This window comes from Micromonospora sp. NPDC005299, from assembly GCF_042872345.1.
In the GTDB taxonomy this organism is placed as follows: domain Bacteria; phylum Actinomycetota; class Actinomycetes; order Mycobacteriales; family Micromonosporaceae; genus Micromonospora.
Map to the genome: position 1 here is coordinate 282,198 of NZ_JBIAKG010000002.1, position 54,720 is coordinate 336,917.

The window sequence follows — 54,720 nt, forward strand, 5'->3', positions numbered from 1 at the left end:
GGCCTGCTCAACGTCGGCGTCTCGCTGACCGCCTCGATGGCGCTGTTCGCCCGCATCTTCGAATACCTGGACCTGCCCGTCGAGGTGGCCGACCCGGTGCGGCCGGTGGCCCTCGACCCGGCCCGGGTCCGCGGCCACGTGCGCTTCTCCGACGTCACCTTCAGCTACCCGGGCAGCGACACCGCCGCGGTGGCCGGGGTGAGCCTGGACATCCCGGCCGGCACCAGCCTGGCCCTCGTGGGCGAGACCGGATCCGGCAAGAGCACCCTCGCCGCGCTCATCAGCCGGCTGCACGACCCCGACGCCGGCCGGATCACCGTCGACGGCGTCGACCTGCGCGACCTGCGACTGGCCGACCTGGCCGCCGTCGTGGGCGTGGTCAGCCAGGAGACCTACCTGCTGCACGCCACCGTGCGGGACAACCTCCGGTACGCCCGCCCCGACGCCACCGACGCCGACCTCGAGGCCGCAGCCCGCGCCGCGCAGATCCACGACCTGATCGCCGCGCTCCCCGACGGGTACGACACCGTGGTCGGCTCCCGCGGCCACCGGTTCTCAGGCGGCGAGAAGCAGCGCCTGGCCATCGCCCGGACACTGCTGCGCGACCCGCGGATCCTGGTGCTGGACGAGGCGACCAGCGCGCTGGACACCGAGACCGAGCGCGCGGTGCAGCGGGCCTTCGACGAGCTGGCCCGGGGACGCACCGTGATCACCATCGCGCACCGCCTCTCCACCGTCCGCGACGCCGACCAGATCGCCGTGCTCGACCACGGCCGGATCGTCGAGTCCGGCACCCACGACATCCTGCTGGACCGCCGCGGCCGCTACGCCGCCCTGGCCGCCTGACCCGCTCCCGGAAACCTGATCTACAAGACGTGATTTCCACGTCCCTGATCGCTACAGTGGCGCGATGCGGAACGGAGTGCAGGCCCAGGTGCCGGTGCTGTACGTCGCGGACGCCGACGCCGCCCGAGGGTTCTACGAGCTGTTCGGCTACACCGTGCAGCGGACCGGCGGCGACGGCGACTCGCGCTGGTGCTACCTCCAGTGCGGCGACCTGAGCCTGCTGCTGGCCGCGGTGACGCCGCGCCTGGTCACCGTCGAGCTGCCGCTGCTCATCTACCTCTACGTCGACGATCTCGCCGCGACGACGGACCGCCTCACCGCCGCTGGGTACGCCGTCGAGCGGGTCGGCTACCCCGCGCACGCCCCCGGCGGCGAGTGCCGCACCACCGACCCCGACGGCAACACCGTGCTGTACGGGCAGCGCCGGGCCGTGCCCGCGCAGGCGCGCGACGCGCGTACCGGCGCCGAGGCCCGGTTCTCCCTGATCCGCGAGGCCGCCGAGGCGGTCGGCCGGCGCGGCGGCGCTCCCGCCCGCTGCCAGATCGGCGGCCCCCGCGGCGAGCCCTGCCCCGAGCCGGCCGAGGTGAAGCTCGCCGACTCGTGGGGCGACACGGTCTGGGGCTGCCTGGCCCACGCCGACGAGACCCTGCTCAACGCCCGGGGCGCGTTCCTGGCCAGCGAGGACGCGATGGGCCTGGCCGCGTTCCTGGGCATGCGGCACGCCCAGCCGGACGCCACCGCGCAGAGCTGAGCCGCCTCGCCCCCGAGGGGTCAGGCGCCCTTCTCCGGGGTCGGGTCGCCCGGCGCCGGCCCGCTCCCGCCCGCCGGCTCGCCGGCGTCCGCGGCGCTGGACGTGGTGTCGCCCCGCTGCGCCGACGCCGGCCGTTGCCCGGGAGCGGGATGCGGGGCGGGCGGCTGCAGTAAGGGTTCGAGCGGGGTGAACTGCTCGACCGGGGAGTCCGGCCGGGGACCCCGCCGCTCGCCTTTCGCCCCGGCCTCCCGCTGGCGCGGCGGGTGGTCCTCCCGGAGCGCGTCCGGCATGCCGTCTTCCGGCACGGCACCGTCGTCTTCCGGCACGGCACCGTCGTCTTCCGGCACGGCACCGTCGTCTTCCGGCACGGCACCGTCGTCTTCCGGCACGGCACCGTCGTCCTGCGTCTTCGCCGCCCGGCGTTTCCGCTCTTCCTCGGCGTACTCCGCGCGCCGGCGCTCGAGGTCGCGCTTCCACTCCAGGGCGATGCGCTTGTCCCAGTACGGCCGGAGCAGTTTGCGGACCGGCTCGTCCAAATGGACGGAGACGTCCGGCTCGCAGGTGAACGTGACGTCGCCACGCTCGTATCCCCAGGGGAGGGCGTCGTTGCCGGTCATCGCACCCTCCAGCGCGATCGCCAGCTCGCGGGGGCGATCCGGCGGGATCTCCGCGGCGCACCGGATCGCGATGCGCTCCAGCCGTTGCATCGCCTGCGGCTGAAAGTAGTCGACGTACCAGCCGAAGAGTTCCGGCCGCGCGCTGCCGGAGGACCAGGTGAAGGTGGTGCGGACGACGAAGTGGTACACCTGCCCCTGTGCCGGCACCAGCAAGATCGGGGCGACCCGGCGGTCGACGAGTGTCGCGGGCGAGGACTCCGCCTGGTCCGGCCAGCGAAGCTGATTCAGGACGGGCCGGGCTACGGTCCACAGCTGCTCCGCCCTGCGCCGCGTGGTCGCCCAGAACGCCCGTGCGCGGGCGAGCCACCGCTCCCGCCGGTCCCGCGCCGGCTCCGGGCGGTCCGGCACCTGGCCGCTCGCCGGGGTTTCGCCGGTGTCGGCCGCTGGGCTGGTGTCGTCCGTCTCGCCGTCGTGGTCGCCGGGTGTCCCGGTCATCGCACCCCTCTCCGGTCGAGCAGCCGCGCGTCGCCCGGCCGTACGGGAGCGCGGCCGGTGTCGGTCGGGTGAGGGGTGCGGAGGCGCCCGTCGGCGCTTCCGCCGTCCCACGCTAACAAGTCGGCACGGCTGCGGACGGCAGCCGCGCGGGCGGCGGGGTGGGCCGAGGGGCGGCGGGGCTCCGTCGGGTTTGACCGCCGCGTGGGGGCGAAGGCGCATCGACCCTGCGCAGGCCGGCGAGCTGGACGAAGACCTCGCGCCGGTCGACCGCCTGGCCGCGCCGGTCGAGGACGTAGCCGGTCAGCCAGACCCAGCCGGTGTACGTCGGCCGGGGGCAGACCGAGACGACACGGAAGGTCAGGGCGCGGTCGCCCGCGAACTGCACCGAGGCGCGGCCGTCGATCCGCAGCAGGTCGCCGGGCTCGGGGCGCACCGCTACCAGTGGCCTTGGTCCGGCTGCCGGCACTCTCGGGCGTGTCGGGCCTGCCAGTCGTGCAACGCCCGCCGGAGCCGGCCGTTCTCCTCGCCGAGCAGACGTATCCACCGGTGGAGCTCGCTCAGCTCGTCGGCGACCAGGGCTGGAACTCGCGCACCTGATCGGGGTCGACGCCCCGGCGGCGTGGGTCGAACACGCGGATCCGCGCCTCGTGCGCGGTCAACCGGGCGGGGAGGCCGGTCCCGTGGAGCTGGCCGGATCGATATACCTGGGCCACGACGGTCCTTTCCGGGGTAGACGGTGGATCTGGAAGGGCGGGCCGTCCTCATGCCGGCCGGGGGCGGCCCACCCGCTCCGCCGCCGCAGCTTGCGTTCAGCGACACGACGGCGGAGCAGTCCGGTGGGTCGGGACGGGCAAGCGCACCCGCCCCGACCGGGGGATGAGCGGAACTCGTTGCCACGCGAGGACCGGCTCAGATTCAACATATCTAGACATGTCAGAAGAGTCAACGCTGCTTGTTAGGCGCGCCGCGGTGTGATCGAATCGGATCGCCACGCGAGGAGAGCCATGCGAGAAGTGCCGGATTACTGGCGCATCGCCGATGATGTAATCGCCGACGTCAGGTCCAGGAAGCTGAAGCCGGGGGACAAGTTGCCCTCGATTGCCGAGCTGCGTGACCGCTACGCGGTCAGCCACGGGACCGTACAGATGGCGTATGCCCGTCTCGAAGCTCTTCGGGTGATCCGGCGCCAGCAGGGCAAGGGCGTCTTCGTGACCGATCCGAAGACCTGGATGCGCGAACCCTGACGGTCCGGCGGCGTGACGGGTGGCCGACGGTATCGAAGGCGGCCGGCCAACTGCCCCGCATCTGCATCCACATGCATTGACATAGCGCAATCTGTGGATGTTCGGCCGGTGTCGACAGTCCTGATGAGCTGGTCGGATGGCAGGACGGACATCGCCGTTCGACGAAGGAGGGACCGTGCGCACACCATCGCGTGCGACGACGGGGGCCACCGCGCTGCTACTCGCGGCCGGGCTGGTCCTGACCGCAGGAGCTGGCGGCCAGGCGGCACCCCGCAACGAGATTCCGACCCAGGCGCCGCCCGGCCACCTGCCGGGCGACAGCCACGACAGCAAGGCCAAGGACAACCGGAAGGGACGGACGGCACCGACCGACCGTCAGCAGGACCGGGCCGCGGCGCTCGGCGCCCGGGTCCGCTGGACCGACTTCGGTACGCCCGCCATGCTCACCTCGACGGACCGGCCGCTCGCCACCGGCCTGCCCGCCGACCCGGCCGCCGCGGCACGGGCGTACGTGGCCGCGAACCGGGACGTGCTGGGGCTGACCGCCGAGGGCGCCGCCGCGCTGGAGCAGCTGACCGTCGCGCCGATGGGGGACGGCGCCACCGTGCTGTTCCGGCAGCGCTTCGGCGACCTGCCCGCCGCGGTCGACGGCATGCTGGCCGTCGGCGTCCGCGACGGGGTGGTCTGGCACGTCAGCTCGTCCCTGGCCCGCGACGGCGGGACGCCCGCCCCGGCCACGATCAGCGCCGACCAGGCACGGCGGGCCGCGGCGACCGACGCCGGCCTGACCGGGCCGACGTTCCTGCGTACCTCGCTGGTCGCGGTGCCGACCGCGGACCGGGGGCCGCGGGCGGCGTACGAGGTGGTTCTCGGCGCGGACGTCACCGGCGCGGACCCGGCGGCCTTCGCCACCTACGTGGACGCCCGCGACGGCAGCGTGCTGGTCCGCGAGGACCTGGTCGACCACGACGTGGACAACCCGTCGTGGGAGGTCTTCCCGAATTCCCCGTCAGTCGACAAGTCCTCCACCGACACCCGGGTGCGCTGGTGCGCCGGACCGGCGGCAGGCTGCGACGAGGTGGTCGGCGTGCCCGGGCACCCCGCGTGGGACGTGGACCCGGCAACCGGCGCGTCCACCACCACGACGAAGGGCAACAACGCGATCGCCGTGCAGAACTGGTTCAGCAACGACCCGTTCAGCGTGGGCACCGAGACGGCCACGCCGCGCCCGGACCGGACGTACGCGTATCCCTGGACCAACCAGTGGTACGAGCAGAAGTGCAGCCCGGACACCTTCACCTCGCCGCAGGCCAACGACATCGACGCGGCGCGGGCGAACCTGTTCGCCATGCACAACCGGATGCACGACTGGTCGTACCACCTGGGCTTCACCGAGGCGACCTGGAACATGCAGCGGGACAACCTCGGCGGCAGCGGGCTGGGCAACGACCCGGAGCAGGGCAACGCGCAGGCCGGCGGCGTCAGCGGCGGCCCGCCGACCTTCGCGGCCCGCAACAACGCCAACCAGATCACCCCGCCGGACGGCGTCGCCCCGACCACCAACATGTACCTGTGGCAGCCGAGCGCCGGCTCGTTCTACGCGCCCTGCGTCGACGGCGACTTCGACATGTCGGTCATCGCCCACGAGTACGGTCACGCCGTCAGCGGCCGCATGATCGCCGGGCCGAACGCCGGGGTCAGCTCACCGCAGGGGATGAGCGAGAGCTGGTCGGACCAGCTCGCCATGGAGTACCTCTACGAGCACGGGTACGCGGCGCCGGGCCGGAAGGGCTTCACCATCGGTGAGTACACCACCGGCGACCCGAACGCGGGCATCCGCAACTACAACATGAGCGACAGCCCGCTCAACTACAGCGCGATCGACTACGACTTCGTCGGCCTCCAGGTGCACGCCTCCGGTGAGGTCTGGAGCGCGACCAACGCCGACATCCGGGCGGCCATGATGGCCCGGTACGGCGCGGGCGACGCGGCCCTGCAGAAGTCCTGCGCCGACGGGGCGACGCCGGTGACCGCCTGCCCGGGCAACCGGCGCTGGATCCAGCTGGTCTTCGACTCGTTCCTGCTGATGGCGGTCAGCCAGGTCAGCATGGTCGACGCCCGGGACGCGATGCTCGCCGCGGACCGGATCCGCTTCGGCGGGGCCAACCAGGATCTGCTCTGGAACGCCTTCGCCGCCCGGGGTCTCGGTGAGACCGCCGCCAGCACGGGCAACGCCGACGTCAACCCGACGCCCGGCTTCACCTCCCCGTACGCGAACGAGGCGGTCTTGCGCTTCCGGCCGGTGGACGACGAGGTCGTGCCGGGGGCGCAGCTGTTCGTCGGCCGCTACCAGGCGCGCGCCGTGCCGGTCGCGGACACCGACGGGGCCACCCCGCTGACCGACGAGGTACGCCTCGTTCCGGGCACGTACGAGTTCGTGGCCCGGGCGCCGGGCTACGGGCACGTCCGGGTCGGCCCGGTGACCGTGAAGGCCGGCCAGGTCCGCGACCTGCCGGTCAAGCTGCGCCGCAACCTCGCCTCGACCGCCGCCGGCGCGACGGTCGGCGGGGACGGGATCAACCTGGCGCAGATCGCCGATGACGACGAGGCCACCAACTGGGCCTCGCTGGGCGCGCCGGTCGCCGGCCGGCAGGTCACCGTCGACCTGGCCGGTGGTACGCAGCAGGTCCGCCGGGTGCAGGTCAGCGCGATGCTGCGCCCGCCGGTGGCGGGCGACGCGGACGCCGGCACGCAGAGCCGGTTCTCCGCGCTACGCCAGTTCCGGGTCCTCGCCTGCACGGCGGGGGACGGCGTGAGCTGTGCCGACGCGGCGGACTACCGGGCCGTCTACACCAGCCCGGCGGACGCCTTCCCGTCGGTGGCGCCCCGGCCGCGGGCCCCGGAGCTGATCGTCCGGTCCTTCGACATCCCGCGGACCAAGGCCACCCACCTGCGGGTCGAGGTGCTGACCAACCAGTGCACCGGCGCGCCGGACTACGCCGGTGAGCAGGACGCCGATCCGCGGGCGGCGACCGACTGCGCCACCGCCAGCCCGCAGGCGCAGAACGTGCGGATCGCCGAGTTCCAGGCGTTCGCCCAGTAGGCGAGGGGGTGCGGGCGGGTGGCGCCCGCCCGCACCCCTTGCCAGGCATCGTCAGGCATCACTACATTCATCGGCGGGCGACCTTAAGATCGGCTGGGAGAGGTACGGCGGCGCGGCCGACACGCTCTGGTTCGACGACGTGGCGCTGGGCGCCACCCGGATCGGCTGCTGACCGGCCGGGCCGGGCGGACCGGCGGGGGCCCCCGGCCACGGTCGATCATCGAGCGTTCACCCGGCATTCGGGGCACGGTTGCCGGGTGGGGCTGTACGTCGGTCAGGATCACCGCCAGACTGGGCGCGATCGGACAACGACACCGATCGATATAGTCGCCCAGTTCGGGGAGGATCCCTTGACCACGCTCGCGACCTCGCTCCGCTCCACCGGCGCCCGCGTACGCCGGGCTCTCGGCGCGTGCGCCCTGCTCACCGCCATGGTCGCCGCCGCGCTCGTCGGCCCGCCGGCGGCCTCCACCCGGCTCGCCGAGCCGGCCCAGGCGGCCGTCTACAGCTCCTGCACGATGACCCGCTGCGCGGACGCCCGCACCGCGCGCTCGGGCTGGTCCGCCAAGAGCTTCCCCACCAGCCGCGGCTGGTACTCCTGGAGCGGCGGCCTGTGCAACTTCGCCGGCGGCCGGTTCTACAACTACGAGGGGCAACTCCCCACCACCGCCACCTACTACGAGTACGACGTCTACCCGCGCGCCTGCAACGCGGCCCGGGACGCGTACCGGATCGTGGTCAACAAGAGCACCGGGGCGACCTGGTTCTCGCCCGACCACTACGCCAACTTCTACCGGCTCTGACAGGCGTCGGGGCGGGTCGGGCCGGCGGGCCCGACCCGCGTCGACCGGAAAGGATCGACCGATGGGCGCAGCGTCCCCGCACCCGCCGGCCTGGCTCGTCCTCGACGCCGGGCCGGAGCCCGAGCCGGCCGGGGTCCCGGTCGCCGGGACGGCCGCCCGGACCCGGGCCGGCCTGTACGAGGCGCTGACCGACGCCCTGCCCCTGCCCGCCTGGTTCGGGCGCAACTGGGACGCCCTCGCTGACGTGCTGGCCGACCGGCTCGACGCCGGACCGCTGACCCTCGTCGTGCGGGACGCGGCGGACCTGCTCGCCGACGAGCCGCCCGCCCAGCTCGGCACCCTGCTCGACGTGCTCGGCGGGGTCGCCGCCGGCGGCCACCGGTCACTGCGCGTCGTGCTGCGTGACCACCCCGACCGGCTGCCCGCGCTGCGGGCCCGGATCACCGCCGCCCTGGGCGGCCGGGTCGGCGCCCCACCGCCGGACGCCGGCTGACCGGACGCCGGCAAGCTAGCGCCGGCTGACGGGACGCCGGCTGAGCGGGGCCGCCGGTCAGTTCGGCTGGTCGAGGATGGCGCTGAACCGCTCCTCGGCCAGGTCGAGCTGGGCGAAGATGTGCCGTTTCACCGGCGGCGACAGCGGCGTGTCCGGCCGGGCGATGAGGTCGCGGAAGACCGGCACCAGCGGCCGGTGCTTTGCCGCCGAGCGGGCCACCTTCGGGCCGACCGTGTGGATCACGCCCACCCCGTTGTCGGTGAAGTCCGACACCTTGATCACCCGGGCCCAGGGCTCCCGGTCGAGGCTCGCCGCCACGTGCTCCCGGTACTGGACGTGCCGGTCGCGCCCCGGGTCGTACGCCGGGTTGGTGACCGCGCCGACGAGCCGGGCGACCCGCGGGCCGAACCGCGCGGCCAGAGCGGCCAGCGCCGCCGGCGTCGGATCGCCGGCAGCGTCCGGGCCGGCCAGCTCCGCCGGGTGGTCCTCCACGGCGTCGTGCAGGAGGCCCGCGACGATCACGTCCACGTCCCGCACCTGGTAGTGGTGCATCATCCGGATGGCCACCCGGAGCAGGTGGTTCAGGTACGGCTCGCGCACGCGCCGGTCGTCGCGGTGCAGCTCGGCGGCGAGGTCGAGGGCGGCGGTGAGCCGCTCCCGGGCGGGTTCGTCGAACGCCTCGACCTCCAGCCGGAAGCGGGCCAGGAGGCCCGGCTCGCCGTGGATCTCGGTGATCGCGTGCATCGGCATGGTCGCCAGGTACGCCGGGAAATCCATGCGTCCCTTATAGCTGATCTTCACCAGGAACGGGCGTCCCCCGTCGGCCTCCCGACCGTGACGGTCAGCGCGCGGTCAGCCGCTTGACGAGACGGACCGTGGTGCCGTCCGGGGTGCCGACGATGCTCGCCTCGTCCATCATCCGGGTCATGATCAGCCGTCCCCGGCCCCGGTCGGTGTCGTCCCCGCCCGCGTCCGCCCGCCAGCCGCCGCGGTCGCGTACCTCGATCACCAGATGGTCGTCGCGCAGCTCGGCGCGGAGCGTGGTGATCCCCTCCGGCGCGAAGCGGTAGCCGTGCTCGATGGCGTTGGCGCAGGCCTCGCCGGTGGCGATCAGCACCGTCTCGACGTCCCAGTCGCTCATCCCGTGGGCGTGCAGCCAGCCCCGCAGCCGCTCGCGGGTGGGGGCCAGCCGCGCCGGGTCGGCGGGCAGGTCGACGGTGAACACCGGGGCCGTCCCGGCCGGGTCGTCGCCCGGCACCAGCCCGGCGGCTGTCCCACCCTCCACGTCCGGCCCCCCGTTCCGCGCGCCCGCCGGGCGTGGGCGCTCGCCGTCACCGTCCCGTCCTGTCCGTCATTGTCCCCGGTCGGGCCCGCCGGTATTCCTCGACCCGGCGGTTCCTTCCGGCCGTGTGTCCGGTGCCACCGGAGCCGGCGCGGCGCCGCCCGCTCGCGGGTCACAATCGGCGGGTGGACCGGGTGCTGGATGTGCTGGTGGCGCTGCCGCCCGCGCTGGTGCTGGCCCTTGTGTTCCTGCTGCCGGCGCTGGAGGCCTCGACCTTCCTCGGGCTGCTCGTGCCGGGGGAGATCGCCGTGCTGGTCGGCGGGGTGCTCGCCCACGAGGGGCGGCTGCCGCTCTGGGCGGTGATCCTCGCGGCGGTCGTCGGCGCGGCCGTCGGCGACCAGGTCGGCTACCTGGTGGGCCGCCGGTACGGCCGGCGCCTGCTGGCGCGCGTGCCGCAGCGGTTCGTCCGCTCCGGGGAGCTGGCGCGGGCGCTCGAGCTGATCCGCCGCCGGGGCTCGGCCGCCGTGGTGCTCGGCCGGTGGGCGGCGGCGCTGCGCGCCCTGGTTCCCGGGCTGGCCGGGATGAGCGGCATCCCGCGCCGCGCGTTCACCGTCGCGAACCTGGCCGGCGGCGCGCTCTGGGCGGTGACCGTGGCGCTGCTCGGCTACCTGGCCGGGGCGTCGTTCCGACTGCTGGAGCGGCGGCTCGGCTGGGGCGGCGAGGCGCTGCTCGCCCTGGTGGTGCTGGTGGTGGCGGTGCGGCTGGTCCGGGCCCGGCGGGCCGCCCGCCGCGAACGGGCGGACAGCGCCGAGCCCCGCTGATCGCCGGCCGGGCCGGCGCACCCGACGAGCGGGGAGCGCCGGCCCGGCGACGATGCCGGATCAGCCGCTGATCTTCCCGGTGCCGGCCCCCGCGGTCACGGTGGCCTTCACCGTGCTCGCCGCGTCGAGCGTGTACGCGTACGGGACCGCGGCCACGCTGCCGGCGGTCTGCGGCGCGCCCGAGTTGACGTAGAGGTTGTTCCGCTCGACCAGGTTGCCCGCCGGTGAGGAGCCCTCGCCGACGTGCGTCGGGTCGGTCATGTTCTCGAAGGAGTTCCCCTCGACCAGCGCCCCGGCGCCGCAGGTGGTGGCGATGCCGTAGCGCCGTCGCTGTGCCCGACCAGGGAGCACTTCACGTGGTCGTGCAGCCGGTTCCAGGAGACGGTGACGAAGTTCGACCCGTGGGTGACGTCGAGCAGCCCGTCGTAGTAGTCAGTGCCGCTGGTGGTGTCGCTGGACAGGTCGTTGTGGTCGATCCAGACGTTGGTGGAGTTGTCCAGGTGGATGGCGTCGCCGTTGCCGACGCCGGCGCGTACCTTGGCGATCCTCAGGTTGCGGACGACGATGTTGCGGGCGTCGCGCAGGTTGAGGCCGCAGCCGGTCAGGCCGGAGCCGGCGCCGACGCCGACGCCGATCACGGTCTTGTTCGAGCCGAGGTATTGCCCCGGCCGACAGCGGCGGGATAGGCGGGCTTCTGTCCGGAACGCCCGGACCCGGCCCTGCCGGGGTTTGCACTACCGTTGCGACGCCTCCCCGTCGGACAGCCCGATCTGGTAGGGCGGGACCGCCCACGGCACGCCCGACTCCGACGGCAGCGCGCCCGACGCGGCGGCCCGGCGCAGCACCGCGTCGACGCCCCGGATCACCCGCACCCGCTGTGGCCCGTCGCCCTCGGCGCGGACCAGCGGGCCACCGAGCAGGGTCGGCTCCGGCGCGTCCCGCAGCGCCGCCACGATCGCCGTGAACGGCGCGGTACGCGCCAGCGGCGCGATCAGCGGGACGCCCGCGGCCCGGTGGTCGAGCAGGTTCTCCAGCAGCCCGCGCCGCCCGGGCACCTCGCGCAGCGCCGGGTCGCCGGGCAGCCGCAGCTGGTCGGTCGGGTACTCCAGCACGGCCCGGCCCCGGTCGCCGGTGACGTGCACCTCGCCGGCGATGTGCTCCTCGCCGGCCAGGGTGACCGCGGCCAGCACCGGCGGGCCGGTCCGCGGCGTCACCCGCAGCACCGCGGTGTCGTCCACCTCGATGGGCCGCACCCGGTAGCGCTCCACCTCGATCCGGGCCGGCCGGACCGGCTCGCCGGTCACCTCCTCGGCGACGGCGAGGCACTGCATCACCGCGTGGGCGAGGGGGTTGGCCAGGGCCCCGTCGAGCGCCGGCCGGCCTTCGAGGCTCCGCCGGCCGGCCCACGGGGAGCGGGCGTAGTAGGCGTCGGGCCGCCGCCAGGACGCCACGGTGGCGACGGCCGTGACCGTGCCGAGCCGCCCGGCGGCCAGCGCGGCGGTCAGCGCGGCCAGGGCCGCCGAGCCGAGCGCCTGGAACCCGACCTGCACGGCCCGGCCGGCGTCCTCCGCCGCCGCGGCGAGGCGCCGGTGTTCGGCCAGGTCGAGCACCGGCGGCTTCTCCAGCAGCAGGTCCGCCCCGGCCGCGAGGGCGTCGAGGGCGATCGGCAGGTGGGTGTGCGGCGGGGTGCAGACCACCACCACGTCGGGGCGGACGGCGGCCAGCATGGCCCGGTGGTCGGTGAAGATCCCCGCCTCGGGCGGGACGGGGGCGGCCGGTTCGTCCTCCAGCGGGTGGACGTCGACCAGGCCGGCCAGGCGCGCCCGGCCGGTCGCGTGCAGCGGGGCGATGGCCCGGCGGTGCCAGCGGCCGTGCCCGTTCGCCCCGACCAGCGCCACCGTGGGCGGGTGCCCCGGACCCGCTCCGGCCTCGCCGCGCCGCGCGGCGCCGAGGCCGGTCATGCCGCACCGGCCAGGGTGGCCCGGACGCCGTGCCGTTCGAGGGTGCTCAGCCAGCCGGTCACGTCGGCCCGGACCTCGTCGTCGGCGGCCGGGTCGGCGGGGAAGACCTCGCGCAGCGCGAAGAGCGCGTCGACCACGGCGGTGCTGCGTGGGGCGACCCCGACGATGCCCCAGTCCCCGCCGGCCGCGCCGATCGCCGCCTCGGTGTGCACGGCCTGATGGGCGCGGCGGATCGCGCCCAGTCCGAGGTGGACGACGCCGGCCGGGACGGTGCCCGGGCGCAGTAGCGGCCGGCAATCGACGGGCAGCCGGCGCAGGGTGGCCAGGCCGAGGCGTTCGGTCCCGAGGGTCACCGCCACGCCGGTCCGTCCGGGAAGCGGAACTCGGCGATCGACTCGGGTCTCATGGTGCTGCTGTAGCCGGGGGCGGTGGGCAGCAGGTAACGGCCGCCGCGGGTGCGGACCGGGTCGGTGAAGTGCTCGTGCAGGTGGTCCACGTACTCGACCATGCGCCCGTCCAGGCTGGCGCCGACCCGGAGGAAGTCGAAGATCGCCAGGTGCTGGACGTACTCGCAGAGGCCGACGCCCCCGGCGTGCGGGCAGACCGGCACGCCGAACTTCGCCGCCATGAGCAGCTCGGCGAGGACCTCGTCGACCCCGCCGACCCGGCAGGCGTCGACCTGCATGACGCCGATCGCCTCGGCCTGGAGCAGCTGCTTGAAGATCACCCGGTTGGCGGCCACCTCGCCGGTGGCGACCCGGCACCGGCCGCCGGTCAGCTCGGCGACCGCGCGGGCGATCCGGGCGTGGCCGAGCACGTCGTCGGCGTGCGTCGGCTCCTCGATCCAGTACGGGTCGACCTCGGCCAGCGCGGTCATCGCGGTGATCGCCTGGTCGACGTCCCAGACCTGGTTGGCGTCCATCATGAGCAGCGCGTCCGGGCCGATCTCGGCGCGGATGACCCGGGCCCGGCGCAGGTCGTCGTCGAGCGGGCCGCCGACCTTCATCTTCATGGCCCGCCAGCCGTCGGCGTACGCGGCGCGGGTCAGCGCCCGGACCTTGTCGTCCGGGTAGCCGAGCCAGCCGACCGAGGTGGTGTACGAGGGGAAGCCGTCCCGCTCCAGCTGCGCGAGGCGGTCGGCGAGCCCGTCGCGTCCCTTGTCGAGGATGGTCGCGGCCTCGTCGGGCGTGAGCGCGTCGGTGATGTGGTGGAAGTCGACGGTGGCCACCAGGTCGTCGGTGGGGAGTTCGGCCAGGAACCGCCACATCGGCTTGCCGGCCAGCTTGGCGCGCAGGTCCCAGACGGCGTTGACCAGCGCACCGGCCGCCATGTGGATGACGCCCTTCTCGGGGCCGAGCCAGCGCAACTGCACGTCGGCGGTGAGCGAGCGCCAGAACGCCACCGGCTCGGCGGCGATCTCCGCGACGGTCCGCCCGCGGACGTGGTGGGCCAGGGCCCGCACGGCGGCGCAGGTGATCTCGTTGCCCCGGCCGTTGGTGAAGGTGAACCCGGCGCCGGTGGGGCCGCCGTCGGTGGTCAACTCGACGTACGTGGCCGAGTAGTCGCCCCGGTTGATCGCGTCCGAGCCGTCGCCGCTGGCGGCGGTGGGGAACCGGACGTCGTGCACGTGGACGTCGGTGATGGTGGTCATGAGCTCTCCTCGAACGTGAAGACCCGCTTCGGCAGGCGGTACGCCAGGTCCACGATGGTTTCGGCGGCCTCGTCGGCGGGCAGCCGGTGCTCGGCGACGAGGCGGGCCAGGAAGCCGGCGTCGACCCGGCGGGCCACGTCGTGCCGGACCGGAAAAAAGTAGAACGCGCAGGTGTCGTCGACGAACCAAGGCGTACAGCTCGCGGGCGAGGGCGCGCTGCCGGGATCGGCGGGCAGGAGCAGATCGCTGCGGGAGACGGTCGGCACGAGGGCGTGACTCCTCGGTCAGGGGAGGGTGAGCAGGTCGGCGATGCGGACGGGGGCACCGGTGTCCAGCGTGCCGGACCCGTTCCCGGGCGGGTGGTGACATGCGTCGGCCTCCCCGGAGAGCTGCAAAGGTTTGCAGCGAAGAAACCACGCCGGGGAAGACCGCGTCAACGATCGATGGCAATCCCGTTACTTAGATCCGCTTTGATGGCGAAAATAGGGGTGCTGGGAGCGGTTCCGCAATCGATCCATGACGTTGACACCGGAACAACCGTTTGCATTAATTGGCGGCACCTGCTCGGCCTGGGCCATCGGCGGATCGCGCTGCTCGGCGGCCCGCGCGGCTCCTGGACCAACCGGGAGATCCGCCGGGCGGCCGGAACCGCCGCCCGGACCGGGCGTGCCGAGCTGACCGTGCTGGGCCCCAACCAGCCCACCGAGATCGGCGGCGGCGCGGTGGCCGACCAGGTCCGCCGCAACGGCGTCACCGCCGTGCTCGCCTACAACGACCTCATGGCGATCGGCCTGATCGAAGGGCTCGACGCGCTCGGACTCCGGGTCCCGCAGGACGTCAGCGTCGTCGGCGTCGACGACATCGCGCTGGACCGGCTGACCCGACCCAAGTTGACGACGGTGGCCACGCCGACCGCAGCCGCCGGGGTCGGGTCGGCGCTGTCCGACCCGCGCCAGCTTCCCCGCCTCGCCGCCCTCGCGGCCGGGCAGGGCTGAGGCCGGTCAGGCCGTGGCCGGGCCGAGGCTGTCCCGGCGGACCAGGTCGGCGGGAAGGGTCTCCACCCGGTCCCGGACGCCGGGCGCCTCCAAGGCCAGCGTCATGGCGCGGGCCCCGAGCTCGGCCAGCGGCAGCCGGACCGTGGTCAGCGCCGGCGTCACGTCGGCGGCGATCGGCATGTCGTCGAAGCCGACCACGGAGACCTCCGCCGGCACCCGTACGCCGCGGGCGCGGAGCAGGTTCAGCGCGCCGACGGCCATCGAGTCGTTCAACGCCACGATCGCGGTCAGCCCCGGCACGGCGTCCAGCAGTTCCGCCGCCGCCCGGGAACCGCCGTCGCGGGTGAAGTCCGCGTACCGGATCCGCGCCTCCGGCAGCGGCTCGGCCAGGCCGGCGCCCAGCCCGGCGAGCCGGTCGCTGGTGGTGGTGAGGGCCCGCGGGCCGGCGAGCACGCCGACCGCCCGGTGACCGAGCCGGCGCAGCTCCGCGCCGAGCAGCCGCGCGCCCTCCTCGTTGGCCGGCAGCACGGCGTCGCCCCGGTGCCGGTGCCGACCGATCACCGCGACCCGCCCGCCGGTGGCCGCGTACGCGGCGAGCCGCTCGTCGAGCAGGGCGTTGACCGTGGGGTCGTGGTAGCCGGAGCCGGCCAGCACGATCGCGGCGACCTGCTGGGCGCGGAGCAGGTCGACGTACTCCACCTCCCGCTCCGGGTCGCGGTAGCTGTTGCAGATGATGACGAGCCGGCCCCGCTCGGTGGCGACCCGTTGCAACCCCCGGGTCACCTCGGCGAAGTACGGGTCGGAGACGTCGTGCACCAGCACGCCGACCACGCTGCGCTGCGGCCGGGCCAGCAGCTGGGCGTGCGCGTTCGGCACGTACCGCAGCTCGGCAACGGCCTTCAGCACCCGCTCGCGCAGCTCGTCGGCGACCGGCTTGCTGCTGCCGTTGATGACCCGCGACGCGGTCGCGGGGGAGACGCCCGCCCGGCGGGCGACGTCGGCCAGCGTCGCCATCGCACCCCCTCGCACAGCCCGGTGGCCGTGAGGCTACCGCAGCACCGCCGGGAAAGCCGTTCGCTGATCGGCGGGAGCGGCGCTCACCGGGAGCGCGCGGTGGGGCGGGAGGTGGTCGCGGTGGTGCGGACGGCCTTGACGATGGCGGGGATGGAGCCGATCAGCAGGACCAGCGCCCAGATCAGCGCCACCACGGCGAACACCACCGCGCCCAGGTCGTCGGTGATGCTGACCAGGATCCCCGGCACCAGCTGGTGCAGGAACTCCAGCACCACGGTGCACAACAGGGTGGTCAGCGCCAGCAGCACCAGGCCCTTGTTCTGCAGGAAGCGCGGCTGGGCGAGCAGCAGCAGCGCCGCCCAGACCAGCTTGAGCAGCAGCACCAGGCCGAGCAGCACGGCCGCGTCGCCGACCGGGAAGAACCCCCACACCGCCAGGTACGCCAGCGTGCCGAACGGCGCGGCCAGGAACAGCGACACCATCACGGTCAGCTCGACGAAGGCGACGATCAGCAGGACCAGCGACGCGAGCAGCAGCAGGATCGAGAAGACCAGGGTGGCCACCCCCTGCACCCGGCCCTGGATCCGGTCCGGCACCACGAGGCTCAGGCTGAACAGCCCGGTGGTCCAGAGCGCCACCACGTCGATGAGCGCCAGGTGACCGGTGCCGCGGCCGGACGGCGCGGTCACCGTGCCGACGTCGCCCAGGTCGACGCCGAGCTGCCCGGCGCTGTCCCGCAGCGCGCCGCCGGCGTCCCCGCCGCCGGTGAGCGCCGCCGCGCCCAGCTCCAGCCCCACCACCAGCGCGATGGCGAGCAGCGCCAGCAGCATGAAGGGTTTGCGCAGCTCACCCATGTCACGCCTCCTCGCCGGTCGACGTCGGCCGGCCCGGCCCGGGTCCGGTCAGGACCGGGCGACGGTGACCACGCATCCGCCACCTCCCGGGCACCGCAGGGCGACCTCGGTCTCCCCGTCCACCGCCACCGTCGCCACCGCCGTGCCGTCGTCGCCGGGCGTCACCTCGTCGGTGACCGTGACGTCGGCGTCGCCCGGCGCGGGGGCGCTCACCACGAACGGCGCCGCGCTGCGCAGCACCAGGGTGCGCAGGCCCCCCGGGTCCGCGACTCGCAGCCGGCAGGCGATGCCGAAGCCGACCACCACGCCCTCGGTGGAGGCGCTCGGCGCGGGGGCGGGCGGCACGCACGCCACGGTCACCGTCGCCGGGTCCACCCTGCCGGTGTCGCCGCCGAACCGGGCCAGCCAGCCGGGCCCGGCGGCCGGGTCGCCCCGGTCGTGCCGGCCGCCGCCCACCGCCACCACGTAGAGCACCACGAGCAGCCCGGCGAGGGCCGCCAGCAGCACCTTCTGCCGCCCGCTCACGGCTGCAGGAGTTGGGTGAACCGGATCTGGTCGACCCCGGCGAAGTACCGGTCGGTGCCCTGCGTCCGGCTCACCGCCACCAGGGTCAGCTTGTGCGGGCCCCGGGCCAGCTCCACGGTGCCCACGTCGACGAAGTCGGTGCGCACCACCGTCGGGGTGAAGCCGAAGAAGGTGTCGCCGACCTGCCGGCCGTCCACCAGCCAGATGGTGTTCGCGTAGTCGAAGGAGGTGGTGCGCACGGTGGAGAGGCGCCAGGTGCCGTCGGCGGGCAGGTCCACCGGGACGGTCACCCGGTCACCCACGGCCCGGCCCTGGAAGAAGAGTTGGGCGTCCCCGGACCAGACCACCTCGCAGCAGTTCGGCTGGGACACCACCTGGGCCGCCGCCGCGGTGGTCGACTGCACCGTCGCGCCGGGAACCAGGCTCTCCGCCTCCACGGTGACCACCTGGGCCCGCGGCGGGGGCGGCGGGTCCCCGCCGCGGGTCACCAGCCAGACCACCACCCCGGTCACCACCAGCAGCAGCGCCGCCGCGGCCGCGAGCCACGGCCACGGCGCGCGCTTCGGGGGTACGACCGCCCGCACGTCGTACGTCACCCGGCCGCTGGACCGGGAACTCTCCTCGGGCGCGGTGTTCGCCGAGTACGCGAACCCGGTCATGTCGTAGCGCCGGGGCGGGGTGCCGGGCGGCACGGCGAGGCGGACCAGGAACGACACCGAGCCCTGCCCGGGCACCACCCGCTGCGGCTCGGCCACGGTGAACCAGCCGCGCTGGCTGCCCTCGCCGGGGGCGACGTCGAAGACCACGGTGTCCGGCGCCTCGCCCGGGTTGGAGACGGTGAAGGTCAGCTCGCCGCAGTTGCGGGCGTCCACGGTGAACTGCTCGGCGGCGGCGACGACGGCCCATTCGGTGGTCATGACGGCTCCTCTGACGGCTGGTCATGGGGTGCGGGGGACGGCACGCGGGCCCGGCCGACGGCGGGGACGGACGCCACACCGGTGGCCGTGCCCTCCGGTCCGTCGGCGTCGGGGGCGGGCGACTCCGGGTCGGCGGCGGGGTCAGGGGCCGGGTCGGTGGTGACCTCGACGGTGACCGCGGCAGGCTTCTCCGCCTCGACGATGCGGGTGACCAGGGCGAGCCGGTCGGCGGCGGCCGGCGGCACCCGGACCACCACGTGGAACGGCCGGTCGGCCGGCTCCTCCAGCACGAACCCGGTCACCCCGGTGGCCAGCTCCAGCGCGGTGCGCATCCCGTACGGGGTGCCCCGCCACCGGGCCAGCAGCGCGCCGTGCGCGACCAGGTCCCGCAGCCGCCCCACCGGCAGCGGCAGCGGCGCGTCCGCCCGGGGCGCGGCGACCACGTGGTCCATCGCCACCCACCGGGTCAGGTACGCCACGAACCCGTCCGGCGTCCGGTACGGCGCGAACAGCGCGTCGACGTCGGCGAGCACCGCCTCGTCCGGGGCGTGCAGCGCCTCCATCACGTCCAGCAGCGCGCCCAGCACGCTGCCCGGGCCGGCGGCCCGCTGGTACGCGGCCGGCAGCAGCCGCTCAATCGCCGCTTTGCGCATCCTGCCGCACCACCTCGATGTCGTGCTCGCCGGAGCAGAGCAGCCAGGTGCCGGGAACGGTGACCACGTCGGCCGTGGCCTGGTTGGCGCTCGCCGTCCAGTCCTCCGCGTCGCCGCTGCGGTACACGCCGCGCTCGCCGCCGGCCAGGACCAGTCGGGCGGCGCCACCGGCGGCGGAGGGCGCGGTGGCGGCGATGGCGTCGACCGGGACGAACCGGGTCCGGTCGCGCAGCGGCAGCCCGCAGTTGACCATCACCGGCTGCCACTGCGGCTGCGCCGCCAGGGTGTCCAACCGGACCACCCCGCCGCTCTGCGTGGCGGCCAGCGCCAGCGTGCCGCTGAACGCCAGGTCCCGGCAGGTGCCGCCGATCCAGCCGCTCGCCACCGACTGCCACTTCACGTCGGACTCGAACAGCCGGGTGCGGTGGCAGCCCTGCCCGGGCTTCTTCGGGTCCGGCTCGCCGGCGCCACTCCACAGCAGGGTGGCCGGGCCGTCGTACTGCACGGCGAGGACCCGGTTGTCCACGTTGGCCAGGCCGACGTGCGCGAAGGTGCCGGGGCGGCCGGCCGCGGTGGACAGGTAGACCCCGAAGCCGGCCTGCGCGGCCACCGCCACCCCGGGCGCGCCGCGCTCGGAGACGAACGACCGGACCGCGTAGAAGCCGCGGTCGGCGTCGGCCGGGTCGACCAGGATCTGCAACGGCACCGCCCCGGGCAGCAGCGACACCTCGTACAGGCCGGCGTCGGTGGCCAGCAGCAGCGCCCCGGCGCCGTCCCGGTCGATCCAGGCCAGGTCCCGCACGCCGGAGTCCAGGTCGGTCAGCAGCGTCCAGTTCTCGCCCAGGTCGGTGCTCAACCGGACCCGGGAGCCGCCGGTGTCGCGCGCGGTCACCACGGCCACCGAACCGGCCCGGGGCACCACCCCGGGGCGGACCGGGGCGGGAGCGGGTACCACCCGGACCACGCTCTCGCCGTCGAACCGGCCGGCCGGTTCCCAGCCCGCCCCGGCGTCGGTGGAGCGGAACAGCACCGGGCCGCGCCCGGCGTACCAGGTGCCCGGCTGGTACTGGTCGACGGCCACGGTCCGCACCTGGGCGTCCGGCGCCTCGTCGACCACGAACCGGACCGACTCGACGTAGCGCACGCCCGGCTCGGCGTGCTCCAGCATCCGGTACACGTTGGAGGCCCGCAGCGGCTCGCCGAACGCCCAGCCGGCCGGGTTGAGCGGCGTGGGCAGCGGGCTGAGCGTCTGGTGCAGCCGGTCGTGGATGCGCCGCCGGACCGCGTCCACGTCCTCCTCGCGGCGGACCACCACCCGGGCCCGGATGGAGACCGCCTTGTAGCGCGCCCAGCCGGCCCGCACCGCCGTGCCGAGCGCCCGGCGCCGCTCCAGGTCGGCCTCCACCCGGCGGCGGGCCTCCTCGACCTCGTGCTCCCGCAGCACCGCCACCGGCAGCCGGCCGCCCGGGCGGGCCTGCTCCGGCACGTACGGCACCAGCACCACCTCGACCTCGCCCGGCCGGGCGAAGCTGTAGACCGCGGCCCGGGTGAACGCCCGGGCCCGGGCCACCGCACCGGAACCGGCGGCCAGGATCTCGTAGTCCCGGGCGGTCACCGCGCGCTGCTGGGCGAAGAACTCGTACGGGCCGCGCGCCAGGGCCGACTCCATCGACTCCAGGTCCCGGCCACCGGCGGCCGGCGCCGGGTTGTCCACCTTCAGCCCGGGCAGCGGGTCGCGCAGGCTGGTCAGCGTCCCGGCGGCCACGTTCCCGGCCGGCCCGCCGCCGCACCGGTACCAGAGCCGGATCTGCCGCCCGGCCGGCGGCACCGCCGCCACCGCGGCCGGGCCGGGCGCCCCCTCGACACCCGGCCCGGCCCCGTCCGCCGGCCGCAGGTCCAGCGCGGGGGCGAAGGTGACCACCCCGGAGGCCCGGTCGACCAGGTAGACCGTGGCCTGCGGGCCCACGCCGGCGAAGCTGTCCACCGGCCGCCAGATCTCGTACGTGCGGCCCTCGTGCTCCCGGGCGGCCGCGCCCAGCTCCACCGACCCGGTGGGCACCTCCACCCCGAGCAGCAGGTCCAGTGCCTCGGTCGTCCGGGCCAGCGGCGCCCGGGCCGCCCGGAACACCTGCCCGGCCTGCCCGGTGCCGGTGCCCAGCAGCTCCGCCTCGACCGGCTCGCAGTGGTGCACGCGTACCGTCACCTCGGTCTCACCGGCGGGCAGCACGGCCGGCTCGGTGGTCACGAAGACGACTGGCCGGGGGTCGGCGCCACGGGCGGCGGCGACGCGGGTGCCGGCCGGGACGCGGACCGCGCCCCGGTCCGCGCCGGTGCGGGTGAAGCGGACGTCCGCCCAGGCGGCGGCCGGCGGGTGCCGGGTCACCCCGAGCAGGTTGAGGAAGGCCACGTACGCCTTCTCCGGCAACTGGTTCAACCGGTAGATCATCACCTCGGTGAGGTAGGCGAACGCCTCCAGCAACGCCATCCCCGGGTCGTGCGCGGAGAGGTCCGTCCAGTCCGGGCAGGACCGGCGGATCCGTTCCCGCGCCTCGGTGACCAGATCGAGGAAGGCGCGGTCGTCCAGGTGTGGCACCGGCAGTGTCATGCGGGACCCTCCTCGCCGGTCTCGTCGTCGACGGGCAGCAGGTCGACGGAGAAGACCAGCTGGCCGGGGGTCAGGCTGGCCCGCACCCGGTAGTCGAGCCGGATCACCAGCCGCCACGGGTCGTCCGGGTCCGGCCCGGCGTCCACGTCGAGCACCTCGACCCGCGGCTCCCAGCGCCGGATCGCCTGCCGCACGTAGTGGATGGCCAGGCCCGCCGTGGTGTCGTCGTTGGGCGCGAAGACCAGCCGGTGCAGCCGGGACCCGTACCCGGGGCGCATCAGCCGCTCGCCCGGCGTGGTGGACAGCAGCAGGAACAGCGCCTGGCGTACGGTCTCGTCGCCCTCGGTCATGGCCAGGCCGCCGGCGGCGGTCAGCGCGAGACCGCCGGTGCGACCCGCGTCGATGCCGGCGCCGACGAAGCGGAAGGCCCTCATGCGTCCGCCCCCAGGAAGGTCTGCCGCGGGTCGCGGACGGTGTGATGGACCAGCCCGGGCGGGGTGCCGTCGGTCAGCCCGTCCAGGTTCGACAGCACCACACGGTGGCCGTCCACCCGCAGCCAGGCGCTGTAGCCGACGGTCACCTTCAGCGTCTTCGCGCAGGGCTTGATGGTCGGGCCGTAGTTCGGGCAGGCCGTGATGTCCCGCCCCTCCGGGTCGGCCTCGACCAGCACCGGCACGCCCCGCACCGTCACCCACCGCTGCGAGGGGCGGTTGGCCACCCGGCCGTCGTGGTCGCAGGTGATCAGCGAGTCGCGGTGGATCCAGCGCATCAGCCACCTCCGTGGGCGCGGGCGAGGGTACGGGCCTGGGCGGCGGCGGTCTCGGCGTCCTCGGCCGCCTCCGCCTGCAGGAAGTCGACGGTGCGGGCGCGCACCACCATGGCCCGGCCCGGCGCGGACAGCACCAGGTCGCCGGCCGCGTGCACGGTGGTCAGCTCGGGGCGCAGCTCGACGAAGCTGCCGCCGTCGGTGGCCAGGCGCAGGGTGCGCCCGTCGTCGTCGATGACGATCGACTGCCCGGTGCCGGTCCGCATCGACCAGCGCCGGGACCGCCCGGACACGATCCCCGCGTCGTACGGCTCGACCGCGCCGAACAGCGACCCGAGCACCACGCCCGAGGCGGGCTCGCCGCCGGGCAGCGCCACGAGCACGGTGTCCTCCGGGTCGGGCAGCGCCACGATGCCCTTGCCCCGGCCCGCGCCCGGGCAGAGCACCGCGAGCCAGCCGGCGTCCAGGTCCCCGTACGCGGGCAGGGTCACCCGGGCCCGGCCCAGCCCGTCCGGGTCGTCCACGTCGGTGACCGTGCCGAGGGTGACCGTCGCCGCGACGGGGGCGGCGGCCGGTGGCGGCCCGGGCGGGACGGTGGAGAAGCGGGTCAGGTGCCCGTTCGCGTCGAGCGTGTGCACCACCTCGGTGAGCACGTACACGCCGGCGACCGGCTCGGGGACGCCGGCCAGGGCGATCCGCCGGCCGGGGCGCAGCGCCGGGTCACCCTCGGCCGTGCCCTCGGCCGTGACCAGCGCCGCGACCCGGGCGTCCAGCCCGGCCTGGGCCAGGGCGGCCAGCTCGTCGTCGCTGCGGCCGGGCTGGTCGACGGCCGTACGCACCCCGTCCGCGCCCACCCCGCCCGGGTCCGGGCGCAGCGGGATGCGCCGCCCGGAGCGGGCCTCGCCGGCCTCCTGGCGCAGCGGCTCGGCGCGCTGCGGGTGCCAGCCCAGCGCGGCGCACCCGCCGCCCGCCCGGTCCAGGTTCTCCGCGATCCGCAGCGCGTGCACGTTCCCGCCGAGGGTGAGCGGGACCGGGTCGCCGTGGCCGTCGAGGGTCAGCAGGCGCAGCCGGTCGCCCTCCACGGTCAGGTGCAGGCCGGCCCGGCCGGCCACCTCGCGGAGCAGCTCCAGGTCGGTGTGCCGGTGCTGGAGCAGCCGGTCCAGGCGCGGCCCGTCGGTGTCGGCGTCGACGGTCAGCCCCAGGTCGGCGCAGAGCGCCCCGGCCAGCTCGACTGCGGTCACCGACTCGAACACCCGCAGCTCCTGCCGCTTGCGCAGCCGGTGCAGCGGGTCGTACGCCCGGATCCGCAGCAGCGCCGCGCCGTCACCGGCGTACTCCACCTCGACGCCGGTCACCTCGCCGGTGAACAGGGCGTCGGGCTGGCCGTCCAGCCGCAGGTCGACGGCGGCGCCGGGGCGTACCGGGGGGTCGAGGGCGGCGGCGCCCGGGGCGGTGGCCAGCGTGAGCTCGCACTGCGTCGGCTGGTCCAGGCGGGCGGCGACGCGGACGCCGCGCAGCCGGCGGGGGTCGGCCAGTGGGATGCCGTCGATCGTGACGGCGGCGGCCCGGATCACGGCGCACCTCCGGTCCCGACGGGGCCGTCGGCGGCGGTGGCGGGCACGGCCAGGGCGGTGCCGGCCGGCACCGTCAACGGGTCGCTGATCCGGTTGTGCTCGGCCAGCAGGCGCCAGCGCAGCGGCGAGCCGAGCGCGTCGTGGGCGAGCAGGTCGAAGCGGACCCCGGACCAGCCGGGCTCGGCCGCCCCGTCCGCGGCGGCGACCACCGCCGACCCGGGCGGCACCGTCGGTGTGCTCGCGGCGGCCAGTTCCTCCTCGAAGCCCGCCTGCGCTGCCTCGGCGGTCTCGGCCACCCGGACCAGCTTGAGCCGCAGCCAGGAGCGGCGCGGGGTGCCGGTCAGGGTGAACGCGTCGAAGCGCTCCGCGATCGCCACGATGACGCCCGGCACGTTCCAGGTCTTGCCCCAGACCAGCCGGACCAGCGGGGGGCGCAGCCAGCCGTGCTCGGTGGCGGAGTTCTCCGCCAGCATCCACAGCGGACGGGTGAGCGCGCGGACGTCCTCGGGGCGTGCCGGGGACTCCACGAAGTCGGTGTCGAAGAGCAGGTCCAGCACCAGTTCCGTTCGCCCGCCGCCGGTGAAGACGAGGGGGTCGTCGGCGAGGCCGGCCCCGGTGAGCTGGCCGTCCGGCGCACCGCGGGGGCGTACGCCGGCCAGCCGGGTCACCTGCACGGTCTCCGGATTGAGCAGGCAGTCCACCCGGGTGCCGGACTCGTCCACGAGGAAGGCGACCCGTTCCATCAGTCACCCGCCTGTTCCCGGTCGAGCCGGGCCAGCCGGTCGGCGTCGCGTGCCGTGACCGCCGGCGCCCACAGCTCCCCGTCGTCGGGCAGCGCCGGCCACGGATCCCGCCGCGGCCCGCCGGTGGCCCCGTCGCGGGCCCCGGCCCCGGCCTGCTCGCAGGCCTCCGCCGGCAGCGTCGGCCACGGCCCGGCCGCCGCGTAGCTCCAATCCGGACGGTCCGGTGCCGGCCACCCCTCCCTGCCGTTCCCGCCCGGGCGTGCGGGTGCGACCAGGTGCGTCTGCTGTCGTCCCCGCGACCACAGGTGCACCCGAAGGTCCGCGGCACGGGCCGTCGCCGCGCGGGCGAGGCCCAGTTCCGGTGCGTCGGCCGGCAGCCCGGGCCGGACCCGGCCCGGGGGCGCGTCGGCGAGCGGGACGGCGGACGTGGCCGCGCCGACGTCGGAAGCCGGGGAGACCCGCGCGGGGCGGCCGACCATTCCCGCCTCGGCTGCGCCGCCCGCGACGGCGCCCCACCCCGGCGGGCCGCTGCCGGGGCGCGCGCCGCGCGTTCCTGGCGCGCCGGCCGACGGTCCCGCCAGGGCGCCGGCCCGGCCGGCCGGCGACCCCGGCAGGGTGTCGGGCGGCGATCCCTGTGCGGCGCCGTCCTGGCCGGGCGACGATCTGGCGAGAGCGCCGTTCCGGCCGGGCGGCGATCCCGGTGACACGCCGGCGTCACCGGGCGACCACTGCGCCGTCGCGGCCTGGCGTGAGGCGAGGGCATCGCTCCGCGACCCACCACGGCGGGGATCGTCGGCCGACGAGGCACCGGGCATGCCGGGGAGGGATCCACAGGCTGCTGACTCGCGCGCGCCCGGTCCCCACCCGATGTCGAGCGGCCGGCGTCGGCCTGCCTCGTCGCGCGGCGTGGATCCGTGCCGGAGTGCGTCGTCGCCCGGGAAAGGCGCCCGCCCCCCGATCCCGCCCGCCGAAGAGGGTGCCCGCCAGGCGGTCCCGTCAGCCAACGCTGCCCGCCCTGCGATCCCGTCGCCCGCCGACGGTGCGTCCCCGCCGGCCCCGTCACCCGAGTTGAACGGAAACCAGGGCGAGCCGGCATCGGACCTGCCGGAGCCCGCACGCCCGCCCGAGCCGGCCGCCCCGGTTCGACCGGCGTCGCCCCTCCGACGGAAGCCCCAGCGCCACCCGGGAACGCCCCCCGATCCCGCACCGGCCCCCCACCGGGAGAACCCGGCCGCCCCACCGCCCCGCCCGAACGCTCCCGGAACCGCCGGCCGCAGTGGCAACCACCGCGCGCCGCCACCGCCCTGAACCCCGCCGCGTCCCGCCGCCCCCTCCTCGTCGATCAAGAAGTTTGCGTCGGCGGAGGCGTCGGACCCGACGCAAACCTCTTGATCAACAGGGAGAGCGGTGGCGGGGAGGTCGTGGAGGAGGCCGGGGGCGTGGGCGGCGACCAGGCGGAGCCAGTGCTCGGGGGGTTCGCCGGGGCGGCGCGGTGCCGGCTCCTCGGGAGGCCGGCCGCGCGGGGGCGGCGCGGTGGGCGGGGTGGCGAGGCGATCGGCGGTGGCCCGGAGCAGGCGGGCCAGCCGGTCACGCGGTCGTCGGGGCGGCGGCACTGCCGGACTCCAGTTCCAGCCCCTCGTACGCCAGGGTCAGCGCCTCGATGGCGATCTCCTGGGACAGGGTGTTCAGGTGTGCGCCCCGCCACCGGGTGGGCCACGCGTTGATCATGTTCCAGCGCAGCACCTCGGCGGTGCCGGCCGGGTCGAGCAGCACCACCGAGACGTTGCGCCGGCTCACCGTGCCCTTCGCCGCCGCGTTCACCCAGTCCCACAGCTCGCGCGACGCCGTCAGGCCGAAGTGGAGGGTGACCGGGGCGTACTCGACCTGGCCGGGGACCGCCCGGATCCGCTCGTTGCCGGCCTCCCGGTACGCCAGCGACGGTATGGCCACCTCGAAGCCGCTGACCTCGGTGAAGTGCCCGTTGGTGATGCCGTTGATGAGCAGCTTGAAGTGGTACGCCCGGTAGGGGTCGACGGGCGCGCCCGGCTGCGGGGTGGCCGTGGTGGGCATGTCAGCCTCCGATCGTCTCGGTCTCGGTGCCGCCGGCCCACTGGCTCAGCTTGAACACCACGAACTCCGCGGGCTTGACCACCGCGATGCCGATGTGGGCCACCACCATCCCGGCGTCGCGCACGTCGGTCGGGTTGGTCTCCTCGTCGCACTTGACGAAGAACGCCTCCTCGGGTGTGCGGCCGAGCAGTGCGCCGTCCCGCCACACCCGGGTGAGGAACGCGCCGATGTCCCGCCGGATCGAGCGCCACAGGGTGTAGTCGTTCGGCTCGAACACCATCCACCGGGTGCCGTTGGCGATGGCCAGCTCGATGGAGATGGAAAGCCGCCGCACGTTCAGATAGCGCCACTCGCTGGCCTCGGCGGCGAGCGTACGGGCGCCCCAGAGCCGGATGCCCTCGCCGGAGAAGAAGCGGATCACGTTGACACCCTTGGGATTGAGCACGTCGTGCTCCGGGCGGGTGACCCGGTACGCCAGGTCGACCGCGCCGCGCACCGGCTCGTTGGCCGGCGCCTTGTGCACGCCGCGCAGCGCGTCGGTGCGGGCCCAGATGCCGGCCACGTGCCCGCTCGGCGGGGTGAGCACCAACTCCCCGCTGAGCGGGTCGCGGACGCGGATCCAGGGGAAGTAGTAGGTGGCGAAGTCCGACTGCCGGGGCCGGTCGCCGCCGGGCGCGTCGTCGTCCGGCTTCGGCGTACCCTCGGCGGGCTTGCCGGACGACTTGCCGGGCGTGGCGACCCGGGTGAGCCGGGAGATGTCGGCGACCTCGGGCGGCGGGTCGCAGATGGCGACCATGGTGCGCAGTCGCTCGGCCATGCTGATCAGCGCCTCGTGCGAGACCGGGTCGTGGTAGCCGGGCGCGGCCAGGATGGAGATCTCGTCGATGGCCTCCAGCAGTTGCAGGCCGCTGCGCCGCCCGCCGGTGCCGGTGAGCTGGCCGCCCTCGCCGACGTTGACCACCCAGCAGCGGGTGCCGCCGTTGTCGAGGAAGCCGAAGACCGCGCGGGCCAGGGGCGTGCTCTCCAGGTGCTCGCCGTCGGCGTAGAGCCGGAGGAACTCCGACCAGCTGTTGACCGCGAGGGCCTGGTCGACGTGGGCGGTGCGGTTCGGCGTGACCCCGACGAAGGCGGCGGTGCTCATGCCGACCGGGCCGATCGGGCGGGCGCCGCTGGGCACCTCCTCGACGTAGATGCCGGGGGAGAAGTAGGTGGGCATCGGTCCTCCTTGAGGAGTCAGTCGGGGGCGCAGACGACGACGTGGTCTCCGTCGGCGGGGTCCAGCTCGGCGGTGTGGGTGCGGCCCCGGCCGACCAGCCGGATCCGCACCGGCCGGTCCGGGGCGTCGGGGTCGTGCGGGACGCCGACCAGCCGGAACCGGCCGGCGGCGTCGGTCTCGGTGGCCTGGGCGGTGCCGACCAGCTCGACCCGCATCGCGGCGAGCGGCTGCCGTTCCGGCCCGACCACCCGGCCGTCGAGGGTGCGCATGTCGAGCTGCCGCAGCCGCAGCGGCTGCCGCACCGGTGGCGCGTTCGGCGCCGGCCGGTCGATCCGCGCCGGCACGTCGAGCAGCAGCGCGGGCCGGGGCGGCACGCCGAGGGCCCGCCAGAGCGCCGGGTCCCCGGTGGCCAGCACCACCTCGGGCTGGCCGGCCGCGGTGGCGGCGGCCAGCACCCGGTCCAGCGCCGGCAGCGCCGCCGGCCCGCCGCCGCTGACCAGCAGCCGGACCACGAACCGGTACGGCTCGCGCGCCCCGCCGCTGCCCGCGGTCTGCCGGGCCGGCCGCAGCTCCAGCGGCCAGACGGTGAGGCCGCCGTCGGGGTCGTCGCGGGGCGGGCCGACCGGGACGGGGTCACCCGCCGCCCCGGTCAGCCAGGCCGCGAGGTCCGCGACGGCCGCCTCGATCGCGCCGGTCATCGCGGCGGCGTCCCCTGGATCCGGTACGCGATGGCCTCGTTCCAGACGTGCGGGTAGACGCCGATCTCGAAGTAGCGGGTGAACCGGTTGATCGGCGCGGTGCTGTGGTCGTGCCAGAGCAGCCACACCGGGGCGATGGTGAACAGCACGTAGTTGAGCGCGACCAGCGGCAGGTAGAGCGGGCCGAGCAGCCGCGCCTGGAGGACGTGCACGTCCTCGTGCCGCTGGATGCCGGGGCTGGAGCCGGCGCAGACGGTGCCGATGGTGGTGGCGTAGCGGGGCGAGACGCCCTCGACCACGTTGACCCGCCCGCTGCCCTGCGAGACCACCCGGTCGAGCTGGTGCCCGAAGACCAGGTGCAGGGTAAGGTAGAGCGCGCCCGCGACGGTGTTGAGCAGGCTCCAGGTGTGGTCGACCACGAAGAGGAAGATGCCCTTCGGGTCGGCGCCGTAGGTGCCGGCCGAGGCGACCGCCCAGCCGAACGGGGCGCCGACGAGCAGCCCGACGACCGCGCCGATCAGCAGGCCGATGGGGCCGCCGGCCGCCCCGCCGAGCACGGCGCCGAGGACGATGTGGACGGCGGCGCTGATGATGCCGAGGACCATGGGGTCACCTCTCTCAGACCCAGGAGCGGATGTAGCGGGGCTCGCGGTTCTGCGCGAGCTGGGTCGGCGACGCGTTCGTCGCCTGCCGGTTGCCGGGCGGCAGCTGGTTGATGCCGAGGGCGGCGGAGAAGATGACCAGCCCGTTGAAGAACGCGATGATCCACTTCTCGGAACCCGCGTCGTCGGCGAAGGCGGCGGTCAGGTACGACAGGAGGAGCGCGAAGCCCAGGGCGATCCACTTGCGTGCCTTGTCGCCGCTCGGGCCGATCAGGCCGCCGATGACGTTGCTGGCGAGCAGGGTGGCGGCGCTGGCGCCGGTGAGGCTGCCCAGGGCGGCCCAGGTGAAGAGATCGTTCACGGCGATCCCCCTCTTCGATCGTGCGGTGGTGCGGTCGGGGTGGGGTGGTGCGGCGGCCCCGGCTGGTGCGGTTTCCGGGGTACCGCCCGGGTGGCGGCGCCGCGCCGGCTCAGGCCGGCCGGTCGGCCGGGGGAGTGGGCGCGGGGGTGGGAGCGGCCGGAGCGGCGGCGACCGGGCCGCGTGGGCGGCGGAGCAGGAGGACGACGACCACGGCGACCAGCAGCAGCACGACCACCCCGCCGACGACCAGCAGCCAGGGGAACCCGCCGCCGGCGGCCGGCACCGCGCTGGTGACCGAGGGTCGTGGCGGCGCTTCCGCCTCGGCGACCAGTTCGGCTGGCTTGACCTGGTTGCTGGCGATCTTCCAGCTGACCGAGCGGCCGATGATCGTGCCGTTCGCGCTGAGCACCCGGCCGGGAAAGGTCACCGATATCTCGATCGACATCAACGTGATGTACGCCCGAACCGTTTCCCGATCTTGTTCGGGTATTTTCCCGGCGTAACTTTCCGGGTTCAGCGGAAATGAGAAGCGATAGCGGTCGCCGATGCGGATCAGTTTCACGCTGTCGCTGGTGAACTGTGACAATGGCTTCTTGCGATAGGTGACCTGCACGCCGTAGAACTTGGCGCCCTCGTAGCGGCTCTCGTTGCCGGCGGGAAGAGTGGGCAGCTGCCGTCGCATGTCGACGAAGGCGGTATGGACGTCCGGGTTCTGCCCCTCGAGCAGGGCCCTGTCGGCGGTGACCAGGAGTTGGCCGGTGACCGTGTCGTCGGAGTCCACGGTCAGTCCCAGGTTGAGCTGCATGCAGCCGCTCAGTGCCGCCACCAGGGCGAGACACACCGCGAGGCGGAATGCCCTGCTGCGGCGGAGTCTCGTATTCATGGGCACAGTGTGTGTGATCGCCGTCACGTCCAGCAGTCAGCGATCAGTCACAGGCCTGTCGCCGATCTTACCGGCCCGCTCTCCCATTCGGCCGACCCGAAAAACGCGTGCGGTCGATATTCTGGAGGATTGTGCGCCGCGCAATTTCGCTCAGGCCGGCGGCTGCCAGTCGGCGTACCGGGCGACGCCGCGCAGCGCCGCCCTTGACGGGGTCAGCCGGAGCATGCCGTCGCGCAGGGCGACCGCCGCGGGGTGGCGCAGCTGCTGGCCGTACCGCGCGGCGCGGGCGGAGGCCCGGGCGACGGCCTGGCTGCGGGGTCGCCGCTGCCGGTCGTACCCGGCCAGCGCGCCGGCCAGGTCGCCCGGTCCGCGGGCACAGACGGCGCCGAGCACCACGGCGTCCTCGATCGCCTGCCCCGCGCCCTGCCCCAGGTGCGGCGTCATCGCGTGCGCCGCGTCGCCGAGCAGGGCCACCCGGCCCCGCACGTACGAGGGCAGCGGGGTGGCCAGGTGGAACAGGTCGGTCCGGAGCACCGCCTCGGGCGGCGTGGCCGCCAGCAGCGCGGGTATCGGCTCGTGCCAGCCGCCGAAGCGGTCCCGGACGGCCGCCAGCTCGTCCGGCTCGTGCCCGCCCTGCGGCGCCGTCTCCGCCGCGTACCAGTAGAGCCGGCCGTCGCCGAGCGGGACGGTGCCGAACTCCCGGCCCGGCCCCCAGGTGACGGCCGTCGCCACCGGTGCGGTCCAGCGGATCGCCGCCCGCCAGGCCGTCGAGCCGGAGTATGCCGGGGCTGGCAGGTCCGGCCAGAGCCGCCGGCGCAGCACGCTGTGCAGCCCGTCGGCCCCGACCACCAGGTCCGCCCGCAGCGTCGCCGGCGTGCCGTTCCGCCGGTACGTCACCGCGGGCAGGTCGGCGTCGATGTCGACCACGTCGGCCCCGGTGACCAGTGTCGAGGCCGGCAGGGCGGCGCGGAGCAGCCGGTGCAGCGCGGTCCGGTGGATCCCGAGCGCGGCGGTGCCGAGCGCCCGTTCCAGCGCGGCCCCCTCGATCCGGGACAGCCACCGGCCGTCGCTGGTCCGCAGCCCGCCCGGCGAGTCCGGCACGCCCTGCCGGCGGACCGCGTCGCCCACACCGAGCGCGTCCAGCCCGCGCAACGCGTTCGCCATCAGGGTCAGGCCGGTGCCCAGTTCGCGCGGCTCGGCGGCGCGTTCCAGCACGGTGACCCGCCAGCGTCGGCGGTGCAGGGCCAGCGCCGCGGCGAGCCCGCCGATGCCGGCGCCGACCACGATCGCGTGCGGCTCGCCCATGTCGACCACCTTTCTACGCCTGTAGAAAGCCATACTACATCCGTAGAACATCGGTGAGGAGGGACGACAGTGAGTGGACGGGCGGCCCGGCTGGCCCGGCTGGCCGACGCGGCGGTGGAGCTGCTGGCCGAGGGCGGCATGCGGGGACTGACCCACCGCGCCGTCGACGCGCGGGCCGGGGTGCCGCCCGGCACCACCTCCGCGTACCTGCGGACCCGGCAGGCGCTGATCGAGGCCGTGGTCCAGCGCCTGGCCGACCTCGACCGGGCCGACCTGGCGGCGCACGAGCTGCCCACCGAGCCGCCCCGCGCCGCCCCGGCGCTCGGGCCGGACGGGCTCGACCAGCTCGCCGCCGGGGTGGCCGAGGTGCTCGACCGCTGGCTGACCACCGGACGCACCCGCACCCTCGCCCGGTACGCCTGCCTGCTGGAGGCGGTGCACCGGCCCGAGCTGCGCCGGATCCTGGACCACGGCACCGTGCTCCGCGTCCAGGCCCGGGACCTGCTGGCCCGCGCCGGCGCGCCGGACCCGCGCCGGCAGGGCGACCAGTTCGTCGCGTTCGTCGACGGGCTGCTCTTCGACCGCCTGGTCGGCGCCGGGGCGCTCAGTGCGCCGCCGCCCGGCACCCCGGCCAGCCGGGAGGACCTCCGGACCGGGGTGCGTACCCTGCTGAGGGCGTTCACCGGAGCCTGAACCGGCCGGTCCGCCCCCGGCCCGTGACCGCCGCCCCCGGTTCGGGGTGGTGCCCGCCGCTGCCGATCGGCGCGCCAGGTCGCAGGATGGGTGGGCGAGCGCGACGGAAGGTGGGCCATGGCGGGGTGGAGCGGGGTCCGGGAGGCGGCCGGGCGGCTGCGGCGTGGCTGGCTGCCGGTGGTGGAGGCCACCCTGGCGGCCACCGTCGCGTGGATCCTCGCCACCCGGCTGGTCGGCCACCCGCAGCCGTTCTTCGCCCCGGCCGCCGCGCTGATCGTGCTCGGCCAGGCCCGTGGCCAGCGGATGCGCCGGGCCGTCGAGGTGGTGCTCGGCGTCGCGGCCGGCGTGCTGGTCGCCGACCTGGTGGTGCAGGCGCTCGGCCCGGGGACCACCTGGACGGTGCTCACCGTCATCCTGCTCACCGTCGCCATGGCCGTGGCGATCGGCGCCAGCTCGGTCACCGTGGTGCAGGCCGCGGTCTCCGCGCTCTACCTGGTGGTGGTCTCCCCGCCGACCGAGTCGCTGGTCCCGTTCCGGTTCGTCGACGCGCTGATCGGCGGCGCGGTGGCCGTGGTGGCCAGCCAGCTCATCGACGCCCGCCGGCCGCTCGCCCCGCTGGTCAGCGAGTTCCGGCACACCTTCGCCGAGCTGGCCGGGGTGCTCGACGAGATCGCCGACGCGCTCGACCGGGGCGACGACGCGGCGGCGCTGGCCGCGCTGGAGCGGGCCCGGCACGCCGACGCCGGCGTGGAGCGGCTGCGCGGCGCCGTGCTGGCCGCCGGTGAGGCGCTGCGGCTCAACGTGCGCCGCCGCCGGCACCTGGGCCGGCTGCGCTCGGTGGAGGGGTCCATCCGGCAGATCGACTACGCGGTCCGCAACGTCCGGGTGCTGGCCCGCGCCGCGGTCACCCTGACCCGCGGCCCGGCGCCGGTCCCGGCCGAGCTGGGCGGCGCCGTGCGGACCCTCGCCGAGGCGGTGCGCGCGGCCGGCGACGCGCTCGCCGCCGACCTGACCGGGCAGGACGGGGTCGCCGACGCCCACGCCGAGCGGGTGGATGTGGCCGCGCTGGAGGCCGTCCGGGCCGCCGGTCGGCTGTTCACCCCCGGCGAGACGCTGCCGCTCGCCATGATCATCGGGCAGGTCCGGGCCACCGCGATCGACCTGCTGCGTGGCGTCCGCGGCGACGATGACGCGACCGTGCTCGCCCGGGTCGACGCGGCGGTCACCGGGCCGGGGCACTGACCCCGGCTCACCCCACCAGCCAGTCCACCGCCCGCCGCCGGATCTCCGCCGGCACCTCGTGCCCGCCGGCGAACTCCGCGTACTCGGCCGGGTAGCCGAGGGTGTGCAGGCGGGGCACCAGCCGCCGGCTGCACACGTCGACCGGCAGCACCCGGTCGTCGGTGCCGTGCGAGACGAACAGCCGGGGCCGGCCGTGGGTGACCAGCGGCGCGGCGAAGCCGGGTGAGAAGGCCACCACCGCGTCGACCAGGTCGCCGTTGGTCAGGCCCAGGGAGAGGGCGTACGAGGCCCCGTCGGAGAAGCCGCCCACGGTCACCCCGGCCACCGGGTACGCGCGGAGCGTCGCGGCCAGCAGCGCGTCGATTCGGGCCACGTCCGGGCCGTATCCCTCGGCGATCAGGTCCCAGGTGCTGGCGACGGCCTGCGGGGCGAGCAGCAGCAGCCGGTGCGCGTCGGCCAGCGGCAGCAGCAGGTCGAGGCCCTGCCGGGCCGAGCCGCCCGCGCCGTGCAGCAGCAGCACCAGCCGGTACGGTCCCGCGCCGCCGGTCGGCACGTGGCGCAGCGTGGGCGGCCCGCCGGCCGGGTCGGGGACCTCGGCCGGCCCCGTCGGCCCGGGCGCGGCCACGGTGGTGGGGCGGGCGGTCAGCCGGCCGTGCCGGTACCCCTCCTCGGGCTGCCGGTGCGGCGGCGCGGGTTCGGTCACCTCGCCCCCTGTCGTCGGTCGGGTCGGGCGGCGGATACCCGGCTGCCGGCGGCTCAACCGCGCGGCTGCCGGCGGTTCGACCGCGGGCTGCCCGCGGTGCTCCACCGCGCGGCTCTCAGGCGCTCTCCCGCGCCACCAGCGTCGAGGGGAACGCGGTCACCGGCGGCACGGGGCGGCCGTCGAGCACCGCGGTCGCCGCCGCGGTGGCGATCCGGGCCACCGGGTGGGTGGCCGTGGTCAGCGCCGGGCTGCTCACCGCCGCGTACGGGATGTCGTCGAACCCGGCCACCGCCACGTCGTGCGGCACCCCGAGGCCGCGCCCGCGCAGCGCGGCGATCGCGCCCAGCGCGGTGGCGTCGCTGGCCGCGTAGATCGCGTCGGTGTCCGGCCAGCGGATCAGCGCCTCCAGCGCGGCCCGGCCGCCCCGCGCGGCGGTAAAGTCGCCGTCGACCAGCCGCACGGGCAGCCCGGCCGCGCGCATCAGCCGCTGGTACGCGGCCACCGACCGCTCGGCGCAGCTCAGCCAGCGCGGGCCGGTGACCATGGCGATCCGGCGGCGCCCGCCGGCGTGCAGGTGCCGCAGCACGGCGTCGGCGCCCCCGGCGTTGTCCACGTCGAAGGAAGGGACGGCCGGCGAGCCCGTGCCGATCGAGACGACCCGCCCGCGCAGCCCGGCGGGCACCGCGTCGAGCACCGGCGCGGTGGTGTTGACCAGCAGCACCCCGCAGACGCTCCGGTCGTCGCCCAGCCGGCGCAGCCCGGCCGGGGCGCCCAGCGGCAGCCACTCCAGGGCGACGCCGACCCCGTGCGGGGCGCACAGCCGGGCCGCCGCGCTGACCAGCCGGTCCACGTACGGGTCGTCCAGCACGGTGGCGTCGGTGCCGGAGACCGCCACGACGAGGCGTACCCCGGCGCCCCGGACGAGCGCGCGGGCCGTGGTGTTCGGCACGTAGCCGAGCCGGTCGGCGGCGGCGCTCACCCGCTCCCGGGCGTCCACCGAGGCGAACCCGTAGCCGCCGAGCACCCGGGACGCGGTCGCCCGGGAGACCCCGGCCGCGCGGGCCACGTCGTCGAGAGTCACCGGGCGGGTGGTCGGCGTCTCCATGTCTGGTCCTCCCCGTGCTGGCCGTTCTGTCGGCATCATGCCCGGTCGGGGCCGCCGGGGTAAGGGGTGGGAGCGTTTGTGGTGGTAGCGCTCTCAGGTGTGCGATGGTCGTCGGACGAACCTGGTTGAGAGGACGACACCACGGTGAGCAGCACCATCGACGCACCGGCCGACGCCGGCGCCGCGACCCCGCGGGCGGTCCTGGCCGCCCGCAACGGCGTGGCGGTCGTGTTCGCCCTGAACGGGCTGGCGGTGGCCACCTGGTTCGCCCGCGTGCCCGCCATCCGTGAAACGCTCGGGCTCAGCGCCGGGCGGCTCGGCCTGCTGCTGCTGGCCATGTCGGCCGGCGCGCTGGCGGCCATGTCCACCGCCGGGCTGGTCACCCTGCGGCTCGGCCCGGCCCGCACCGTGGCCGGCTCGACCGTGCTCGTCGCGCTCGGCCTGACGGTCGCCGGCCTCTCCGCCAGCCTGGCCGGCTCGCTGGTGGGCGTCGTGGTCGGGCTCTTCGCCGTGGGATACGGCTCCGGCACCTGCGACGTGGCGATGAACGTCGAGGGCGCGGCCGTGGAGAAGCGGCTCGGCCGGACGATCATGCCCCGGTTCCACGCCGCCTGGAGTCTCGGCTCGGTCGCCGGAGCCGGGTTGGGCGCCGGGGCGGCCCGGCTGGGCGTACCGGTCGGCTGGCACCTGCCCGTGATCGCGGCGATGGTCCTCGCCGGCACGCTGCTCGGCGCCCGCGCCTTCCTGCCCGCCCCGGCCGAGACGGCCGACTCGGCCGACCCGGCCACCCACCGGCGCGCGCTGCTGGCCACCTGGCGGGAGCCGCGCACCCTGCTCATCGGCCTGTTCGTGCTGGTGATGGCGTTCACCGAGGGCAGCGCGAACGACTGGCTGGCGGTGGCGTTCGTCGACGGTTACGGGGTGAGCGAGGCGGCCGGCGCCGCCGTCTTCGGGGTCTTCGTGGTCGGCATGACCCTCGGCCGGACCGCCGGCACCGTGGCGATCGACCGGTGGGGCCGGGTGCCGGTGCTCTTCGGCACCATCGGGCTGGCCGCCACCGGGGCCACGTGCGCCGTGCTGGCCGGCTCCGGGCCGCTCGCCGTGGCCGGCGTGGCGCTGTGGGGCATCGGGGCGTCGCTCGGCTTCCCGGTCGGGATGAGCGCTGCCGCCGACGACGAGGACCGGGCGCCGACGCGGGTCAGCGTGGTCGCCATGATCGGCTACACCGCCTTCCTCGCCGGCCCGCCGTTGCTCGGCTTCCTCGGTGATCATCTGGGCATCCTCCACGCCCTCGGCCTGGTGCCGCTGCTCCTGCTGCCCACCCTCGCCCTGGTTCCGATCCTGCGCCCGCCGGCCCGCTGACCGGCGGGCCCGGCCCGCCGGCCGGGCCGCCGACCGGCTCAACGGACTCCCACCCGGCTCGCAGCCCGTTCCCAGGTACGGGTGCTGCACTGAGGGAACGCCGAGGAGAGGAGGCGGGCATGGGCTGGTTCAACCGACGGGCCGCCGACCCGACGACCCCGACGAAGCTCGACCGGGAGGCGAACCGGGACGACCTGGCCGCGCTGGAGGCGTTCGTGACCAGCCGGCGCGGAGTGGAGTTCTACCTGGAGCCGGAGACCACCGCCACGGACACCACCGTGGTGGCCGTCGCCCACGACGGGGAGTGGATCCGCCGCCGCACCGGCTCGCCCCGGGCCGCCGGGAAGATCGCCCAGAAGCACGCGGTCCCGCTCTACGAGGCCGCGCGCACCGGCTACCCGGAGCGGATGCGGGCCTGGAACCGGGCCCACCCGGAGCGGCGCGCCCGCTGACCCCGGCGTGACTCAGTCGGCGCCGGCCAGCGCGGCCCGCGCCTCGGCCAGCCGCAGCGGCTCCTCGTGGGCCGAGACGTACCAGGCGAGGTCATCGTCGAGCAGGCTCGCCGCGAGGGCCAGGTCGGGCCCGTCCTCGGGGGTCCGCAGGTGCGCGGGCGGCGGGTACCAGCAGTCGCCGAGCAGCAGCACCCCGGAGTCCGGCGCCCGCACCACCGCGGAGTCCGGCGCGTGCCGGCCGCCCACGTGTCGGACCACCACGCCGGTGGGCAGGGTCAGTCCGTCGGCGAAGGTGCGCGTCGGCGGGAGCACCGCGAAGCCGTCCCAGGAGTCGACCGCCAGGGCCCGGGCGCGGAAGCTGTGCCCGAGCCGCGGGTTCTCACGGACCTGCTCGCGCAGGTAGCGGTGGCTCCACGGCCGGGCGGCCTCGGCGCGTAGCAGGGCCACCCCCGACTCGTGCCCGACGATTTCCACCTCCGGCCAGGCGCAGGCGCCCCAGACGTGGTCCCAGTGGTGGTGGGTGTAGACCAGCCAGCGCGGCTCCGGCAGCCCGGCCGCCGCCAGCGCGGCCCGGATCTCCCGGGCGTGGGCGGGGCTCTGGCCCGCGTCGACGATCACACTTCCGCGCTCGTCGGCGACCACCGCCACGGTCGGGCGGACCGCGAGCGGGTCGGGATCGCCGGGGAACAACCAGACCCGACCGGCGAGGTGTCGCAGCGTCACCGGCAATTCCTCCCCGCTCCGTGGCCGAGATCCACAGTCGACCGCGATGCTATCCGCCGGCTGCCGCTCCGTGCCGCCCCGGCTGCGGCGACGAGATCGTCCGCGCGCGGATCGGAGCGTGCCGGGAATGGTCCCCAGCGGTCGCCGGAATGCGGCCATTCCCATCGACGTGCGTCATTGCAGGTGAGGAAGTCCCATCGACGGCTGAGGATTCCGGCGGCCGGGCGCGGGGCCGGGGACCCGGCGTTGACCCGTGGCGGGCGGCTGTGGCAGCATTCGCGGCCTGACGGCAGTGAAGGAAGCCGGTGCGATTCCGGCGCGGTCCCGCCACTGTCACCGGGGAGCGATCCCCCCTCGTGAGTCACGGCCGTGCGTGCGCGGTTGGAAGGCCGGGGGTGAGCGTCGATCCGGGAGCCAGGATACTTCGGCCGTCGGAGAGCCCCAGGGCGTGGACACCCGAGGAGGACCCGATGCACGGCATTTCCGCCATCGACGACGATCGTCGTTTCCGGCCGGCGCGCACCGACGCGCCGCTGACCGCTCACCCCGCCGCCCCGCAGGCCACCGTGCCGCGCGCCGGGCGGGCCCGCGCCGTCCGCCGCTGACCGCCCGGCCGGGTTCCGCACCCGGCCGGGCGCCCCTGCCGACCTCCCGTCGGTGAGCCGTCCGCCGGACCCGCGTACCCGCCGAACCCGCACCCACCCCCGCCCGCCGCCGGCCCCGCCGCGCCGCCGGGCGTCACGCTCCGGAGCCGTCCGTGCGCATCCTGCTGCTCTCCACCGCCGACACCGACCTGCTCGCCGCCCGCGCCAGCGGCGCCGACTACCGGCTGGCCAACCCCGCCCGGGTCGCCGCCGACGCCGTGCCCGCGCTGCTCGACGGCGTCGACCTGGCCGTCGTACGCCTGCTCGGCGGCCGGCAGGCGTGGCCGCACGGCCTCGCCGCGGTGCTCGGCTCCGGCGTGCCCACGGTCGTGCTGGGCGGCGAGGCGGTGCCCGACGCGGAGCTGCTGGCGGCGTCCACGGTGGCCGCCGGGGTGGCCGCCGAGGCGCTCGCCTACCTGGTCGAGGGCGGCCCCGAGAACCTCGCCGAGCTGGCCCGGTTCCTCTCCGACACGGTGCTGCTCACCGGCGAGGGTTTCGCCCCGCCCGCGCCCACGCCGCCGCACGGGATCCTCGGCCCCGACCTGGCGCCCGACGGCCGGCCCGTGGTCGGCATCGTCTTCTACCGGGCGCACGCCCTCGCCGGGAACACCGCCTTCGTCGAGACCCTCGCTGACGCGGTAACCGCGGCCGGCGGCCAGCCGCTGCCGGTGTTCTGCGGCTCGCTGCGCGGCCTCGCCCCGGGCGCGGGTCCGCTCGAGGAGTTCGCGCGGTGCGACGCCCTGGTGGTGACGGTGCTCGCGGCCGGCGGGACGGTCGCCGCGGATGCCTCCGGCGGTGGCGACGAGGACGCCTGGGACGTCGGCGCGCTCGCCGCCCTGGACGTGCCGATCGTCCAGGCGCTCTGCCTGACCGGCGACCGCGACCGGTGGGCGGCCAGCGATGCCGGACTGTCCCCGTTGGACGCCGCCATGCAGGTGGCCATCCCCGAGTTCGACGGGCGGATCGTCACGGTGCCGTTCTCGTTCAAGCGGATCGACGCCGACGGGCTCTCGGTCTACCAGCCGGACCCGGAGCGCGCCGCGCGGGTCGCCGGCATCGCCGTCCGGCAGGCCCGGCTGCGGCACGTGCCCAACGCCGACAAGCGGCTGGCCATCGTGCTCAGCTCGTACCCGACGAAGCACTCCCGGGTGGGCAACGCCGTCGGCCTGGACACTCCGGCCTCGGCGGTCCGGCTGCTTGCCGCCCTCGCCGAGGCCGGCTACCACCTGGGCGACGGTCCGGTGCCGGACGACGGGGACGCCCTGATCCACGCCCTGATCGCCGCCGGCGGGCACGACGTCGAGTGGCTCACCCCCGAACAGCTCGCCGCCGCCGAGGCGCGGCTGCCAGGGGAGACCTACCGGCGCTGGTTCGACGCGGTCCCCGCCCCGCTGCGCGACCGGATGCGGGAGCACTGGGGCGAGCCGCCCGGCCGGCTGTACACCGACGGCGGCGACCTCGTCCTCGCCGGGCTGCGCTTCGGCAACGTGGCGCTGCTCATCCAGCCGCCCCGCGGCTTCGGCGAGAACCCGGTGGCCACCTACCACGACCCGGACCTGCCGCCCAGCCACCACTACCTGGCCGCGTACCGCTGGCTGGCCGCGCCGGTCGCCGACGGCGGCTTCGGGGCGGACGCCGTGGTCCACCTCGGCAAGCACGGCACCCTGGAATGGCTGCCCGGCAAGGGCCTCGGGCTCGCCGCCGACTGCGCCCCCGACGCGGTCCTCGGCGACCTGCCGCTGGTGTACCCGTTCATCGTCAACGACCCCGGCGAGGGCACCCAGGCCAAGCGCCGCGCGCACGCCGTGGTGGTCGACCACCTGGTGCCGCCGATGGCCCGCGCCGAGACCTACGGCGACCTGGCCAAGCTCGAACAGCTCCTCGACGAGTACGCCACCGTGCAGGCCCTCGACCCGGCCAAGGCGCCCACCGTGCAGCGGCAGATCTGGGAGCTGGTCCGCGCCGCCGAACTGCACCACGACCTGCACCAGGCGGAGATGCCCGGCGAGGACGCCTTCGACGACTTCGTGCTGCACCTCGACGGCTACCTCTGCGAGGTCAAGGACGTGCAGATCCGCGACGGCCTGCACATCCTCGCCGAGGCGCCCGCCGGCGAGGCGCGGGTCAACCTGGTCCTCGCCGTGCTGCGCGCCCCGCAGGTCTGGGGTGGGGCCCGCGTGCTGCCCGGGCTGCGCCAGGCCCTCGCCGCCCACGCCGGCCTCGACGAGGCGGCGCTGCTCGCCGCGCCCGGCGCGCGGATCGCCGTGCCGGCGGCGCTCACCGAGGCCGTCGACGGGCCGGCCGCCACCGCCGCCGACGCGGTCGACCTCATCGAGGCCCTGGCCCGCCGGCTCGTGCTCGGCATGGAGACCCTCGGCTGGGACGCCGGCAAGGCCGGCGCGGTGGTCGAGGAGGTGGTCGGCGGCCCGGTGCCCGAGGCCGCCGAGGTGCTCGGCTTCGCCGCCCGCGAGGTGGTGCCCCGGCTGGACCGGACCACCGACGAGATCGGCCGGGTGCTCGGCGCGCTCGCCGGCCGGTTCGTGCCGCCCGGCCCGTCCGGCTCGCCCACCCGCGGGCTGGTCAACGTGCTCCCCACCGGCCGCAACTTCTACTCCGTCGACCCGAAGGCCATCCCCAGCCGCAACGCCTGGGACGTCGGGGTCGCCCTCGCCGACTCGCTGCTGGCCCGGCACCTCGCCGACACCGGGGCGTACCCGCGCTCGGTCGGGCTCACCGTCTGGGGCACCAGCGCCATGCGCACGCAGGGCGACGACATCGCGGAGGTGCTGGCGCTGCTCGGCGTCCGTCCGGTGTGGGACGACCGGTCCCGCCGCGTCACCGGCGTCGAGGTGGTGCCGCTGCCCGAGCTGGGCCGCCCCCGGGTCGACGTCACGGTGCGCATCTCCGGCTTCTTCCGGGACGCCTTCCCGCACGTGGTCGCCCTCATCGACGACGCCGTCCGGCAGGTCGCCGCGCTGGCCGAGCCGGCCGCGGAGAACTACGTGAAGGCGCACGTCGACGCGGACGTCGCCGAGCACGGGGACGCGCGTCGGGCCACCGCCCGCATCTTCGGCTCCAAGCCCGGGGCGTACGGGGCCGGGCTGCTGCCGCTCATCGACGCCCGGAACTGGCGCACCGACGCCGACCTGGCCGAGGTGTACGCCGTCTGGGGCGGCTACGCGTACGGGCCGGGACTGGACGGGCGGGAGGCGCGGGTCGACATGGAACGCTCCTTCGCCCGGATCGCCGTCGCCGTGAAGAACCAGGACACCCGCGAGCACGACATCGTCGACTCCGACGACTACTTCCAGTACCACGGCGGGATGGTGGCCATGGTCCGCCACCTCACCGGCGGGTCCCCGGCCGCGTACGTGGGCGACTCGGCCATGCCGCACGACGTCCGCACCCGCACGCTGGGCGAGGAGACCCGCCGGGTGTTCCGGGCCCGGGTGGTCAACCCCCGCTGGATCGCCGCCATGCGCCGGCACGGCTACAAGGGCGCCTTCGAGCTGGCCGCCACCGTGGACTACCTGTTCGGCTACGACGCCACCGCCGGGGTCGTCGACGACTGGATGTACGAGCGGCTCGCCGAGGCGTACCTCTTCGACCCGGAGACCCGGGAGTTCCTGGAGCGGTCCAACCCGTGGGCGCTGCGCGGCATCGCCGAGCGGCTGCTGGAGGCCGCCGACCGGGGACTGTGGGCCGCGCCCGAGCCGGTCACCCTCGACCGGCTGCACGAGACGTACCTGGCCAGCGAGGGCGACCTGGAGGACCGGCTGTGAGCGAGGAGTGAGCCGGGTTTGCGAGCCCCGCAGTCGCGAACGAAGGAGTCGCTGTGAGCGCGAGGAGTGAGCCGGGTTTGCGAGCCCCGCAGTCGCGAACGGAGGAGTCGCAATGACGAGCTATCCGTTCAGTGCGGTGCTCGGGATGGACGAGATGCGGCTCGCCCTGCTGCTCAACGCGGTCAGCCCGGCCATCGGCGGGGTGCTGGTCCGGGGCGAGAAGGGCACCGCCAAGTCCACGGCCGTGCGCGCCCTCGCCGCGCTGCTCCCTCCGGTCGACCGGGTGGCCGCCTGCCGCTTCGCCTGCGACCCGGCCGCGCCCGACCCGGGCTGCCCGGACGGGCCGCACCCGGCCGGGTCGGCGGCCGAGCGCCGCCCGGCCCGCCTGGTCGAGCTGCCGGTGGGCGCCGCCGAGGACCGGGTGGTCGGCTCCCTGGACCTGGAGAAGGCCCTCGCCGAGGGGGTACGCGCCTTCGAGCCCGGCCTGCTCGCCGCCGCCCACCGCGGCGTGCTCTACGTCGACGAGGTCAACCTGCTCCACGACCACCTGGTCGACCTGCTCCTGGACGCCGCGGCGATGGGCCGCTGCCACGTCGAGCGGGAGGGCGTCTCGGTCAGCCACGCCGCCCGGTTCCTGCTGGTCGGCACCATGAACCCGGAGGAGGGGGAGCTGCGCCCGCAGCTGCTCGACCGGTTCGGGCTCACCGTCGAGGTGGCCGCCAGCCGCGACCCCGCCGTACGCGCCGAGGTGGTCCGCCGTCGCCTCACCGCCGACGCCGACCCGGCCGGCTTCGCCGCCGGCTGGGCCGAGGCGGACGCCGAGGTGGCCCGCCGGGTGGCCGCCGCCCGCCACCGGCTGCCCCGGGTGGCACTGCCCGACGCGGCGCTGCGGCAGATCGCCGAGGTCTGCGCCGCGTTCGACGTGGACGGCATGCGCGCCGACATCGTCACGGCCCGCACCGCCGTGGCGCATGCCGCCTGGCAGGGCCGGGACCGGGTGACCGCCGACGACGTCCGGGTCGCCGCCCGGCTGGCCCTGCCGCACCGCCGCCGCCGGGACCCGTTCGACACGCCGGGGCTGGACGAGCAGCGCCTCGACGAGGCGCTGCGCCGCGCCCGCGAGCAGCACCCCGACGACGACCCCGACGACCACGGCCCGGACGGCGGGCCCGGCGGCGGGCCCGGACCGGACGGCGATCCCCGGGGACCGGCCGGCGGGCCGCGCGGCATCGGGTCGGACCCCGACGGTCCGGGCCGGTCGGACCGCGGGAGGGGCGGCGCGGGCGGCCGGGACCGGTCCGGGGGGTCCGACGACGCCGGGCGCTCCGGGCCGCCGGACGACGGCCACGGGACCGGAAGGGACGGTCGTTGGCCGGCCAACGGCTACGCCGACGGGACGGGCCACGACGACCGGCCCGGCGACGGCCGCGCCGACGGGACGGGCGACGACGACCGGTTCGGCGACGACCGCACCGGCCGTGACGCCGCGTCGGACCGGTTCGGCCACCCGGGCGACGACCGGTCCGGCGCCGGGAACGGGGACGGCCCCGACGTCGGCCGACCCGGCGACGAGAACGGGGACGGCCGTCGCCGGCCCGGCGACGGCGGTGGCGACCGGGGACGGGCACGCGCCCGCCGGCCCGGGCCAGCCGGCCGGCCGGGGGACGCCGAGGGACGGCCGGCGACCGTGGCCGTACCCGACCGGGGGCTGCGTGCCCGCCTGCTCACCGCGCCCGGCGTGGGGGAGGGTGTGCCCGGCCGGCGCTCCCGGGCCCGCACCGGGCGGGGCCACACCACCGGCGCCCGCGTGCCCGCCGGCCCGGCCGGCGCACTGCACCTGCCGGCCACCGTCCGGGCCGCCGCCCCGCACCAGGCCGCCCGCGGCCGGGCCGGCGGGCCGTTGCGGCTGCGCCCGTCCGACGTGCGCGAGGCGGTCCGCGAGGGACGCGAGGGCAACCTCGTCCTCTTCGTGGTCGACGCCAGCGGGTCGATGGGCGCGCGGCAGCGGATGTCCGCCGTCAAGGGCGCCGTGCTGGCGCTGCTCACCGACGCGTACCAGCGGCGGGACAAGGTGGCCGTGGTCGCCTTCCGGGGCGCCGGCGCGCAGACCCTGCTGCCGGCCACTTCCTCGGTGCTCGCCGCCTCGGCCCGGCTCGCCGAGCTGCCCACCGGCGGGCGTACCCCCCTCGCCGAGGGGCTGCTCGCCGCGGCCGGCCTGCTCCGGGTGGAGCGGCTGCGCGACCCGAGGCGCCGCCCCCTCGTGCTGGTGGTCACCGACGGCCGGGCCACCGCCGGCCCCCGCCCCCTCGACCGGGCCGCCCGCGCCGCCGCGGTGCTCGCCGCCACCGGCGCGCCCTGCGTCGTCGTCGACTGCGAGTCGGGCCCGGTCCGCCTGCACCTGGCCCGCCGCCTCGCCACCCAACTGCACGCCCCGCACCACCACCTCGCCGACGTGGCCAGTGACCCGCTCGTCGGCCTCACCACGAGGAGCGCCGCCTGATGCCGCAGGGGAAGCCGACCCACGTGCCCGCCGACGGGCTGACCACCCGCCAGCGGCGCCACCGGCCGCTGCTGATCGTGCACACCGGACAGATGAAGGGAAAGTCGACCGCCGCATTCGGGCTGGCGCTGCGCGCCTGGACCGCCGGGCTGCCGATCGGCGTCTTCCAGTTCGTCAAGAGCGCCAAGTGGCGGGTGGGGGAGGAGAACGCCTTCCGGGCCCTCGGCGAGGTGCACGAGCGTACCGGGCAGGGTGCCCCGGTCACCTGGCACAAGATGGGCGAGGGCTGGTCCTGGATCCAGCGCGGCGGGGACGCCGACCACGCCGAGGACGCCCGGGAGGGGTGGCGGCAGATCCGGCGCGACCTGGCCGCCGAGCGCTACGGGCTCTACGTGCTCGACGAGTTCACGTACCCGATGACGTGGGGTTGGGTCGACGTCGACGAGGTGGTCGCGACGCTGCGTGACCGGCCCGGCTTCCAGCACGTGGTGATCACCGGACGGGACGCCGACCCGCGGCTGGTCGAGGCGGCCGACCTGGTCGCCGAGCTGGCCAAGGTCAAGCACCCGATGGACGCCGGCCAGAAGGGCCAGAAGGGCATCGAATGGTGACGCCCTGGGCGCTGCCCCGGCTGGTCGTCGCCGCCCCGGCCAGCGGGCACGGCAAGACCACCGTGGCCACCGGGCTGCTCGCCGCGCTGCGCCGCCGCGGCCTGGCGGTCAGCCCGCACAAGGTCGGCCCCGACTACATCGACCCCGGCTACCACGCGCTCGCCGCCGGCCGCCCCGGCCGCAACCTCGACCCCTGGCTTGTCGGCCCGGAGCGGATCGCCCCACTGCTGCGCCACGGCGCGAACGTGCCCACCCCGGCCGACGTGGCCGTGGTGGAGGGGGTGATGGGGCTGCACGACGGCGCCGTCGGCCATGGCGGGTACGCCTCCACGGCCCACGTCGCCCGGCTGATCGAGGCGCCGGTGCTGCTGGTGCTCGACACCACGGCGCAGGGCCGCTCCGCCGCCGCGCTGGTGCTCGGCATGCGCGCGTTCGACCCGGCGGTGCGCATCGGCGGGGTGGTGCTCAACCGGGTCGGCTCGCCCCGGCACGAGACGCTGCTGCGCGACGCTCTCGCCGAGGTGGGCGTGCCGGTGCTCGGCGCGGTGACCCGGGCCGCCGAGGTGGCCGCGCCGTCCCGCCACCTCGGGCTGGTGCCGGTCGCCGAACGCGCGCCCGAGTCGGTCGCCGTGGTGGCCGCGCTCGCCGACCTGGTCGAGTCCACCGTGGACCTCGACGCCGTGCTGGCACTGGCCCGCACCGCGCCGCCGCTGACCGCGCCCGCCTGGGACCCGGCCACCGCGGTCGGCGGTCCCGCCGGCACCGCCCGCCCGGTCGTCGCGGTCGCCGGCGGGGCGGCGTTCACCTTCTCGTACGCGGAGACCGCCGAGCTGCTCACCGCGGCCGGCGCGCGGGTGGTGACCCTCGACCCGCTGCGTGACGAGGCCCTGCCGGCCGGCACCCGGGCCGTGGTGATCGGGGGCGGCTTCCCCGAGCTGCACGCCGATGCCCTGGCCGGCAACACCGCGCTCCGCGCCGAGCTGGCCGGCTTCGACGGCCCGGTGGTCGCCGAGTGCGCCGGGCTGCTCTACCTCGGCCGCTCCCTCGGCGGGGTGCCGATGTGCGGGCGGCTCGACCACACCGCCCGGATGACCGGCCGGCTCACGCTCGGCTACCGGGACGCGATGGCCGCCGCCGACTCCCCGGCGCACCGCGCCGGCGACCCCGTACGCGGACACGAGTTCCACCGCACCGTCACCGACCCCGGGCACGGCGACCGCGCCGCCTGGCATTGGGACGGCGCCCCGCACGGCTTCGTGGCGGGCCGGGTGCACGCGTCCTACCTGCACACCCACTGGGCCGGGCATCCCGCGGCGGCCCGCCGGCTGGTCGAGGCGGCGAGCCGGTGAACCCGCCCGGCCACCCGCCCGGCCACCCGCCGGCCGCCCCGACCGGCCCGACCGCCGGCCGGCCGGCGCCCGCCGGCCCGGGGCGCGCGGAGCGACCGCCCGCCCCGCCCGCCGCCGTGCTGACCGGGATCGGGGTCGGACCCGGCGACCCGGAACTGCTGACCCTCAGGGCCGCCCGGCTGCTGGGCGAGGCCGACCTGGTGTTCGTACCCGTGCTGGACCGGCACGCCGCGGACCCGGACGCGCCCGCCGGCCGGGCCGAGACCACGGTGCGGGCGCACGTGCCCGCGGACCGGCTGCGCCGGCTGCCGTTCGCCCTGGACGACCGGGGCGGGGTGACCGCCCGCCGGGAGCGGGCCTGGGACGCCGCGGCGGCGGCCGTGGTGGCCGCCGTCGACGCGGGCGCCCGCTCGGTCGCCTTCGCCACCATCGGCGACCCCAACGTCTACTCCACCTTCGGCTACCTGGCCGACGGCGTCCGGGCCCGGCGACCCGGGATCGCGGTGCGCACCGTGCCCGGCATCACCGCCATGCAGGACCTGGCCGCCCGGGCCGGCGTGCCGCTCTGCGAGGGCCGCGAACCGCTCACCCTGCTGCCCGCCACCGCCGGCCTCACGCCGGTCGCCGATGCGCTCGCCGGCCCCGGCACCGTCGTCGTCTACAAGGGCTGGCGCCGCCACCCCGACCTGGTCGACGAGCTGCGCCGGCAGGGCCGGCTGGCCGACGCCGTGCTGGGCCGGGCGCTCGGCCTGCCCGGCGAGCGGATCGGGCCGGTGGACGCCGCCGCCGCGGACCTGCCCTACCTGTCGACGCTGCTGGTCCCGGCCCGCCGGGACGGCCGGGGAGGAAAACTGTGACCACCACCGGCAAGGTCTGGTTCGTCGGGGCCGGCCCCGGCGCCGCCGACCTGCTCACCCTGCGCGCCGCCCGGGTCATCGCCGAGGCCGACGTGGTCATCTGGGCGGCCAGCCTGGTGCACGCCGACGTGCTCGCCCACGCCCGCCCGGACGCCGAGATCGTCGACTCCTCGCAGCTGCCCATCGAAGGTGTCCGGCCGCTCTACGAACGGGCCGCCGCCGAGGGGCGCGTCGTGGCCCGGATCCACTCCGGCGACCCGGCCCTGTGGGGCGCCGTGCAGGAACAGCTCGACCTGTGCCGCGACCTCGGCCTGGCCGTGGAGGTGGTGCCCGGGGTGTCCTCGTTCACCGCGGTCGCCGCGCTGGTCGGCCGGGAGCTGACCATCCCCGAGGTCGCCCAGTCGGTGATCCTCACCCGCCTGGAGGGCGGCAAGACGCCCATGCCGCCCGGCGAGCGGGTCCGCGATTTCGCCCGGCACGGCACCACCATGGCGCTGTTCCTCTCCGCCGCCCGCTCCGGGCAGGCCCAGGCGGAGCTGCTGGCCGGCGGCTACCCGCCGGAGACGCCGGTGGTCGTGGCGTACCAGGCGACCTGGCCGGACGAACTGGTGGTCCGGTGCGCGCTGGGCGAGCTGGAGGCCACCGTCAAGGCGCACAAGCTCTGGAAGCACACCCTGTTCCTCGTCGGGCCGGCGCTCGCCGCCACCGGCACCCGCTCGCACCTCTACCACCCCGGGCACTTCCACACCTACCGGCGGGCCGAGCCGGGCGCCCGCACGGCGCTGCGCCGCGCCCGCGCCGACCGGCCCGGCGACGCCGCCGGTGACGGCCGGTGACGTACGCCGAGCCGCCGCTGCGCGAGCCGGACCTGCCGCGTACGGCGAAGGTCCGGCCCACCGCGCTGCGGACCGGCTGGACCACCGGCGCGTGCGCCACGGCGGCGACGAAGGCGGCGCTGACCGCGCTGGTCACCGGCGAGCCGCAGCGCCAGGTGGAGATCGGCCTGCCGGCCGGCCGGCGGGTCACCTTCGCGGTGGCCCGCTGCGACCTGGACCGGGCCCAACGGGCCGAGGCCGTGGTGGTCAAGGACGCCGGCGACGACCCGGACGTCACCCACGGCGCCGAGCTGACCGCCACGGTCACCTGGCGGGACGAGCCGGGGCTGCACCTCGACGGCGGGCCGGGCGTCGGCACGGTCACCCGGCCGGGGCTCGGCCTGGCGGTGGGTGGCCCGGCCATCAACGAGACCCCGCGCCGCATGATCGGCCAGGCCGTCGCCGAGGTGGTCGACCTCGGCGAGACCGGCGTCCGCGTGGTGATCAGCGTCCCGCGCGGCGAGATCATGGCCCGCAAGACCACCAACCGGCGGCTCGGGATCCTCGGCGGCATCTCCATCCTCGGCACCACCGGGATCGTCCGGCCGTTCTCCACCGCCTCCTGGCGGGCCAGCGTGGTGCAGGCCGTGCACGTGATGGCCGCCCAGGGGGAGCGGACCGTGGTGCTCTGCACCGGCGGGCGGACCGAGCGGGCCGCCCGGGCGCTCCTGCCGGAGCTGCCCGAGGTGTGCTTCGTCGAGGTCGGCGACTTCACCGGCGCCGCGGTCACCGCCGCCGTCGGCGACGGGATGACCGGGGTGGTCTTCGTCGGCATGGCCGGCAAGCTGGCCAAGCTCGCCGCCGGCATCCTGATGACCCACTACACCCGGTCCACGGTCGACCTGTCGCTGCTCGGCGCGGTCACCGCCGAGGCCGGCGGCGCCCCGGACCTGGTCGCCGCCGTCACCGCGGCCAACACCGGCCGGCACGCGTACGAGCTGTGGGCCGCCGCCGGGCTGCTCGGCCCGGCCGGCGACCTGCTCTGCCACCGGGTCCGGCAGGTGCTGCGCCGCTTCGCCCAACACGCGGTCACCGTCGACGTGGCCATGGTGGACTTCGCCGGCGGCCGGGTCGTCGCCTCCTCGGGGCGGTGGGCCGCGTGACCCCGACCATGCTCGTGGCGGGGATCGACGCCGCCGGCCGGCCCGCGCACCCCGCGCTCGCGGAGGCGCTGGCCGGCGCCGGGCTGGTCGTCGGCGCGGCCCGGCACCTGGCCGCCGTGCCCGTACCGTCCGGCTGCGCCACCGTCGTCCTCGGCCCGCTCACCCCGGCCCTGCACCGGCTCGCCGCCGCCGTCGCCGCCGGCACGCCCGCGGTCGTGCTGGCCAGCGGCGACCCCGGGTTCTTCGGCATCGTCCGCCGGCTCCGCGCGGCCGGCCTGCCGGTGCGGGTGCTGCCCGCCGTCTCCAGCGTCGCCGCCGCGTTCGCCCGCGCCGGGCTGCCCTGGGACGGCGCCGCCGTGGTCACCGCGCACGGCCGGGACCCACGCCCCGCGCTCAACGCCTGCCGGGCGCTGCCCGCCGTCGCGGTGCTCACCGCCCCCGGCGCGGGCGCTGCCGAGCTGGGCGCCGGCCTGGCCGGCTGGGACCGCCGCTTGGTCGTCGCCGAGCACCTCGGCACCCCGGACGAGCGGGTCACCTGGACCACCCCGGCCGAGGCCGCCACGACGACCTGGGCCGACCCGCACGTCGTGCTCAGCCTCGCCCCGGAGACCGTCCCCGGCGTCGCCGGGATGCGCGTCGACGACCAGCCGGCCGCCGCGCCGGCCGAGGGTTGGGCGCTGCCCGAGTCCGCGTACGCCCACCGGGACTCGATGATCACCAAGGCCGAGGTCCGGGCGCTGGCGGTGGCCCGGCTGCGGCCCCGGCTGGGCCGGCTGGTCTGGGACGTCGGCGCGGGCAGCGGCTCGGTCGGCATCGAGTGCGCGCTGCTCGGCGCGGCGGTGCTCGCCGTGGAACGCGACCCGGACGCGCCGATCCGCGCCAACGCCGCCCGGCACGGCGTCGATGTCCGGGTGGTGACCGGGGCGGCCCCGGCGGCCCTGGCCGGGCTGCCCGACCCGGACGCGGTCTTCGTCGGCGGGGGCGGCGTGGACGTGCTCGCCGCGGTGGCCGACCGCTGCTCACCCCGGGTGGTGGTCACCCTGGCCGCGCTCGACCGGGTCGCTCCGGCCGTGCACCTGCTGCGCGCCGCCGGCTACGCGGTCGACGGCTGCCAGCTCGCCGCCGCCCGCCTCGCCGACCTGCCCGGCGGCTCGCTGCGCCTGGCCGCCACCAACCCGGTCGTCGTGCTCACCGGGGAGCTCCCGTCTGCTCGGAGGAAGCCGTGACCACACCCTCGGACCTGTCCACCGGGGCCCCCTTCTCCACCGGAGGCGTCAAGAAGGGGCCTTTCCCTGTCGGACTCGTTGCGGCGACCGCCGCGGGGCGGGGGCATGCGCGCCGCCTCGCGAGGGCGTGGCCGCACGCCCGCCTCGTGGAGGCGGAGAGCGTCGCCGACGCCCTGCGGGCCGCCTGGCGGGAGTGCGACGCGGTGGTCGTCTTCCTGGCCACCGGGGCGGTGGTCCGCATCCTGGCTCCGCTGCTCGGCGACAAGCACACCGACCCGGCCGTGGTGGTCGTCGACGAGGCGGCCCGCCACGCGGTGGCCCTGCTCGGCGGGCACGCCGGCGGCGCCAACGCCCTCGCCGCCGACGTGGGCGCGCTGCTCGACGCCCGGCCGGTGATCACCACCGCCACCGACGTCGTCGGCCTGCCCGGGCTGGACACCCTCGGCTTGCCGGTGCAGGGTGCGGTGGCCGCGGTGTCCCGGGCGATCCTCGACGGCGAGCCGGTCCGGCTGGTCGCCGACGCCACCTGGCCGCTGCCCGCCCTGCCGGAGCACGTCCACGTCGAGGTCGCACCCCCGCCGGCCGGCCCTCGCCCGCCGATCGCCACCTCGGACGCCGCCGCCCCGCCGACCACCGGAACGGCCGCCGCCCGGCCGAGCACCGGAACGGCCGCCGTCACGCCGACGACCGGAACGGCCGCCGCCGCGGGCGGCGACGGCGCGGGCGGCGACGGCGCGGGCGGCGACGGCGCGGGCGGCGACGGGGCGGGCGGCTGGCGGATCCTGGTCACCGACCGGGTCGTCCGGCTCGACGGGCGGACGGTGGTGCTCCGGCCGCCGTCCCTGGTCGCCGGCATCGGCTCCAGCCGTGGCGTGCCCGCCGCCGAGGTGACGGACCTGCTGCGCCGGGCGCTCGCCGACGCCGGCCTCGACCCGGCCAGCCTGCGCTGCCTGGCCAGTGTGGACCTCAAGGCCGACGAGGCGGGCATCCGGGCGGCCGCCGAGGCGTACGGCGTACCCCTGGAGACCTGGCCGGCGGCGGACCTGGCCGCGGTCGACGTGCCGCATCCCAGCGAGGTGGTCCGCGCCGCGGTCGGCACGCCGAGCGTCGCGGAGGCCGCGGCGCTGCGCGGCGGCGGCACGCTGCTGGTGCCGAAGACCGCCTCGGCGATGGCCACCGTCGCGGTGGCCCGGCACGCCCCGCGCGGCCGGCTCGCGCTGGTCGGGCTCGGCCCCGGCGCGGCCGACCTGCGCACCCCGCGCGCGGTGGCCGAGCTGCGCCGGGCCGCCGTGGTGGTCGGCCTGGACCAGTACCTCGACCAGGTCCGCGACCTGCTCCGCCCCGGCACCCGGGTGCTGGCCAGCGGGCTCGGCGCGGAGGAGGCGCGGGCCCGGGCCGCGGTCGCCGAGGCCACCGCCGGCCACGCCGTCGCCCTGGTCGGCTCCGGCGACGCCGGGGTGTACGCGATGGCCAGCCCCGCCCTGGAGTACGCCGACGACCGGATCGACGTGGTCGGTGTGCCCGGGGTGACCGCCGGTCTCGCCGCGTCGGCGCTGCTCGGCGCGCCGCTCGGGCACGACCACGTCTACCTGAGCCTGTCCGACCTGCACACCCCGTGGGAGGTGATCGTGAGCCGGATCGCCGCCGCCGCGGAGGGCGACCTGGTGGCGCTGCTCTACAACCCGCGCAGCCGTACCCGGGACTGGCAGCTCGGCGCGGCGCTGGACGCCTTCGCGGCGCACCGCCCGCCGGACACCCCGGTCGGCGTGGTGCGCAACGCCAGCCGCCCCGGCCAGCGGGTGCACCTGGCCACCCTGGCCACCTTCGACCCGGCCCTGGTCGACATGTACAGCGTGGTGGTGGTCGGCAGCTCGCAGACGCGGCTGGTCGCCGGCCGGATGGTCACGCCCCGGGGGTACCGGTGGCGGTCGTGACCATCGGCCCCTGCCAGGGCTGCGGCGCCTGCCTGCTCACCTGCCCGACGCACGCCATCCGCCCCACCCCCGCCGGCCTGCGGGTCACCGACCGCTGCACCGGCTGCCTCGAATGCCTGGAGATCTGCCCCGTGGACGCCATCCGCGTCGACCCCGAACCCGGAGGAGAGCGATGACCTCGACCCCCACCGCCGCCGCGCCCACCATCGGCCGTTGGAGCCGCGCCGAACGGGCCCGCCTGGGCGGCATCGTCTGCGCGGTCGCCGCGCTGCACGTCGCCGGCGTGACCCTCTACCTGTACTGGAAGCACCAGCCGGTGGCGGCCGGCGGGCTGGCCGGGGCCGGCACCCTGGCCTACGTGCTGGGGGTGCGGCACGCCTTCGACGCCGACCACATCGCCGCCATCGACGACACCACCCGGCTCATGCTGCTGCGCGGCCGGCGGCCGGTCGGCGTCGGCTTCTTCTTCGCCCTCGGGCACAGCGCCGTGGTGCTGCTGCTCGCCCTCGTGGTCGGGCTCGCCTCCACCCGGCTGACCGGCGGCCGGATGGCCGGCGTCCGCGAGGTGGGCGCCACCGTCGCGATCGTCACGGCCACCGGCTTCCTGCTGCTCGTGGCCGCCCTGAACGCGGCGGTGCTGACCGGGCTGGCCCGGCTCTGGCGGCGGCTGCGCGCCGGCGCGCTGGACGAGACCGAGCTGGACCTCATGCTGCTCAACCGGGGGCTGATGCACCGGATCCTCGGGGCCCGGGCCCGCACCCTGGTCCGCTCCTCCTGGCACATGGCCCCGGTCGGCTTCCTCTTCGGGCTCGGCCTGGAAACGGCCAGCGAGGTGACCCTGCTGGCGCTGTCGGCGAGCACGGCCGCCGCCGGCGGGCTGCCCGTGCTGGCGCTGCTCACCCTGCCGCTGCTCTTCGCCGCCGGGATGTCCGCCATGGACACCGCGGACAGCCTGCTGATGAGCCGCGCCTACTCGTGGGCGTACCGGCAGCCGGCCCGGCGGCTCTGGTACAACCTGGCCACCACCACGATGACCGTGCTGGTCGGCGGCCTGGTCGCCAGCGTCTACCTGGCCGGGCTGCTCGCCGACCACCTCGGGTTCACCGCCCTGGCCCGGTACGCCTCGATCGCCGACCACTTCGAGCAGCTCGGCTACGCCGTGGTGGTCCTCTTCGCGCTCGCCTGGGGCGGCGCCGTGCTGCTCTGGCGGCTGCGCGGCTACGACCGCCGCTACGGACAGGCGGAGTCATGAGTCGGGCGGTGCACCCGATCGAGGCGGAGTCGTACCGGATCCTGCGCGGGCGGGTCGACCTGTCCCACCTGCCGCCGCTGACCCGGGCCGTCACCGAGCGGGTGGTGCATGCCAGCGCCGACCTCGACTACGCCACCGACCTGGTCTGCGACGAGGCCGGCCTGGCCGCCGGGCTGGCCGCGCTGCGGGCCGGCGCGCCGATCGTCACCGACGTGTGGATGGTCGCCGCCGGCATCACCCGGGCCGGACGGGAGATCGTCTGCCCGGTCGCCGAGCCGGCCGCCGCCGACCTGGGCCGCGCCGCCGGCATCACCCGCTCGGCCGCGGCGGTGCGGATCGCGTCCGACCGGGTCGGGAGGGGCGCGGTCTGGGTGGTCGGCTGTGCCCCCACCGCGCTGGTCGAGCTGATCGCCCTCGACGCGGCCCCGGCGCTGGTGGTCGGCCTGCCGGTCGGCTTCG

54 protein-coding genes, 5 pseudogenes and 1 riboswitch (2 of these 60 running past the window's edge) are annotated in these 54,720 nt (G+C 76.2%); of the genes and pseudogenes, 27 read left to right on the forward strand and 32 right to left on the reverse strand.

Annotated features, from left to right (window positions below; translation table 11 throughout):
- Both ACFYPD_RS06650 and ACFYPD_RS06655 read left to right on the forward strand, forming a co-directional pair.
- Positions 1 to 846, forward strand: the 3' end of a protein-coding gene (locus ACFYPD_RS06650) for an ABC transporter ATP-binding protein (RefSeq protein WP_387109760.1). Its footprint begins 948 nt before the window's first position; the window shows 846 of its 1,794 coding nt (coding positions 949–1,794); its start codon lies off the left edge, out of view; the stop codon is at positions 844 to 846.
- Positions 847 to 910: 64 nt separating this feature from the next.
- Positions 911 to 1,597 carry a VOC family protein gene (locus ACFYPD_RS06655; RefSeq protein ID WP_387109761.1) on the forward strand — a complete coding sequence of 229 codons (687 nt, stop codon included), beginning with the start codon at positions 911 to 913 and terminating at the stop codon, positions 1,595 to 1,597.
- 20 nt (positions 1,598 to 1,617) lie between these two features.
- Here ACFYPD_RS06655 and ACFYPD_RS06660 read toward each other — a convergent pair whose 3' ends face one another.
- From ACFYPD_RS06660 to ACFYPD_RS06670, 3 genes are all read right to left on the reverse strand, one after another.
- Positions 1,618 to 2,709: a hypothetical protein gene (locus ACFYPD_RS06660; protein WP_387109763.1), complete on the reverse strand. Its 1,092-nt coding sequence runs from the start codon at positions 2,707 to 2,709 to the stop codon at positions 1,618 to 1,620.
- 112 nt (positions 2,710 to 2,821) lie between these two features.
- The gene (locus tag ACFYPD_RS06665) at positions 2,822 to 3,142 is read right to left on the reverse strand and encodes a hypothetical protein (protein WP_387109765.1); all 321 of its coding nucleotides are present in this window, start codon (positions 3,140 to 3,142) and stop codon (positions 2,822 to 2,824) included.
- Positions 3,143 to 3,266: 124 nt separating this feature from the next.
- Positions 3,267 to 3,422 (reverse strand): hypothetical protein, encoded by a 156-nt coding sequence (locus tag ACFYPD_RS06670; RefSeq protein ID WP_387109766.1) that lies wholly within the window; start codon positions 3,420 to 3,422, stop codon positions 3,267 to 3,269.
- Positions 3,423 to 3,713: 291 nt separating this feature from the next.
- Here ACFYPD_RS06670 and ACFYPD_RS06675 point away from each other — a divergent pair, with 291 nt between their 5' ends.
- The 5 genes from ACFYPD_RS06675 to ACFYPD_RS06695 all read left to right on the forward strand — a co-directional run bounded on the left by ACFYPD_RS06675 (position 3,714) and on the right by ACFYPD_RS06695 (position 8,352).
- Positions 3,714 to 3,953: a winged helix-turn-helix domain-containing protein gene (locus ACFYPD_RS06675; RefSeq protein ID WP_387109767.1), complete on the forward strand. Its 240-nt coding sequence runs from the start codon at positions 3,714 to 3,716 to the stop codon at positions 3,951 to 3,953.
- 175 nt (positions 3,954 to 4,128) lie between these two features.
- Positions 4,129 to 7,056 carry a M36 family metallopeptidase gene (locus ACFYPD_RS06680; RefSeq protein ID WP_387109769.1) on the forward strand — a complete coding sequence of 976 codons (2,928 nt, stop codon included), beginning with the start codon at positions 4,129 to 4,131 and terminating at the stop codon, positions 7,054 to 7,056.
- Positions 6,956 to 7,228 carry a hypothetical protein gene (locus ACFYPD_RS06685; protein WP_387109770.1) on the forward strand — a complete coding sequence of 91 codons (273 nt, stop codon included), beginning with the start codon at positions 6,956 to 6,958 and terminating at the stop codon, positions 7,226 to 7,228. Before ACFYPD_RS06680 ends, ACFYPD_RS06685 begins: the two co-directional genes overlap by 101 nt.
- A gap of 259 nt (positions 7,229 to 7,487) precedes the next feature.
- Positions 7,488 to 7,859: a ribonuclease domain-containing protein gene (locus tag ACFYPD_RS06690; RefSeq protein WP_387110592.1), complete on the forward strand. Its 372-nt coding sequence runs from the start codon at positions 7,488 to 7,490 to the stop codon at positions 7,857 to 7,859.
- A 61-nt stretch (positions 7,860 to 7,920) separates the two neighbouring features.
- Complete coding sequence (locus tag ACFYPD_RS06695; RefSeq protein ID WP_387109771.1) at positions 7,921 to 8,352, forward strand: barstar family protein; 432 nt, start codon at positions 7,921 to 7,923, stop codon at positions 8,350 to 8,352.
- Positions 8,353 to 8,409: 57 nt separating this feature from the next.
- On the opposite strand, the gene ACFYPD_RS06700 is transcribed toward ACFYPD_RS06695, so the two are convergent.
- Complete coding sequence (locus tag ACFYPD_RS06700; protein WP_387109773.1) at positions 8,410 to 9,129, reverse strand: HD domain-containing protein; 720 nt, start codon at positions 9,127 to 9,129, stop codon at positions 8,410 to 8,412.
- Positions 9,130 to 9,193: 64 nt separating this feature from the next.
- Positions 9,194 to 9,637, reverse strand: coding sequence for an ATP-binding protein (locus tag ACFYPD_RS06705; RefSeq protein WP_387109774.1), 444 nt, complete (start codon positions 9,635 to 9,637; stop codon positions 9,194 to 9,196).
- A 182-nt stretch (positions 9,638 to 9,819) separates the two neighbouring features.
- On the opposite strand from ACFYPD_RS06705, the gene ACFYPD_RS06710 reads away from it, so the two are divergent.
- On the forward strand, positions 9,820 to 10,455 hold the full coding sequence (locus tag ACFYPD_RS06710) for a DedA family protein (RefSeq protein WP_387109776.1): 636 nt from the start codon (positions 9,820 to 9,822) through the stop codon (positions 10,453 to 10,455).
- Positions 10,456 to 10,515: 60 nt separating this feature from the next.
- Here ACFYPD_RS06710 and ACFYPD_RS06715 read toward each other — a convergent pair whose 3' ends face one another.
- The 6 genes and pseudogenes from ACFYPD_RS06715 to ACFYPD_RS06740 all read right to left on the reverse strand — a co-directional run.
- Positions 10,516 to 10,716 (reverse strand): hypothetical protein, encoded by a 201-nt coding sequence (locus ACFYPD_RS06715; protein WP_387109778.1) that lies wholly within the window; start codon positions 10,714 to 10,716, stop codon positions 10,516 to 10,518.
- Positions 10,713 to 11,093, reverse strand: coding sequence for a hypothetical protein (locus ACFYPD_RS06720; RefSeq protein WP_387109780.1), 381 nt, complete (start codon positions 11,091 to 11,093; stop codon positions 10,713 to 10,715). Before ACFYPD_RS06720 ends, ACFYPD_RS06715 begins: the two co-directional genes overlap by 4 nt.
- Positions 11,094 to 11,189: 96 nt before the next feature.
- On the reverse strand, positions 11,190 to 12,416 hold the full coding sequence (locus tag ACFYPD_RS06725; protein WP_387109782.1) for a Gfo/Idh/MocA family protein: 1,227 nt from the start codon (positions 12,414 to 12,416) through the stop codon (positions 11,190 to 11,192).
- Complete coding sequence (locus ACFYPD_RS06730) at positions 12,413 to 12,769, reverse strand: hypothetical protein (protein ID WP_387109784.1); 357 nt, start codon at positions 12,767 to 12,769, stop codon at positions 12,413 to 12,415. The genes ACFYPD_RS06725 and ACFYPD_RS06730 overlap by 4 nt, the downstream gene beginning before the upstream one ends.
- Positions 12,766 to 14,067 carry an enolase C-terminal domain-like protein gene (locus ACFYPD_RS06735; protein ID WP_387109786.1) on the reverse strand — a complete coding sequence of 434 codons (1,302 nt, stop codon included), beginning with the start codon at positions 14,065 to 14,067 and terminating at the stop codon, positions 12,766 to 12,768. The genes ACFYPD_RS06730 and ACFYPD_RS06735 overlap by 4 nt, the downstream gene beginning before the upstream one ends.
- Positions 14,064 to 14,261 (reverse strand): annotated as a pseudogene (locus ACFYPD_RS06740) (glucuronate isomerase); the annotation flags it as partial. The gene ACFYPD_RS06735 and the pseudogene ACFYPD_RS06740, both read right to left, overlap by 4 nt.
- Before the next feature lie 294 nt (positions 14,262 to 14,555).
- Between ACFYPD_RS06740 and ACFYPD_RS06745 the strand changes: the two are divergent.
- The gene (locus ACFYPD_RS06745) at positions 14,556 to 15,062 is read left to right on the forward strand and encodes a substrate-binding domain-containing protein (protein WP_387109788.1); all 507 of its coding nucleotides are present in this window, start codon (positions 14,556 to 14,558) and stop codon (positions 15,060 to 15,062) included.
- Between the two features lie 6 nt (positions 15,063 to 15,068).
- On the opposite strand, the gene ACFYPD_RS06750 is transcribed toward ACFYPD_RS06745, so the two are convergent.
- The 18 genes from ACFYPD_RS06750 to ACFYPD_RS06835 form a co-directional block, all read right to left on the reverse strand.
- Positions 15,069 to 16,076, reverse strand: coding sequence for a LacI family DNA-binding transcriptional regulator (locus ACFYPD_RS06750; RefSeq protein ID WP_387109790.1), 1,008 nt, complete (start codon positions 16,074 to 16,076; stop codon positions 15,069 to 15,071).
- An 83-nt stretch (positions 16,077 to 16,159) separates the two neighbouring features.
- On the reverse strand, positions 16,160 to 16,930 hold the full coding sequence (locus tag ACFYPD_RS06755; RefSeq protein WP_387109791.1) for a hypothetical protein: 771 nt from the start codon (positions 16,928 to 16,930) through the stop codon (positions 16,160 to 16,162).
- A gap of 48 nt (positions 16,931 to 16,978) precedes the next feature.
- On the reverse strand, positions 16,979 to 17,455 hold the full coding sequence (locus tag ACFYPD_RS06760) for a hypothetical protein (RefSeq protein ID WP_387109793.1): 477 nt from the start codon (positions 17,453 to 17,455) through the stop codon (positions 16,979 to 16,981).
- Positions 17,452 to 18,372 carry a hypothetical protein gene (locus tag ACFYPD_RS06765; protein ID WP_387109795.1) on the reverse strand — a complete coding sequence of 307 codons (921 nt, stop codon included), beginning with the start codon at positions 18,370 to 18,372 and terminating at the stop codon, positions 17,452 to 17,454. The genes ACFYPD_RS06760 and ACFYPD_RS06765 overlap by 4 nt, the downstream gene beginning before the upstream one ends.
- A complete protein-coding gene (locus ACFYPD_RS06770) occupies positions 18,369 to 19,025 on the reverse strand; it encodes a phage tail protein (RefSeq protein WP_387109796.1) in 657 nt (218 codons plus the stop codon). Before ACFYPD_RS06770 ends, ACFYPD_RS06765 begins: the two co-directional genes overlap by 4 nt.
- Positions 19,006 to 21,630 (reverse strand): putative baseplate assembly protein, encoded by a 2,625-nt coding sequence (locus ACFYPD_RS06775; RefSeq protein WP_387109798.1) that lies wholly within the window; start codon positions 21,628 to 21,630, stop codon positions 19,006 to 19,008. The genes ACFYPD_RS06770 and ACFYPD_RS06775 overlap by 20 nt, the downstream gene beginning before the upstream one ends.
- Positions 21,627 to 22,064, reverse strand: coding sequence for a GPW/gp25 family protein (locus ACFYPD_RS06780; RefSeq protein WP_387109799.1), 438 nt, complete (start codon positions 22,062 to 22,064; stop codon positions 21,627 to 21,629). Before ACFYPD_RS06780 ends, ACFYPD_RS06775 begins: the two co-directional genes overlap by 4 nt.
- Positions 22,061 to 22,399 carry a hypothetical protein gene (locus ACFYPD_RS06785; RefSeq protein WP_151465563.1) on the reverse strand — a complete coding sequence of 113 codons (339 nt, stop codon included), beginning with the start codon at positions 22,397 to 22,399 and terminating at the stop codon, positions 22,061 to 22,063. The genes ACFYPD_RS06780 and ACFYPD_RS06785 overlap by 4 nt, the downstream gene beginning before the upstream one ends.
- Positions 22,399 to 23,970: a phage baseplate assembly protein V gene (locus ACFYPD_RS06790; RefSeq protein WP_387109801.1), complete on the reverse strand. Its 1,572-nt coding sequence runs from the start codon at positions 23,968 to 23,970 to the stop codon at positions 22,399 to 22,401. The genes ACFYPD_RS06785 and ACFYPD_RS06790 overlap by 1 nt, the downstream gene beginning before the upstream one ends.
- On the reverse strand, positions 23,967 to 24,713 hold the full coding sequence (locus ACFYPD_RS06795; protein WP_387109803.1) for a hypothetical protein: 747 nt from the start codon (positions 24,711 to 24,713) through the stop codon (positions 23,967 to 23,969). The genes ACFYPD_RS06790 and ACFYPD_RS06795 overlap by 4 nt, the downstream gene beginning before the upstream one ends.
- A complete protein-coding gene (locus ACFYPD_RS06800; protein WP_387109805.1) occupies positions 24,713 to 25,192 on the reverse strand; it encodes a hypothetical protein in 480 nt (159 codons plus the stop codon). The genes ACFYPD_RS06795 and ACFYPD_RS06800 overlap by 1 nt, the downstream gene beginning before the upstream one ends.
- A 1,108-nt stretch (positions 25,193 to 26,300) precedes the next feature.
- Positions 26,301 to 26,783: a phage tail protein gene (locus tag ACFYPD_RS06805; protein WP_357943239.1), complete on the reverse strand. Its 483-nt coding sequence runs from the start codon at positions 26,781 to 26,783 to the stop codon at positions 26,301 to 26,303.
- 1 nt (position 26,784) lies between these two features.
- Positions 26,785 to 27,999 carry a phage tail sheath family protein gene (locus ACFYPD_RS06810; RefSeq protein ID WP_387109807.1) on the reverse strand — a complete coding sequence of 405 codons (1,215 nt, stop codon included), beginning with the start codon at positions 27,997 to 27,999 and terminating at the stop codon, positions 26,785 to 26,787.
- 17 nt (positions 28,000 to 28,016) lie between these two features.
- On the reverse strand, positions 28,017 to 28,697 hold the full coding sequence (locus tag ACFYPD_RS06815; protein ID WP_387109808.1) for a carboxypeptidase-like regulatory domain-containing protein: 681 nt from the start codon (positions 28,695 to 28,697) through the stop codon (positions 28,017 to 28,019).
- Complete coding sequence (locus ACFYPD_RS06820) at positions 28,694 to 29,302, reverse strand: glycine zipper family protein (protein ID WP_387109810.1); 609 nt, start codon at positions 29,300 to 29,302, stop codon at positions 28,694 to 28,696. Before ACFYPD_RS06820 ends, ACFYPD_RS06815 begins: the two co-directional genes overlap by 4 nt.
- 13 nt (positions 29,303 to 29,315) lie before the next feature.
- Positions 29,316 to 29,660: a hypothetical protein gene (locus tag ACFYPD_RS06825; RefSeq protein ID WP_387109812.1), complete on the reverse strand. Its 345-nt coding sequence runs from the start codon at positions 29,658 to 29,660 to the stop codon at positions 29,316 to 29,318.
- 109 nt (positions 29,661 to 29,769) lie between these two features.
- Entirely contained in the window at positions 29,770 to 30,543 is a 774-nt protein-coding gene (locus tag ACFYPD_RS06830) for an LppM family (lipo)protein (protein ID WP_387109814.1), read from the reverse strand.
- Positions 30,544 to 30,693: 150 nt separating this feature from the next.
- The gene (locus ACFYPD_RS06835; RefSeq protein WP_387109816.1) at positions 30,694 to 31,848 is read right to left on the reverse strand and encodes an FAD-dependent monooxygenase; all 1,155 of its coding nucleotides are present in this window, start codon (positions 31,846 to 31,848) and stop codon (positions 30,694 to 30,696) included.
- A gap of 69 nt (positions 31,849 to 31,917) precedes the next feature.
- Between ACFYPD_RS06835 and ACFYPD_RS06840 the strand changes: the two genes are divergently transcribed.
- On the forward strand, positions 31,918 to 32,541 hold the full coding sequence (locus tag ACFYPD_RS06840) for a TetR/AcrR family transcriptional regulator (protein ID WP_387109818.1): 624 nt from the start codon (positions 31,918 to 31,920) through the stop codon (positions 32,539 to 32,541).
- Positions 32,542 to 32,658: 117 nt separating this feature from the next.
- The gene (locus ACFYPD_RS06845; protein WP_387109819.1) at positions 32,659 to 33,783 is read left to right on the forward strand and encodes an aromatic acid exporter family protein; all 1,125 of its coding nucleotides are present in this window, start codon (positions 32,659 to 32,661) and stop codon (positions 33,781 to 33,783) included.
- A gap of 7 nt (positions 33,784 to 33,790) precedes the next feature.
- Here the strand turns inward: ACFYPD_RS06845 and ACFYPD_RS06850 are convergent, their stop codons facing one another.
- Entirely contained in the window at positions 33,791 to 34,486 is a 696-nt protein-coding gene (locus ACFYPD_RS06850) for an alpha/beta hydrolase (RefSeq protein WP_387109821.1), read from the reverse strand.
- Between the two features lie 115 nt (positions 34,487 to 34,601).
- Positions 34,602 to 35,591 carry a LacI family DNA-binding transcriptional regulator gene (locus tag ACFYPD_RS06855; RefSeq protein ID WP_387109823.1) on the reverse strand — a complete coding sequence of 330 codons (990 nt, stop codon included), beginning with the start codon at positions 35,589 to 35,591 and terminating at the stop codon, positions 34,602 to 34,604.
- Positions 35,592 to 35,735: 144 nt separating this feature from the next.
- Between ACFYPD_RS06855 and ACFYPD_RS06860 the strand changes: the two genes are divergently transcribed.
- Together ACFYPD_RS06860 and ACFYPD_RS06865 are read left to right on the forward strand one after the other, a co-directional pair.
- Positions 35,736 to 36,953: an MFS transporter gene (locus ACFYPD_RS06860; protein WP_387109825.1), complete on the forward strand. Its 1,218-nt coding sequence runs from the start codon at positions 35,736 to 35,738 to the stop codon at positions 36,951 to 36,953.
- A gap of 119 nt (positions 36,954 to 37,072) precedes the next feature.
- A complete protein-coding gene (locus ACFYPD_RS06865; RefSeq protein ID WP_387109826.1) occupies positions 37,073 to 37,405 on the forward strand; it encodes a hypothetical protein in 333 nt (110 codons plus the stop codon).
- 12 nt (positions 37,406 to 37,417) lie between these two features.
- Here ACFYPD_RS06865 and ACFYPD_RS06870 read toward each other — a convergent pair whose 3' ends face one another.
- A complete protein-coding gene (locus ACFYPD_RS06870) occupies positions 37,418 to 38,128 on the reverse strand; it encodes an MBL fold metallo-hydrolase (RefSeq protein WP_387109828.1) in 711 nt (236 codons plus the stop codon).
- A gap of 295 nt (positions 38,129 to 38,423) precedes the next feature.
- Positions 38,424 to 38,553: riboswitch (cobalamin riboswitch) on the forward strand.
- 45 nt (positions 38,554 to 38,598) lie between these two features.
- On the opposite strand from ACFYPD_RS06870, the gene ACFYPD_RS06875 reads away from it, so the two are divergent.
- From ACFYPD_RS06875 to ACFYPD_RS06940, 14 genes and pseudogenes are all read left to right on the forward strand, one after another.
- Positions 38,599 to 38,733, forward strand: coding sequence for a hypothetical protein (locus tag ACFYPD_RS06875; RefSeq protein WP_387109829.1), 135 nt, complete (start codon positions 38,599 to 38,601; stop codon positions 38,731 to 38,733).
- Between the two features lie 152 nt (positions 38,734 to 38,885).
- Positions 38,886 to 42,554, forward strand: a complete 3,669-nt coding sequence (gene cobN, locus ACFYPD_RS06880; protein ID WP_387109830.1) for a cobaltochelatase subunit CobN — start codon at positions 38,886 to 38,888, stop codon at positions 42,552 to 42,554.
- A gap of 53 nt (positions 42,555 to 42,607) precedes the next feature.
- Positions 42,608 to 45,054: pseudogene (locus ACFYPD_RS06885) on the forward strand (VWA domain-containing protein).
- Positions 45,054 to 45,665, forward strand: a complete 612-nt coding sequence (gene cobO, locus ACFYPD_RS06890; RefSeq protein ID WP_387109832.1) for a cob(I)yrinic acid a,c-diamide adenosyltransferase — start codon at positions 45,054 to 45,056, stop codon at positions 45,663 to 45,665. Before ACFYPD_RS06885 ends, cobO begins: the two are co-directional and overlap by 1 nt.
- Positions 45,659 to 47,014, forward strand: a complete 1,356-nt coding sequence (locus ACFYPD_RS06895) for a cobyrinate a,c-diamide synthase (RefSeq protein WP_387109834.1) — start codon at positions 45,659 to 45,661, stop codon at positions 47,012 to 47,014. The genes cobO and ACFYPD_RS06895 overlap by 7 nt, the downstream gene beginning before the upstream one ends.
- A gap of 116 nt (positions 47,015 to 47,130) precedes the next feature.
- Positions 47,131 to 47,871: a precorrin-2 C(20)-methyltransferase gene (cobI, locus tag ACFYPD_RS06900; RefSeq protein ID WP_387110593.1), complete on the forward strand. Its 741-nt coding sequence runs from the start codon at positions 47,131 to 47,133 to the stop codon at positions 47,869 to 47,871.
- Entirely contained in the window at positions 47,868 to 48,707 is an 840-nt protein-coding gene (gene cobM / locus ACFYPD_RS06905; protein ID WP_387109836.1) for a precorrin-4 C(11)-methyltransferase, read from the forward strand. Before cobI ends, cobM begins: the two co-directional genes overlap by 4 nt.
- Positions 48,704 to 49,849, forward strand: coding sequence for a cobalt-precorrin-5B (C(1))-methyltransferase (locus tag ACFYPD_RS06910; protein ID WP_387109837.1), 1,146 nt, complete (start codon positions 48,704 to 48,706; stop codon positions 49,847 to 49,849). The genes cobM and ACFYPD_RS06910 overlap by 4 nt, the downstream gene beginning before the upstream one ends.
- Positions 49,837 to 51,075: a precorrin-6y C5,15-methyltransferase (decarboxylating) subunit CbiE gene (gene cbiE / locus ACFYPD_RS06915; RefSeq protein ID WP_387109839.1), complete on the forward strand. Its 1,239-nt coding sequence runs from the start codon at positions 49,837 to 49,839 to the stop codon at positions 51,073 to 51,075. Before ACFYPD_RS06910 ends, cbiE begins: the two co-directional genes overlap by 13 nt.
- A 146-nt stretch (positions 51,076 to 51,221) precedes the next feature.
- Positions 51,222 to 51,476, forward strand: a pseudogene (locus ACFYPD_RS06920) (precorrin-3B C(17)-methyltransferase); the annotation flags it as partial.
- A 363-nt stretch (positions 51,477 to 51,839) separates the two neighbouring features.
- A pseudogene (gene cobJ, locus ACFYPD_RS06925) lies at positions 51,840 to 53,009 on the forward strand (precorrin-3B C(17)-methyltransferase); the annotation flags it as partial.
- Positions 52,997 to 53,155: pseudogene (locus ACFYPD_RS06930) on the forward strand (4Fe-4S binding protein); the annotation flags it as partial. The pseudogenes cobJ and ACFYPD_RS06930, both read left to right, overlap by 13 nt.
- A 26-nt stretch (positions 53,156 to 53,181) precedes the next feature.
- The gene (locus tag ACFYPD_RS06935) at positions 53,182 to 54,261 is read left to right on the forward strand and encodes a HoxN/HupN/NixA family nickel/cobalt transporter (protein ID WP_387109841.1); all 1,080 of its coding nucleotides are present in this window, start codon (positions 53,182 to 53,184) and stop codon (positions 54,259 to 54,261) included.
- Positions 54,258 to 54,720 carry the 5' portion of a precorrin-8X methylmutase gene (locus ACFYPD_RS06940; protein ID WP_387109843.1) on the forward strand. Its footprint extends 131 nt past the window's final position, so the window shows 463 of its 594 coding nt (coding positions 1–463); the start codon lies at positions 54,258 to 54,260; its stop codon lies beyond the right edge, outside the window. Before ACFYPD_RS06935 ends, ACFYPD_RS06940 begins: the two co-directional genes overlap by 4 nt.

What these genes read in the sequence shown, in the direction of transcription:
- ACFYPD_RS06655 (WP_387109761.1), top strand. Translation starts at nt 911, where the DNA reads ATGCGGAACGGAGTGCAGGCCCAGGTGCCGGTGCTGTACGTCGCGGAC.
- ACFYPD_RS06660 (WP_387109763.1), bottom strand. Translation starts at nt 2,709, where the DNA reads ATGACCGGGACACCCGGCGACCACGACGGCGAGACGGACGACACCAGC.
- ACFYPD_RS06675 (WP_387109767.1), top strand. Translation starts at nt 3,714, where the DNA reads ATGCGAGAAGTGCCGGATTACTGGCGCATCGCCGATGATGTAATCGCC.
- ACFYPD_RS06690 (WP_387110592.1), top strand. Translation starts at nt 7,488, where the DNA reads ATGGTCGCCGCCGCGCTCGTCGGCCCGCCGGCGGCCTCCACCCGGCTC.
- ACFYPD_RS06695 (WP_387109771.1), top strand. Translation starts at nt 7,921, where the DNA reads ATGGGCGCAGCGTCCCCGCACCCGCCGGCCTGGCTCGTCCTCGACGCC.
- ACFYPD_RS06700 (WP_387109773.1), bottom strand. Translation starts at nt 9,129, where the DNA reads ATGGATTTCCCGGCGTACCTGGCGACCATGCCGATGCACGCGATCACC.
- ACFYPD_RS06715 (WP_387109778.1), bottom strand. Translation starts at nt 10,716, where the DNA reads ATGACCGACCCGACGCACGTCGGCGAGGGCTCCTCACCGGCGGGCAAC.
- ACFYPD_RS06725 (WP_387109782.1), bottom strand. Translation starts at nt 12,416, where the DNA reads ATGACCGGCCTCGGCGCCGCGCGGCGCGGCGAGGCCGGAGCGGGTCCG.
- ACFYPD_RS06735 (WP_387109786.1), bottom strand. Translation starts at nt 14,067, where the DNA reads ATGACCACCATCACCGACGTCCACGTGCACGACGTCCGGTTCCCCACC.
- ACFYPD_RS06750 (WP_387109790.1), bottom strand. Translation starts at nt 16,076, where the DNA reads ATGGCGACGCTGGCCGACGTCGCCCGCCGGGCGGGCGTCTCCCCCGCG.
- ACFYPD_RS06755 (WP_387109791.1), bottom strand. Translation starts at nt 16,930, where the DNA reads ATGGGTGAGCTGCGCAAACCCTTCATGCTGCTGGCGCTGCTCGCCATC.
- ACFYPD_RS06765 (WP_387109795.1), bottom strand. Translation starts at nt 18,372, where the DNA reads ATGACCACCGAATGGGCCGTCGTCGCCGCCGCCGAGCAGTTCACCGTG.
- ACFYPD_RS06770 (WP_387109796.1), bottom strand. Translation starts at nt 19,025, where the DNA reads ATGCGCAAAGCGGCGATTGAGCGGCTGCTGCCGGCCGCGTACCAGCGG.
- ACFYPD_RS06775 (WP_387109798.1), bottom strand. Translation starts at nt 21,630, where the DNA reads ATGACACTGCCGGTGCCACACCTGGACGACCGCGCCTTCCTCGATCTG.
- ACFYPD_RS06780 (WP_387109799.1), bottom strand. Translation starts at nt 22,064, where the DNA reads ATGAGGGCCTTCCGCTTCGTCGGCGCCGGCATCGACGCGGGTCGCACC.
- ACFYPD_RS06785 (WP_151465563.1), bottom strand. Translation starts at nt 22,399, where the DNA reads ATGCGCTGGATCCACCGCGACTCGCTGATCACCTGCGACCACGACGGC.
- ACFYPD_RS06795 (WP_387109803.1), bottom strand. Translation starts at nt 24,713, where the DNA reads ATGGAACGGGTCGCCTTCCTCGTGGACGAGTCCGGCACCCGGGTGGAC.
- ACFYPD_RS06800 (WP_387109805.1), bottom strand. Translation starts at nt 25,192, where the DNA reads ATGGTCGGCCGCCCCGCGCGGGTCTCCCCGGCTTCCGACGTCGGCGCG.
- ACFYPD_RS06805 (WP_357943239.1), bottom strand. Translation starts at nt 26,783, where the DNA reads ATGCCCACCACGGCCACCCCGCAGCCGGGCGCGCCCGTCGACCCCTAC.
- ACFYPD_RS06810 (WP_387109807.1), bottom strand. Translation starts at nt 27,999, where the DNA reads ATGCCCACCTACTTCTCCCCCGGCATCTACGTCGAGGAGGTGCCCAGC.
- ACFYPD_RS06815 (WP_387109808.1), bottom strand. Translation starts at nt 28,697, where the DNA reads ATGACCGGCGCGATCGAGGCGGCCGTCGCGGACCTCGCGGCCTGGCTG.
- ACFYPD_RS06820 (WP_387109810.1), bottom strand. Translation starts at nt 29,302, where the DNA reads ATGGTCCTCGGCATCATCAGCGCCGCCGTCCACATCGTCCTCGGCGCC.
- ACFYPD_RS06830 (WP_387109814.1), bottom strand. Translation starts at nt 30,543, where the DNA reads ATGAATACGAGACTCCGCCGCAGCAGGGCATTCCGCCTCGCGGTGTGT.
- ACFYPD_RS06835 (WP_387109816.1), bottom strand. Translation starts at nt 31,848, where the DNA reads ATGGGCGAGCCGCACGCGATCGTGGTCGGCGCCGGCATCGGCGGGCTC.
- ACFYPD_RS06845 (WP_387109819.1), top strand. Translation starts at nt 32,659, where the DNA reads ATGGCGGGGTGGAGCGGGGTCCGGGAGGCGGCCGGGCGGCTGCGGCGT.
- ACFYPD_RS06855 (WP_387109823.1), bottom strand. Translation starts at nt 35,591, where the DNA reads ATGGAGACGCCGACCACCCGCCCGGTGACTCTCGACGACGTGGCCCGC.
- ACFYPD_RS06865 (WP_387109826.1), top strand. Translation starts at nt 37,073, where the DNA reads ATGGGCTGGTTCAACCGACGGGCCGCCGACCCGACGACCCCGACGAAG.
- ACFYPD_RS06875 (WP_387109829.1), top strand. Translation starts at nt 38,599, where the DNA reads ATGCACGGCATTTCCGCCATCGACGACGATCGTCGTTTCCGGCCGGCG.
- cobO (WP_387109832.1), top strand. Translation starts at nt 45,054, where the DNA reads ATGCCGCAGGGGAAGCCGACCCACGTGCCCGCCGACGGGCTGACCACC.
- ACFYPD_RS06895 (WP_387109834.1), top strand. Translation starts at nt 45,659, where the DNA reads ATGGTGACGCCCTGGGCGCTGCCCCGGCTGGTCGTCGCCGCCCCGGCC.
- ACFYPD_RS06935 (WP_387109841.1), top strand. Translation starts at nt 53,182, where the DNA reads ATGACCTCGACCCCCACCGCCGCCGCGCCCACCATCGGCCGTTGGAGC.